Origin of the sequence: Microbacterium sp. 22215 (genome assembly GCF_052045655.1) — a bacterium.
Lineage (GTDB): Bacteria > Actinomycetota > Actinomycetes > Actinomycetales > Microbacteriaceae > Microbacterium > Microbacterium phyllosphaerae.
In genome coordinates this window covers 336,433-393,143 of sequence record NZ_JBQEPC010000002.1, presented here as the reverse complement: position 1 = coordinate 393,143, position 56,711 = coordinate 336,433, and the positions used below count along the sequence as shown (strand labels likewise).

Sequence of the window (56,711 nt, the reverse complement as noted above, 5' to 3'; positions counted from 1 at the left end):
CCGGGACGGTGGTCGTGAGGGATCCCGCAGGGCCGGACATCGTGAAGGTGGTTCCCGATGCGCGTTCGTCGTCGATCACGACGACCCAGTCGGCGCGCGCCGCGGCGTCGGGGTCGGCCGCGATCGACGGCGTTCCGACGGTGACGACGGGGATCTCTGCTCGCTGCACCACGACCGCCCCGTTGGGGGAGTCGAGGCACACCACACCACGCGTCGCGCGGTCGGGTCGGAAGAGCGGGAGCTTGGCCTCGAAGTACTCCTCCATGTCGGCGTAGTCGTCGAGGTGGTCGTGACTGAGGTTCGTGAATCCGGCGACGTCGAAACGGATGCCGTCGACGCGGTGACGAGAGAGCGCCTGCGCGCTGACCTCGACGGCCACGGCCTCGACGTCACGCTCGCGCATCAGCGCGAGAAGCGCATGCATCTCGGAGGCCTCGGGGGTCGTGAGCCTGGAGACGATGACCTCGCCGGCGATGTGCCGCTCGGCGGTCGAGGAGAGGCCGGTGACCACGCCGAGCTGGTCGAGGATGCCCTCGAGCAGGTGCGACACGCTGGTCTTGCCGTTCGTCCCCGTGGTCGCGAACAGCAGAGGCAGCGGCTCGCCCGCTCCGGTGCCGTAGACCCAGGCGCTCAGCGCACCGAGCACGGCACGGGGGTCGTCGACCACGAGCACCGGGAGGCCCGCGGATTCGGCGATCTCGGCGCCCGCCTCATCGGTGATGATCGCGACGGCGCCCTTCTCGGCGGCGGTGACCGCGAACTCGGCACCGTGGCGGTTCACGCCCCGGATCGCGACGAAGGCCTCGCCGGGGCGGAGATCTGCGGTGGCGAGAGTGATCCCCGACAGGGCGACACCGCTCACCTCCCCGCGGACGTCTCGTGCGAATCGAGAGGCGAGTTCGGACAGCTCGCGCCGGGGCGGGTTCGCGGGGCGGAGCACGGGAGGCAGGCTCGGTTGTTGTTCAATCGACATGTCGCATCCATGATCTCATGGCTCCGGAGAGATCACGGGGTGCGGCACGTCTCCTCGACCACGGCGGGCCGAGGAGACGTGCGGGGCGTCACACCTTGCGGCGGTACGCGAGCACGGAGACGACGAGCGCGGCGATGCCGGCCACGAGACCGCCCGCACCCAGCGCCGTGCCGAGAGCATCCGGCGTGTCCGTCTCGTCAGCGGCTGTCTCCGACGTCGTGCTCGAGTCGTGCTCGCCGTGGCCGTCTGCGGCAGCGGCTGCCACGGACACCACGGGAGCCGGAGCGTCGAGGCTGTGCGGGTCCTCGCCGTCCTCCGCCAGCTGGGTCCATTCGGTGCTTCCCTCGACACAGGTCTGGATCACGGGGAACGCGAGGGTCTCGGGCGTGTCCTCGTCGAGACCCACCGACATGCTGACGGCTCCGCGGAGCTCGTTCGGCACCGGTGCGACCGCGGTGTAGGTGACTGCGCTGACGAGGCCGTCCTCGCCCTTCTCGATGTCGATCGTCCAGTCGCTGTCCATGGTGGGTGCGACCGAGGCGAGGCCCTCGGGCATCGTGACCTTCAACGAGGTGGTGGGGGAGTTGTCGCAGCCGTGCGCGAACGAGAACGTGAGCACGCCGTGGTCTCCGGCGACGAGCTCGTCGGGGCTGACGCTGACGTGGGCGCTGGCCATCGCGGGGATCGCGAGGGCGAGGACAGCGCCGCCGATCACTCCGACGGTGAGGTTGCGGCGGGTGCGGGTGGTGGTGGTGGAACGCATGAGGGAACTCCTGATTGCTGTGGTGCGGGCGCGCCGAGATGGGCGCGGCATCCGCGAGGTGAGGAAAGGGGCGCCTCGATGAGGCGATGCGGCGATCAGGCGCGCGCCGGGGGTCCTCGACGCGAAAGGGAGGTGGAGAGAGCAGTGTCGACCAGCAGGGGGAGGGCGACGATCGGAGCTGCGGGGCGCGCATGACCCGCGTGGAACAGCGTGACGGCGCGACGCCACTGCGCCTGCATCCACCCGGCGATCGCGCGCACCATCGACTCGCCGTGCCACAGCAGCGCGGTGGTGGCGACGGCGGCGGCGATGTGACCGATCAGCATGAGCAGATCAGGGGCGGTGGCTGCGGTGACCGGGCCGAGCACGGAGAGATCGACGTGATGCTGGTGCCCGGAGATCACGGTCGTGCCGGTCGGGGCGCCCAGGAGCTGGAACACGACGTGGAAGGCGGCCTGGCTGACGAGAACTGTCGCCGCGACGCGGCGTCGGGAGGCGCGCGCCCCGATGATCAGAGCGGTGATCGGCACCACCAGCGCCGCGACAGCGAGCACGAGCAGAGGATGCGGTGCGGCTCCGCCTGCGATCGTGTGCGACGTCGCTGCGATGACCGTGGCCACAGCCGACGCCGAAGCCGCGCGCAGGAGTCGCAGCTGGCGGGAGGTCACCCGACAAGCCTAACGGGAGTGCGCGGTGAGCCCCGTCGCGGCGTGGGGCGTATTCCTAGACTGCGAGCACTAGCTTGGGGGAGTGGAAGCACTGCTCTATCTGGGTGGCATCGTGTTCATGCTGATCGGCCTCGGCCTGTCGATCGGCCTGCACGAGGTCGGTCACCTCCTGCCCGCGAAGCTGTTCGGCGTGCGCGTGGGCCAGTACATGATCGGGTTCGGACCGAGGCTGTGGTCGAAGCGCATCGGCGAGACCGAGTACGGCTTCAAGCTGCTTCCTCTGGGCGGCTTCATCTCGATGTCGGGCATGTATCCGGCATCCACGACCTCCGGTCCCGCGAAGGGCGTCTTCCGCGCGCTCGTGCAGGATGCGCGCTCGGCCAACGACGAGACGATCGCGGAGGGCGCCGAGGATCGTGTCTTCTACCGCCTTCCGGTCTGGAAGCGCGTCGTCGTGATGCTCGGCGGCCCACTGATGAACCTCCTCCTCGCGATCGTGATCTTCACCGTCCTGGTGTCGGGTATCGGCGTGCAGCAGGGGACCACCACGATCGCATCCGTCAGTGAGTGCGTGCTTCCGGCAGGATCCACGGCGACGGAGTGCTCGGCCGACGACCCTGCGACGCCCGCGGCGGAGGCCGGGATCAGACCCGGCGATGTGCTGGTGTCCGTCGGCGGTCAGCCGGTGTCGACGTTCGCGGAGGCGACCGCGATCGTGCAGGCGGCACCGGGCGAGACGCTCGAGCTCGTCCTCCTCCGCGACGGCGCCGAGAAGACGTTGAGCATCACCCCGGTCGAGGCGGAGCGCACCATCACGGATGCGAGTGGCCAGCCGGTCCTCGGAGACGATGGTCAGCCGGTCGTCAAAGACGTCGGCTACGTCGGGATGGGTGCGCAGATGGGCTTCGTGCAGCAGCCGCTGTCGGCGGGGCCGCAGATGGCCGCCGACACGGTCGCGCGCGTGGGATCGATGATCCTGACGCTCCCGGTGCGCATCTGGGACACGGGAGTGTCTCTGGTGACGGGGAGCGAGCGTGATCCGAACGGGCCCCTCAGCGTCGTGGGCGTCGGACGCATCGCCGGAGAGGTCGCGGCCACGGATGCCCCGGTCCTGAACCGATTCTCGGTGCTGCTCGGTCTTCTCGGCTCTTTGAACGTCGCGCTGTTCGTCTTCAACCTGATCCCGCTGCTGCCTCTCGACGGCGGTCACGTCGTCGTCGCGCTGTGGGACGGCATCCGACGCGCGTGGGCCAAGCTGTTCCGTCGTCCGCCGCCCGCGCCCGTCGACGCGACCAGGCTCGTGCCGCTGACGGTCGTCGTCGCCACGCTGCTCATCGCGATGGGCGCCGTGCTGCTGCTCGCCGATCTGTTCAACCCCGTGAACATCTTCGGAGGCTGAGCCCGCGCGAGTTCGCCTCCGCGCGCGACGCGAGATCCGGGGATCAGGCGAGTGCGTGCGAGACCAGGCGCTCCAGCGTGCGGATCCCATCGCGCGACAGGATCGATTCCAGGTGCCCCTGGATCGACGCGAAGTGCTCCCCGCGCAGGGCGTAGACGTCGCCGGACACGGGATCCGCCGACACCTCGGCGGCGCCGACGGATGATGTCCCCGGCGCGACCCTGGCGGTGAAGGTGTTGTAGAAGCCGATCGACGCATCCTCGCCGAAGACGGGCACCGCCTTCTGCAGCCCCTGATGCGGCGCGTCGAGGGGAGCGAGGTCGATGCCGAGACCGTCGCTGAGGATCTGGTGGCTCAAGCAGACGGCGAGCAGCGGTGCGCCCTCATCGACGCGACGCGAGACGACCTGCCGCATCCGGGCGATGCGGTCGCTGGCGGCGTCGCGAGGGTCTCCGGGACCGGGGCCCGCGACGACGAGGTCCGCGGAGTCGAGCTCCGTGTCGTCGACCTCGCTCCACGCTCTGATGGTGACATCCAGCCCCAGATGGCGCAGCTGGTGGGCGAGCATGGTCGTGAAGCGGTCCTCGGCGTCGACGACGACCGCCGTCCGACCGGCGAACGGACCGGTGAGGTCATCGCCCTGGGGGTTCAGCCAGAAGTCCGCGAGTCGCGCGTTGCGTGAGGAGAGCAGAGCGGCGACCGTGGGATCTGCCGCGAGGGACAGAGGCTCGCCGGGAGCGTCAGCGTCCTCACGGGACTCAGCGGCCGTGTCTCGATCGATCGCGCCGATCGCGCCGAGCACCCCTGCGGCCTTGCCGTGGGTCTCGGAGACCTCGCCGTGCGGGTCGGAGTGGCGCACGAGCGTCGCGCCCACGGGCACGCTCAGCGAGCCGTCCTGCAGGTAGACGGTGCGGATCAGGATCGGGGCATCGAGATCGTGCCCGCCCTCGGCGTTCGGGGTGAAGAGCGCGGCGACACCGGAGTAGTACCCGCGCGGCTTCTTCTCATGACGACGGATGACCGCGCACGCGTTCTGCATCGGCGAGCCCGTGACGGTCGGGGCGAACATGGTCTCGCGGAGGATGTCGCGGGGGTCCAGCGCGCTGCGTCCGCGGAGCATGTACTCCGTGTGCGTCAGGCGCGACATCTCCTTCAGGTGCGGACCGGTGATCCGCCCGCCGTCCGAGCACACCGCGCTCATCATCTTGAGCTCTTCGTCGACGACCATGAACAGCTCCTCCGTCTCCTTGGTGGAGGAGAGGAAGTCGACGAGCGTCTCCTTCGTGGCGCCACCGGCCGGGTGCCGGAAGGTGCCCGAGATGGGGTTCATCGTGACGACCCCTCCTCTGGCCACGACGTGCGCCTCGGGGCTGGCGCCGACGGCGATGTGGCCGGGGGTGACGACGGCGAAGGTCCAGTACGCACCGCGCTCGTGCGTGAGCAGCGCGCGGAACCAGGTGAGCGCCGCCGTGCGGTCGTCGACATCGATCTCGGCGGTGAAGTCGCGGCGGATCACGAAGTTCGCGCCCTCGCCGCGGCCGATCTCGTCGGCGATCACGGTCTCGACGATCGCGGCGTATTCCTCGTCGGCGATGTCGAAACCACCGTCGCGGAGGGGGACGGCGGCGGACGGCAGCTCGGCGATGAGGTCGGGAGCCGGGAGATGGAGGTGCTCGTCGACCACGATGCAGCGCAGCGGCGCTCCGTCATCCTGGGCGACGAATCCACGCTCGCGCACCTGGCGGTACGGGACCATCGTGAAGATCTCGCGGGCGGCCCCATCGATCGTGAGCGGGATGTCGGCGAGCAGGTCGACGTCGACGACCTCGCCCGTGAGCAGCTCGACGGTGTCGGCGCCATCGCGCGCGATCAGAACGAACGACGCAGACGGATCTGCGGTGAGCTCGGCAAGACGTGAGAGGGTCATCGGTGTCTCCTGTGCGTGGCTCCGGCTCGGCTCAACGAAAAGACCGCCCCGGAGGCGGTCTGGATTCGTGGGAACGCGAACACACCGCCTAAGAGGCGGGCCACCAGGTGAAGTTCGCGAGCATGGGCTGAAAACTATCACACCGACGCGTTCCGGATCGGCCGCATGACGCGCGATGCGCGCCGCCCGGCATCCAGCCCGCGTGCATCCAGGCGGCGTAGGCTGGGGGTTGTGCCAGCAGTGAATCTTGGGATGCCGAAGATCCCCGAAGTCCTCGCCCCGCGCCGCAAGTCTCGCCAGATCAAGGTGGGCAAGGTGCTCGTGGGTGGCGACGCCCCCGTCACCGTGCAGTCCATGACGACGACGAAGACGACGGACATCAACGCGACGCTCCAGCAGATCGCCGAGCTGACCGCGTCCGGATGCGAGATCGTCCGTGTCGCCGTGCCTCACCAGGATGACGCCGACGCGCTGAAGATCATCGCGATGAAGAGCCAGATCCCGGTCATCGCCGACATCCACTTCCAGCCGCGCTACATCTACACGGCGATCGATGCAGGCTGCGGTGCCGTGCGAGTGAACCCCGGAAACATCCGCGAGTTCGACGGCAACGTCGGCAAGATCGCCGAAGCGGCCAAGGCCGCCGGAGTCTCGCTGCGCATCGGTGTGAATGCCGGATCGCTCGATCGCCGCATCCTCACCAAGTACGGCAAGGCGACCGCGGAGGCTCTCGTCGAGAGCGCCGTCTGGGAGGCTTCGCTGTTCGAGGAGCACGACTTCCACGACTTCAAGATCTCGGTCAAGCACAACGACCCGATCGTCATGGTCAAGGCGTACCGCCAGCTCGCCGAGCGGGGCGACTGGCCGCTGCATCTCGGCGTGACCGAGGCGGGACCCGCGTTCCAGGGAACGATCAAGAGCGCCACGGCGTTCGGCATCCTCCTCGGCGAGGGCATCGGCGATACGATCCGCGTCTCCCTCTCCGCTCCTCCCGCCGAAGAGGTCAAGGTGGGGCACCAGATCCTGCAGTCGCTGAACCTGCGCGAGCGCAAGCTCGAGATCGTCTCGTGCCCCTCGTGCGGACGCGCTCAGGTCGATGTCTACACGCTCGCCGAGAACGTGACCGAGGGGCTGAAGGACATGACCGTGCCGCTGCGCGTCGCCGTGATGGGCTGCGTGGTCAACGGGCCCGGTGAGGCGCGTGAAGCCGATCTGGGTGTCGCATCCGGCAACGGCAAGGGGCAGATCTTCGTCAAGGGCGAGGTCATCAAGACCGTGCCCGAGGCGGACATCGTCGCGACGCTGATCGAAGAGGCCAATCGAATCGCCGCCGAGATGGGCCCAGAGGCGCCCCTCGGTACCGCACAGGTCGTCACGGCCTGACCTCGTGGCGCGCCTCTGACACGGAGCGATCGCGTTCCTCGCATCAGGGACGGTGATCGTCATGAAAATCTCAAGGAGTCCCATGCCCTCGTCCACTGTCGTGTCGTTCGCCGGCGGCGACGTCTCGGGATCGAGCACCGTCACCCGGGTCGAGCCCACCGCTGCGGGTGCCGTCGTCGTCGTGGACGCGACCCCGTTCCACCCTGTCGACCACACGTGGCCGGATCAGCCGGGGGACAGCGGCAAGATCGCGCTCGACGGGTCTGTCGTCCGAGTCTCCGAGGCTGTCATGGCGGCGGTGTCCGCCGACGGCGAGTTCGCCGTCGGCTCCGACATCCCGGTCAAGCGCGGCGCCGAGGGGTGGACCTGGCTCGTGGGGCATCCGCTCGAGGGTGAGGTGCCCTCGTGGCTGGTCGAAGGCGTCCGCGTCGAACTGTCGGTCGACTCGCCGCGGCGGGCCGGACTCAGCCGAGGACACACCGCCTGCCACCTCGCGTCGTTGGCTCTCGATCTCGCAGTCGCGGATCTGTGGCGCAAGGACCCCGGAACGGATGCTCTGGGCGCCCCCGACTTCGAGGGCAAGGCCAACCAGTCGAGCCGTATCCATGCGGACGGGGCCGTCGACGAGTACCGGCTGGGTAAGAGCCTGCGCCGGGCCGGATTCGACACCGAGACGTTCGCGTCGACACTCGCGGATCGTGAATCGTCCATCAACGAGCGACTGGCCGAATGGGTCGCGTCAGGGGCGACGAGCCGGGTGGTGCCCGAAGGACCGACGATCGTGGATCGTCGGAGCTGGCACTGCGAGCTTCCCGACGGCACGGCAGAGATCCTCTGCGGCGGCACACACGTGGCATCCCTCGCCGAGTTCGTCTCGATCTCAGTGACGCTCGACCTGTCCGACCCCCAGCTGCTGGTCATGACGACGAGGGCCGTACCCGCGTCCTGAGCCCCGCTCAGCGTGTGTAGCCGGTCAGCGCACGAATCCGCTCTGCACACGGCCGCCGGCACGAACGAGCTCGTCTTCGACGCGCGCCGCGAACGTCGCGTAGTCGCGGTCGAGCAGGGGGACGATCAGCCGTTCGGCGCGCTCGCTGCTGAGGTTCCGCAGGCGCCGGGGGAGCCATTTGCCCGTCGCGATCCAGCGCCCCTCTCCGAGAAGCATGAGCTCCGCCGTCCTCTCGAACAGGATGGACGCCTCGACGTGCTGCTCGAGAGGGTCTCTCGCATCTCTGAGGTCGTCGAGGACGTCGGTGATGACGTAGCGCCGAAAAGCGGATTCGTGCGCACTCAGCGCGGGGCCCGCGTCGAGGACGCGCTGCCAATGCAGGCGGAGGGAGGGCATCCGGCCGTCGTCTCGGATCACGGTTCCCTCGACGAGCATGTGCACCGTGACCGGCCTGTGCTGCGCGACTCCTCGTTCGGCCCATTCGTCGAAACCGGCCGGTGTGTACGCGAAGACCTCGAACACCTCTCCCTCGAACTCGTGCGTCGATGCTTCGCTCGTCTGGTCCTCGGCCTCGAAGAGCTCGCCTCCGATGAGCAGCAGGTCGATGTCGCTCGTCGGGGTGCGTTCGCCGCGTGCGGTGCTCCCCGCCACGATGGCGACGTCTGCGCGGGGGTAGCGAGCGGCGACGAATCGTTCTGCGACGGCGAGGTGGTCCACGGCGACAGCGTAGCGTCCGTCGTCGGGGGCGCCGGGCTTCGTCAAAGGCGCTCTCAGCGGGTCGCTGCGCCGAGCCTACGACGTCAGACAGCGAACTCGATCTCGCCTCGGGCGATGTCGACGCGCACGACGCGGAGCCGCACCACCGCGCCAGGGACCGCGTCACCAGGGACCGGGGCAGAAGCGGTGACGGCGGGCTCGGCGAGCTGGACCGTCGCCCGCTCGCCACGGATCTCGATCACGGTCGCATCGACCGTGGAACCCACCAGAGGCGTCAGAAGAGCGGCCTCGACGCAGTTGACAGTCGCGGAATCGAGCCTGGACGCGCGCTGACCGGACTCCTGCATCAGCGCCGGGAGATCGTCGAGGGACTCGCGGACCCAGCCCGGCACCTCGCGCTTCTCGGAGACGGCGAGACAGATCTCGAGCGCCCATCGGTCGACGAGACGACGCAGAGGTGCTGTCGCGTGCGCGTACGGCGCGGCGATCGCCGCCTGCTCGGTGTCGGGCGGCACCGAGCCGTCGAACGTCACGTAGCCCGCTCCGCGGAAGAGCGACGCCGCAGCCTCGAGAATCGGGAGAGTCATCGGATCCGCGCGATCCAGTTCGCGGAGGTAGTCGCCGTAGCGGCCCGTCGTCCACGGACGGCCGAGCGCCTCGCTCTGATGACGGAAGGCGTCGAAGGACGTCTCGTCGGGCTGGGGCATCGTGCGCAGGATCCCGATGCCGGCTTCGATCATCAGGGATGCAGCCGCCATACCCGTCATCAGGGACAGCTGGGCGTTCCATTCCTCGACCGGCAGTGGATTCCGGCGCTCGATCGCGTAGGTTCCATCGACGCCACGCACGACCTCCTCGTCCGGGAGGTTCAGGCTCGCACCGCCACGGAGCTTCTCCTGCTCGATCCGCAGCGCGCCGATCTCGGGCAGCAGCGCCGCCGGGCTGTCCTCGCCCCGGTCGAGCGCGGCCTGTGTGCTGACATAGTCCAACTGAGCGCGTGACCGGATCAGAGCCCTCTCGAGTCGGAACCCCTCGACCACCCCGGCCGCATCGAGTGTGAACGTCCAGACGAGAGCGGGACGATCGACGTCGGCGAGAAGGGACGCACGATCCTCGCTCAGCACCTTCGGATGCAGGGGGATCGTGCCGTCAGCGGCGTACAGCGTCTGACCTCGACCGCGGGCCTCCGCGTCCACAGCCCCGCCGGGCGCCACGAAGCCGGGCACATCGGCGATCGCATACCGAACGGTGTATCCCGATTCCCGCCTCTCGAGGTGGAACGCCTGGTCGAGGTCGCGGGATCCGCGCGGGTCGAGCGTGGCGAAGGGGATGTCGCGCAGGTCGAGTGTGGGAGACGTCGCTTCCGAGGCCGCGGCTTCGGCCAGCACCTCGGCAGGGAACTCGGTGGGAGCCTCGAGCGATTCCCGGAGCGCCGCGAGCGCCGCAGCGAGTTCGGTCTGCGCGGCGGAGGGAGCAACGTGGGATCGGCGCTGAGGCATGCCCCCACACTAGGCGTCGGGGCGTGCCGGATCATGACCGCGGATCCCAGATATGACGGTGCAGAGGGGATCGAAGATGAGCGTCGCACCCGATCGGCGCACCATCCGGAAACCTGTGATTCCCGTGCCTGTCCGGCCCTCACCGGAATATTGGGCGTTAGCGTGGGGGCATGACCACTGCTGCGAAAGCCCAGACCCTGATCGGACTCTACGAAGCCCCGGAGATCCTCCGTGTCGTCAACGTGTGGGACGTCGTGTCCGCCCGAGCGGTCGCGAAGCTCCCGGAGACCAAGGCGATCGCCACCGCAGGACACGGCATCGCCGCGTCGTTCGGATTCGAGGACGGCACCATCACCCGCGACATCATGATCGACATGGTCGGACGCATCGCGGCATCCGTCTCCGTGCCCGTGACCGCCGACCTCGACGACGGATACGACGACGCGGGGGAGACGACCCGACTCGCGATCGGCGCAGGTGTCGTGGGCGCCAACGTCGAGGACCGCCTCAAGCCCTTCGACGAGTCCGTCGCCGTGGTGGAGGCCATCGTCAAAGCTGCCGAGGCCGAGGGTGTTCCCTTCGCGCTCAACGCCCGCACCGACGCGTTTGTGCGTGCAGGTCACCGACCGGTCGCCGAGAGCGTCGCCGACGCGATCCAGCGCGGACGCGCGTTCCTCGACGCCGGAGCGACCGCTGTCTTCGTGCCGGGGATGCTCGACGCGAACATCACGCGTCAGCTCGTCGAGGGTCTCGGAGAGGGCAAGCTTAGCGTGATCGGCCTGCCCGGAACGCTCGCGGCGTCGGAGTACGAGAAGCTCGGCGTCGCGCGCATCTCGTACGGCCCGCTTCCTCAGCGAGTCGCGCTCACCGCCGTGCAGGAGCTCGCCGCGAGCCTGTACGCGGGCGGCGTGATCCCCAACGGACTTCCCGCACTCAACTGACGCATCGCGAAAACGAGTGACCACCGGTCAGTAGACTTGCCCGGTGGTCACTCGTCTATCGAAATTCTTCCTCCGCACGCTCCGTGAAGACCCTGCAGGCGCAGAGGTCGCGAGCCACAAGCTGCTGATCCGCGCCGGGTACATCCGACCTCAGGCAGCCGGCATCTTCGCGTGGCTCCCGCTCGGTCTGCGAGTCAAGGCGAAGATCGAGACCGTCGTCCGTGAGGAGATGGGCGCTGCCGGTGCGCAGGAAGTGCACTTCCCGGCTCTGATGCCCCGCGAGTCGTACGAGGCGACCGGGCGCTGGGATGAGTACGGAGACCTGCTGTTCCGTCTCCAGGACCGCAAGGGTGGCGACTACCTGCTGGCTCCGACTCACGAAGAGGCGTTCACCCTTCTCGTGAAGGACCTGTACTCGTCGTACAAGGACCTGCCCCTCACGATCTATCAGATCCAGGACAAGTACCGCGATGAGGCCCGCCCGCGTGCAGGCCTGCTCCGCGGACGCGAGTTCACGATGAAGGATGCGTACTCGTTCGACGCGTCCGACGAGGGCCTCGACGTCAGCTACCAGGCTCAGCGCGACGCGTACGAGCGCATCTTCCAGCGCCTGGGCCTCGAGTACGTGATCGTCCAGGCGGATGCTGGCGCGATGGGCGGTTCGCGAAGCGAGGAGTTCCTCCACCCGACCCCCGTCGGTGAGGACACGTTCGTCCGCAGCGCCGGCGGATATGCCGCCAACGTCGAAGCTTTCACGACCGCCGTCCCCGACGCGATCGCGTTCGACGCGGACGCTGCGCCGGTGGTCTTCGACTCGCCGAACACGCCCACGATCGAGACGCTCGTGGCGCACACGAACGCGCACCTGGACGGCGACTACACGGCCGCCGACACGCTCAAGAACGTCGTGCTCGCGCTCACGCACCTCGACGGGACCCGTGAACTCGTCGTCGTCGGTATTCCCGGCGACCGCGAGGTCGACGAGAAGCGCGCCGAGGTGGCATTCGCGCCCGCCGAGGTCGAGACCGCCACGGCAGACGACTTCGAGAAGAACCCGCTGCTCGTCAAGGGCTACATCGGCCCCTGGTCGCCCACGGGCGCCGTGCTCGGCGAGGAATCGGCGACGGGCATCCGCTACCTCGTCGACCCGCGCGTGAGCGAGGGAACGAGCTGGATCACGGGTGCGAACCTCGACGAGAAGCACGCGCATTCGGTCGTCGCAGGGCGTGATTTCTTCGCGGACGGCATCGTCGAGATCGCGAACGTCCGTGCGGGAGATCCCGCTCCGGACGGCTCCGGTCCGGTCGAGCTCGCACGCGGCATGGAGATCGGCCACGTGTTCCAGTTGGGGCGCAAGTACGCCGAGGCGCTCGGCCTCAAGGTGCTGAACGAGAACGGCAAGCTCGTCACCGTCACGATGGGCTCGTACGGTATCGGCGTCACCCGTATCCTGGCGATCATCGCTGAGCTGAACAACGACGAGAAGGGGCTCATCTGGCCCGCATCCGTCGCGCCGTTCGACGTGCAGGTCGTCGCCGCCGGTCGCGATCAGGTCGCGTTCGACGTGGCCGCCGACCTCTCGGCGCAGCTCGAGTCGGCCGGACTCGACGTGCTCTACGACGACCGCCCCAAGGTCTCGCCGGGAGTCAAGTTCGGCGACGCCGAGCTGGTGGGCGTTCCGAAGATCGTCATCGTCGGACGCGGCGCCGCCGAGGGCCAGGTCGAGCTGTGGGATCGCCGCACCGGTGACCGCACCTCGGTGTCGATCGTCGACGCCGTCGACAGTCTCAGCCGCCGCTGACGCAGACACACTGAGAACGCCGCGCATCCCTTCCCGGGATGCGCGGCGTACTCATGCACGCGACCGTCAGCGGACGATGCGACCGTGGTTCATGATGTCGTCGTCGGGCGTGTCCTTGGTGACGAGCGCCTTGAGCGCTCCCGCGGCCATCGCGATCTTGCCCTTCGCCGGCTCCCAGAACTCGGTCACGGTCGGTGTCACCTTCAGGAGCGCGATGCCCGGGGTGTCGAGACCGTCCGCGAACCAGATCTCGAGCGACGGCGAGTAGAGCTCCTCCATCTTGGCCCGATCGTGCACGAGCGTGGCCTTGCCGGCGACCGAGACGTACCGCATCCCCTTCGCGTCGCAGTAGGAGAGCCCGACGTCGTGGTGCTTGCGTGCCTCGTCGACCTTCTCGGTGTCTTCCGCGGTGAAGAACCAGATGTCTCCCGCATCGTCCATCTGCCTCGTCGACATCGGTCGGCTCACGAGGTTGCCGTCATCGTCGGTCGTCGTCAGCATCGTGAAGTCGATGTCCTCCACGAGCTCGGCGACGCGAGCCAGTGCTTCGGGTCCAGTGATCTCTGTCATGCCGACAGCATCGCGCGGGAGCCGCGCGCGGGCACGGGGATTGACAGGGAGGCGGCCACATGATCGCGAGCGGCGTTGCGCCCCGGACGCCGGGTGACGCGTGACAGGCTGGAGCCATGACCGAGGAACCGCTGCCGGAATCGCTGAGCACCGAGATCAACGCCGTGCTGGATGAAGCCGGGATCAAGACCGACCGTCGTCTGGTGATGCGCATGATGCGCACGGCGGTGCTGCTGGGCGAGGACGGCACCGACAGGCTCGACCTCAAGATCGCATCCGCGGCGCTGGCCGAGATGCGCGATGCCTTCCGGCTGTTCGCGCCGTTCGACGGCGTCCCCAAGGTCACCGTCTTCGGATCCGCACGCACGCGTCAGGACGACCCTCTCTACGTCCAGGCACGCAAGGTCGCGGAGGCCCTCGCTGCGGACGGCTGGATGGTGGTGACGGGTGCCGGACCCGGGATCATGCAGGCGGCGGCGGAGGGGGCAGGCCCCGCGCTCTCGTTGGGCGTCTCGATCCGACTGCCCTTCGAGGAGAAGGCGAACAGCCTCGTCGCGGGAAGCGATCACGTCGTCGCGATGAAGTACTTCTTCACCCGCAAGCTCATGCTCATCAAGGAATCCATCGGCTTCATCTGTCTTCCCGGGGGATTCGGCACGCTCGACGAGATGTTCGAACTCCTCACGCTGCAGCAGACGGGCAAGGCCGAGCCCACACCGATCGTTCTCCTCGACGAGCCCGGAGGCACGTTCTGGAACGGTCTCAAGCGCTTCATCGACGAGGACCTCGCACCGACCGGTGTGATCTCCGAGGGCGACTTCGACCGCGTCGTCATCACGGACTCGGTCGAATCCGCGGCAGCCGTGATCGCCGGCTTCTGGCGCAACTACGACTCGCTGCGCTGGGTGGGTGACACACTCGTGCTCCGCCTTCGCGCGGAACCGACCGATTCCGAGATCGAACAGCTCAACGAGCGATTCGCGGGCATGCTGGCAGGAGGCCGGATCGAGCGCACCGCGCCCCGATCACCCGAGGTCGCCGACGACGACGTGCTGCACCTGCCGCGGCTCGCCCTGCACCTCGACCAGCGCCAGGTCGGCAACCTGTTCCGGCTGATCGGCGCGATCAACTCTCTGGATTCTGCTCCCGCGCTCTGATGCCCGCCGCGAAGGCTGCGAGGTCGACCTCGTGCCCGAGGATGCGCTCGGCGGCGCGGTGCCCTGAATAGTACGCGGCCCCCACCGTGGCGGGTTCGTCTCCCCATGTGGCTTCCCCCGCGAAGTGCAGGACGCCGTCGACGGGGCCGGCCGCCTCGTCGTGATCGTGATGCGACGCCCCTGTGGCCAGGTGCGAGTACGACCCGTTCGAGAACGGGTCGTGTCCCCAGCGCGTGATCCAGTGTGCTGTCGGCGCGCCCACGGAGTCTCCGTACAGAGCGCGCAGCGCGGCGACCACGTCGGCGACGATCTCGTCGTCGGGCAGGTCCTGCATCCGCCGTCCGAACGGGCCCGCCGCGAAGGTGAGAAGGGTGGGCAGCCCGCTGACGGCTGACACGTCGTACCAGGAATGCCAGTGCTCGCCCGCCTCGCCGAGCGCACGCAGAACATAGCTGCTCTCGTTCCAGAACCGCTCGGGGAACTGGATGAAGATCTTGTTGAAGACCCCCATGCCCAGGCGTGAGACGGGCGCGGCGACGGTGTCGGGCAGAGGCGGGACGAAATCGATCGCACCGGCCTTGAGCACGCCGAGCGGCACCGTGACCAGCGCGCTGCGGGCGGAGAATTCGCCGTTCTCGGTGGCGAGGACGATCCCGTCGTCCGCGCGCGTGACTCGGGTCACGACGCTGTTCACGCGGATGTCGAGTCCGTGGGCGATGCGACGGGGGAGTTCGTCGTATCCCCGCGGGAAGATCACCTCATCGCCGTCGATGGCGTCCTCGTCGAGTCCGTGCGCATCGAGGTCGCCGATCCATGCTCCGCACTGCTCCTCGACACGGTGTCGGAAGAACTCGCGGATCTCGTCGATGCGCTCCGGTGCGAACCCCGAGCGGTCGAGTGCCCGCTCGGTCACGTCGAGGTAGGTGTCACCGGGGGAGGACGCCGCGATCTCCTCGACCAGCAGGCGATCGGCCGATGCGACGTCATCGACCCACTGCGTCGTGCTCGCAGCATCCATCGGCCTGCCCTCGCCGTCGAAGTTCTCGATCGGGCGTCCCCCGGCCTGGAAGCTGCCGACCGTGTACTCGATCGTGGGGATGTCCAGGGCCTGCACGAGGTCCCACAGGCGTGATCCCTCGATCCCGTGCACCCAGGACGCCCCGAGGTCGACCGGGAAGCCCGCGGTCCGGTCGGTGTTCATCCTGCCGCCGACCCGATCGCGCGCCTCCAGGACCAGGACGCTCGCGCCCGCATCGGCGAGCATGCGCGCGGCGGTTACTCCGGACATCCCTGCTCCGATGACGATGGTGTCGTATGTGCTCACTGGGATCCTCCTGCGCCTCTCGCACCGCTGCGGTGCGGCCGCCGCCGTGGCACGGGGCAGTGGGCACAGGGTATCGTGGTACGGATGTCGCGCGTGCACACCCGCGCGACGAGAGCTGAATAGGGAGTTGTCATGGATATCGAACTGAGTCTGCTGCGTGGGATCGAGAAGGAGAAGGCGATTCCCTTCGATGAACTCGTCTCGATCATCGAACAGGCCATCCTGACGGCCTACTCCAAGCACGTGTCCGCGGACGGTGCCACCCCCGAAGGCGTTCGCGTCGAACTCGACCGCCGCACCGGGCACGTCGCCGTGCTGCAGGTCGTCAAGGACGAAGAGGGCGCGATCATCGGCGAGGAGGACGCGACCCCGGATGACTTCGGACGCATCGCGGCCTTCGCAGCCAAGCAGGTCATCAGCCAGCGTCTTCGCGACATCGCGGACGACGTGGTCCTCGGAGACTTCAAGGACAAGGAAGGCGACATCGTCGCCGGCGTGATCCAGCAGGGACCGAACCCCCGGATGATCCACGTCGACCTGGGTTCTGTCGAGGCGATCCTGCCTCCCGAGGAGCAGGTGCCCGGCGAGGAGTACACCCACGGGTCGCGTCTGCGCGTCTACGTCACCAGCGTCGCCAAGGGGATGAAGGGACCGCAGATCACCGTCTCGCGTACGCATCCCGGACTCGTGCGCAAGTTGTTCGCGCTCGAGGTGCCCGAGATCGCTGCCGGTCTGGTCGAGATCGTCGCGCTGGCCCGCGAGGCCGGTCACCGCACGAAGATCGCCGTCAGGGCGAATGATCCGGCGATCAATGCCAAGGGCGCCTGCATCGGCGAGATGGGCCGTCGAGTCCGAGCCGTCACCGAGGAGCTTGCGGGCGAGAAGATCGACATCGTCGACTTCGACCCGGAACTCGCGCCCTTCGTCGCGAACGCCCTCTCGCCCGCCAAGGTCACGAGCGCATTCATCCTCGATGCGAACACCAAGGCGGTGCGCGCTCTGGTGCCCGATTACCAGCTCTCGCTCGCGATCGGCAAGGAGGGGCAGAACGCCCGTCTCGCCGCCAAGCTCACCGGCGCGAAGATCGACATCCAGCCGGACAGCGTCCTGGACTGACCGCTCGTCACGTCCGACTCGCGCCGGTCGCGCGAGTCGGACGGGAACTCAGGTGTAAGATGGAACCCGTACGAATGTGCGTCGGTTGTCGCACGCGTGCTCCCCGCGCCGCTCTTCTCAGAGTGGTGTCCCAGAACGAGACGCTCATCATCGATGAGCGCGCCGTCCTGCCGGGGCGAGGCGCGTGGGTTCATCCGACACCGGAATGCATGGATGCCGCTCTGCGGCGTCGGGCTTTCGGACGAGCACTGCGCGTCTCCAGCGATCTGGACACGCGGATCATCGAACAGTACCCACCAAGAAACAAAGGCTGAACGGCTATGGAAACAAAGTGAACGGCTCGAAATGAGACCCGTCCGCGACTAGTGGTCTGCCCTGTCTGGGTGGACCGACCCCAGACAGGAGAATTGTGGCTGGTAAACCACGCGTACATGAGATCGCCGCTGAACTCGGCGTCGACAGCAAGATCGCACTTGCAAAGCTCAAGGAACTCGGAGAGTTCGTCAAGAGCCCCTCTTCGACCATCGAACCGCCGGTGGCGCGCAAGCTGCGCGCCGCGATCGAGTCCGACGCCTCGTTGAAGGCATCGGCCGATGCGGCTCCGGCTGCAGCGAAGCCCGCTGCAGCGAAGCCCGGATCGGCAACCCCCGGCTCCGCGAAGCCCGGCGCAGCCTCGTCCGGTGCCGCGAAGTCCGGCGCAGCCAAGCCCGGCGCGCCGACCCCCGGCCCCAAGCCCGGCCCCAAGCCGGCTCCCGCACCGGAGGCGCCCGTCGCTGCCCCGGCTGCCGAGGCTCCGGCAGAGCCTGCTGCTCCGGCAGCGGCGACCCCCGCACCCGCTGCGCCGAAGTCGAACGACGGTGGCGCGCCGAAGCCCGGCGCCCCGCGCCCCGGCAACAATCCGTTCTCGTCCGCGCAGGGCATGGGACAGCGTCCCACCGGCCCGCGGCCGGGGAACAACCCCTTCGCCTCGGCGCAGGGCATGGGCCAGCGCCCGACGCCGGGTAACATCCCGCGTCCGCAGGCTCCTCGTCCCGGCGCCCCGCGTCCGGGTGCACCTCGTCCCGGTTCCCCCCGTCCCGGCGCTCCGCGCGGCGGCCAGGGTGGTCGTCCCGGCGGTGCTCCATTCCAGCAGCGTCCGGGTGGACCCGGTCGTCCCGGCGGTGCCGGTGGACCCGGTGCAGGCCCCGGTGCTCGTCCCGGTGGCGGTTTCGCAGGTCGCCCCGGTGGCGGCGGCGGTCGCGGTCGTGGTCCCGGTGGAGGTACCGCAGGTGCCTTCGGCAAGGGCGGCGGCAAGAGCAAGCAGCGCAAGTCGCGGCGGGCGAAGCGGCAGGAATTCGAGATGCGGAGCGCCCCGGTCGTCGGTGGCGTCAACGTCACCCGCGGTAACGGGGAGACCATCCGCATGCGCCGTGGCGCGTCCATCGCGGACTTCGCCGACAAGATCGAGACGCTGACCGGCTACACGGTTCAGCCGGGAACCCTCGTGACGATCCTCTTCAACCTCGGCGAGATGGCCACGGCCACCGAGTCGTTGGACGAGGCGACGTTCGAGGTCCTGGGTGCCGAGCTCGGCTACAAGATCCAGATGGTCTCGCCCGAGGATGAGGACAAGGAGCTCCTCGAGGGCTTCGGTCTCAACCTCGAGCAGGAGCTCGAGGAGGAGAGCGAGGACGACCTCGAGATCCGTCCTCCGGTGGTCACCGTCATGGGTCACGTCGATCACGGTAAGACCCGACTCCTCGACGCGATCCGTCAGACCAACGTCATCGACGGTGAGGCCGGCGGCATCACGCAGCACATCGGTGCGTACCAGGTGTGGACGGAGCACGAGGGCATCGAGCGTGCCATCACCTTCATCGACACCCCGGGTCACGAGGCGTTCACCGCCATGCGTGCGCGTGGAGCGCAGGTCACCGACCTCGCGATCCTCGTGGTCGCAGCCGACGACGGCATCATGCCCCAGACGGTCGAGGCGCTGAACCACGCCCAGGCGGCGAACGTGCCGATCGTGGTCGCGGTCAACAAGGTAGACAAGCCCGACGCCAACCCGGCCAAGGTCCGTCAGCAGCTCACCGAATACGGTCTGGTCGCCGAGGAGTACGGCGGAGACGTCATGTTCGTCGACGTGTCGGCACGTGCCAACACCGGCATCCAGGACCTTCTGGACGCCGTGCTGCTCACGGCTGACGCGGGTCTCGACCTGACGGCCAACCCGAACAAGGGTGCCCGTGGTGTCGCGATCGAGGCGAAGCTCGACAAGGGCCGCGGTGCGGTCGCCACGGTGCTGATCCAGTCCGGAACGCTCCGGATCGGTGACGCGATCGTGGCCGGCACCGCCTACGGCCGCGTGCGTGCCATGGCTGACGAGAACGGCGAGCAGGTCCTCGAGGCCTACCCGTCGCGCCCGGTCCAGGTGCAGGGACTCAACTCCGTGCCCCGCGCCGGCGACGTGTTCATCGTCACCGAAGAGGACCGCATGGCTCGTCAGATCGCTGAGAAGCGTGAAGCGGTCGAGCGCAACGCCCAGCTGGCCAAGGCCCGCAAGCGCATCTCGCTCGAGGACTTCACCCGTGCTCTCGAAGACGGCAAGGTCGAGTCCCTCAACCTCATCATCAAGGGTGACGTCTCCGGTGCCGTCGAGGCGCTGGAGGAGTCGCTCCTCAAGATCGAGGTCGACGATTCGGTGCAGCTGCGCATCATCCACCGCGGTGTCGGTGCGATCACCGAGTCGGACGTGAACCTGGCGACGATCGACAACGCGATCATCGTGGGCTTCAACGTCCGCCCCGACACGAAGGCGCGCGAGCGTGCTCAGCGCGAGGGCGTGGACATCCGGTTCTACTCGGTGATCTACAACGCGATCGACGAGATCGAGAGCTCGCTCAAGGGCATGCTCAAGCCGGAGTACGAAGAGATCCAGTCGGGTGTCGCCGAGATCCGCGAGGTGTTCCGCTCCTCGAAGTTCGGCAACATCGCCGGTGTCATCGTGCGGTCGGGAACGATCACGCGAAACGCCAAGGCTCGCGTCATCCGCGACGGTGTGGTGCTCGCCGATGGCCTCGCCATCGAGTCGCTGCGTCGCTTCAAGGACGACGTCACCGAGGTGCGTACGGACTACGAGGCCGGTATCGGCCTCGGCAAGTACAACGACATCCAGATCGGTGACGAGATCGAGACGACAGAACTGATCGAGAAGCCTCGCGGCTGATCGAGTTCGATATCTTCGGGCGAGGGTGCATCATGCATCCTCGCCCGAAGGGTACGTAGAGGGAGAGAACAATGGCTGGAGAACGACAGGCCCGTCTGGCCGATCGCATTCGTGTGATCCTCGCTGAGCGACTCGAGAAGGGTCTGCGCGATCCGCGCCTCGGCTTCGTGACGATCACCGATGTCCGTGTGAGCGGCGACCTGCAGCATGCCTCGGTGTTCTACACGGTGCTCGGCACGGAGGAGGAGCGTCTCTCCAGCGGAGCGGCACTGACCTCGGCCACCGGGATGCTGCGCAGCGAGGTCGGCAAGCAGCTGAGCACTCGCCTGGTGCCGACTCTCGAGTTCATCCCCGACGCGCTGCCGGAGAATGCCGATCACATCTCGGCTCTTCTCCGTGAGGCTCAGCAGCGCGACGCCGATGTGGCGAAGCTCGCTTCCTCCGCATCCCACGCAGGCGACGCAGACCCGTACGTCCGCCAGGACGACGACGACACGCAATCCTGAATATCGGCACGCTCCTGTGAGGGCGTGCCGTCGTTGCTAACCTCTGCTGAGCGAGTGGATGCTCGTACGGGCTGGGGGGGTTCGGCATCGACGTTCTGAGTGCGCACGGGGCGGCTTCGGTCGCGTCCTCGGTGATGGAAGGCATCCTCGAGGACCTTCTCGAGAACGACCTGAGCTGCGCTCCGCACGTCGTCGCCAGGATCGTCGCAGAGGTCACGGCCGACCGATCGTCGGTGAGAGAGGTCGCAGCGAGACTCGACCCCGCTCAGAGAGCGGGTCTGAGGCCGCTTCCGATGCCGTTGCCGATGGTCGGGGGCATCGAGGCGCTGTATTCGGGCCTCGCTGTCGATCCGCGCGATCACGATCTGCTGGTGGCGATCTCGCTGCGGCTCGACGACAGGCTGGATCCGCTCCTCGACTTCGACGGGCGGACGGCTGCCGAGATCGCAGCGGGGACGATCGGGCCTCTGATCCACATGCACGCGGGTCGGGTGCAGCTCTCTGATCCGCGCCTCGCCATCTGGCTGCGGGCGACCACGTCGACGACGTCGGCGGCCCGGGTGCACAGACGACTGCACCGGGTCTTCCATCGCCGAGGCGAGAGGGTGGATGCGGACTGGCATCGCGCTCGCGCATCGACCGGTCTGGATCCCACCACGGCGAACGAACTCACGCGCATCGCACGCGAGCATTCGGAGGCCGGGCTGAGCGAGCGGGCCTTCCATCTCGCGGCGGAGGCCGCTGCCCACACGGTGGGCACCGATCGCGACGAGGCCACGCTCGTCGCCGGAGTCGCGGCGATCGCCGCCGGGTACGCGGTCGAAGCCGCCAGACGACTCGCCGGACTCTTCCCCGGTGGGGAGGAACGATATCGACTGCAGGGGCTGGGTGGGCTCTTCGTCGCGCAGGCGCACCTGCGAGGCGCGGTGCCCGAGGTCGATCTCGATGCCCTCAGGCCGCGAGGCGACGATCCGGAGCATTGGTACTCCTGGGCGCGTGCCGCAGCATTCGCGGCGGTCCTCTGCGCGGAACGAGGTGACCGGCTGGGGATGCGCTCCTGGCTCGAGGCACTGCGCGAGGGTACAGCGCGCACCGGCGCGGAACACGAACTCCGCGATCCGGTGGTGGCCCTCGCCTGGCTCGTACTGGGCGACCATGACCTCGACGACGTGCGTGGAGCCGGGCCTCTCACCGGGGGAATGCTCCAGGCGCTGCATGCTGCGATCGACGGAGATGTCGACCACGGACTGCGTATTCTCGCCGTAGGCGATTCGGGCATCGGCGTCGAGGTCGATCCGTTCGTCGCCGGTTTCGAGGCCAGCCCGCTGGTGGGCGCCTACCGTGCGGTGGTCGAGGTACTCCTGCTCATGTGGCGAGGAGACATGGGCGCCGCGCGCGACAGGATGATCCGTGCGGCACTCGAGCTTCCCGTCGCGATCCCGTTCGCCGGTCTCGGAGTCGTCATCGCTCGTCGCCTCGATCTCGCCGTGCTCGGCAGGCTCGGGCCGTTCGCCCGTTCGCTCACCGCGGCGTTGCCTGCTCCCGTGCGCATCGACCAGCTCGTCGATCGCGGGATCGAAGCATTCCTCGACGGCGCATCGGAGGAGGCGGCGTCATGCATGCGAGTCTGGCGGGATCGCGGGGCACCGCAGCCGACCCTGTCGGTGCCCGGGCTCGAAGAGGCGATCGTGGTCACCGAGCCTGCGCTGCGTCATCGGCACCGGATCGAACCGCCGGAGATCGCACTCGCCCAGCAGCTGCGTCTGCGGATCACCGGTTGCTCCGACGAGGACTGGCGCATGGAGCGCGACCGCGTGGTCGCGAAGACGAGGACTCTCACGTCTCCGTTCTCACGCGGACGCGTCGAAGCGATGATCGGCACGCGCTCGCTCATTCGCGGCGACCTCGAGCTCGGGCGTGAGCACCTGACCACCGCGGTCAAGCTGCTCGAGCTGTCTGGTGCCGACGCGTGGGCGCGCGCCGTCGAGGTCCGGCTGCGTCAGCTCGGGACGCAGGAACGCCCGACGGTCGTGGTCGGGGACCCACTCGCATCCTGTCGGCGGGTCTGGCGGTCCGTGCTGACCGCCCGGGAGTTCGACGTGGCGATGCTCGTCGTCGAAGGGGCATCGAACCGTGACATCGCCGATTCGCTCCACGTCTCCGTCCGGACGGTGGAGGTGCATCTCGGCCGCGTGTTCGCGAAGCTCGACGTGCGCACGCGGGTCGAACTCACCGTCCTGGCGCATCGGATCGGTCAGTACGTCTGAGCAGCGGGTCAGCGGGGGAGGGACAGCATCTCGCCGTCGGCCTCGGCCAGGCCATCGGCGATCAGCGAGTCGATGGCCCTGTCGCGCTGAAGCGGATCAGGCCACTCGGGAAGCACGCTCTCAAGGAGCACCGCGTGCGGTGCGGCGTCACGCAGAAGGCGCAGCACGGCGCCACGGGCCTGCCTGTCGGAGCCCTCGAAGGCCGCCTGGCGCCGGCGGGTGTCGCCGGTGTCAGGGCGTCCGGCCGCGACCCAGGCGCAGGTCTCGAGCAGGGGGCAGGCCTCGCATCGCGGAGTGCGAGCGATGCACACCGTCGCTCCGAGCTCCATGGCGGCGGCGTTGAACACCGCGGCGTCGGCATCGTCGACGGGGAGCATCGCGTCCATGAGATCGAGATCGCGGCGGGAGGGCGAGCCCGGCTGTGCCTGGCCGAGCACGGCGCGAGCGAGCACTCGGCGCGTGTTGGTGTCGACGACGGGGTGACGATCGCCGTAGGCGAAGACGGCGACGGCCCTGGCGGTGTAGTCGCCGATTCCCGAGAGCTTCAGCAGAGCGTCCACGTCTCGCGGCACCACACCGTCATGGCGGTCGGTGATCTCGATGGCTGCCCGGTGCAGCCACAGTGCGCGGCGGGGGTAGCCGAGGTTGGCCCACTGGTGCACGACCTCCGCCGGCGACGCGGCGGCCAGGGCGCGGGGTGTGGGCCAGCGAGCGAGCCACGCCTCCAGGTGCGGGATCACCCTGTTGACGGGTGTCTGCTGCAGCATGAACTCGCTGACCAGCGTGCCCCAGGCTGCATACGCATCGTGGAATTCGCGGCGGCGCCACGGCAGATCGCGTGCGGCACCTCGATACCAGTCCGCGAGAGGCAGCGTTGTCGCAGCGATCGGATACGGTGTCGAGGGCACTTCGACAGCCTAAGCGCACCGTAGGCTTGATGGATGGTCTCGCCCGGCATCCTTCTCGTCGACAAGCCCGCTGGGCTGACCAGCCATGACGTCGTCGCGCGCACTCGCCGTGCGCTCGGCACCCGCAAGGTCGGCCACGCGGGCACACTCGATCCGATGGCCACGGGCCTGCTCGTGATCGGGGTCGAGGGCGCGACGCGCCTGCTCACCTACATCGTCGGGGCGGACAAGACCTACGAGGCGACGATCCGACTCGGGCAGACGACGAGCACGGACGATGCCGACGGCGACGTCCTGACCAGCGCGCCCGCAGAGGCGTGGGAATCCATGGCCCCCGAGCGCGTGTCGGCGGGCATCGCCGCCCTGACGGGAGCGATCTCGCAGGTGCCGAGCTCGGTGTCGGCGATCAAGGTCGACGGCCGCCGTGCCTACGACCGGGTTCGCGCGGGGGAGGAGGTCGTGCTCGCCGCCCGTGATGTCACGGTGTCCCGCTTCGACGTCCTCGCCGAGCGCGCGGGCGACGGGTTCCTGGATCTCGACGTCGTGGTCGACTGCTCGTCCGGCACCTACATCCGCTCGCTCGCGCGCGACCTCGGCGCGGGACTCGGAGTCGGCGGGCATCTCACCGCGCTGCGGCGCACGAGGGTCGGCGACTTCGAGGTCGCCGACGCCGTGGTCGTGGATGATCTCGCGGAAGCCGTGTTGCTGACCCCGGCCGCCGCAGCGTGCCGAGTGCTCGATCCGCTCCCCGTGTCGACTGCTGATGCCCGGGACCTCCGACATGGCAAACGGCTGACGGACCAGGCTTCTCGGCTGAGCGGCGCCCTGGCGGCCGCGATCGACGAAGACGGTGTGCTCGTCGGCGTCGTCGAGAAGCGCGGCGCCGATCTGAAGAGCGCGATGAACATGCCGGAGGTGTCCCGATGATCCTGTGGCTGACGATCGTCCAGGTGGTCGCGGCGGCGGCCGCAGGTCTGTTCTGCGTGGCTCTTGGGCTGATCGGTCGGCGACCGAGCGACTGGTCGGTCGGCGCGCTCGCGCTCGTCGAACTGCTCCTGATCGTGCAGGTGATCACCGCGGTCGTCTCGCCCTTCACCGGCAACCCGCCCACCGGCGACCTTCTCGAGTACTGGGTCTATCTGGTCTCCGCCGTGCTGCTGCCGATCGGCGCCGTGCTCTGGGCGCTGATGGAGCGGAGCAGATGGAGCACGGTCATCCTCGGAGTCGCGGCGTTCGCCGTCGCGATCATGGTGTGGCGCATGCATGTCATCTGGACCGTGCAGGTCGCCTGAGCGTCTCCGTGCGCATCCGGGATCCTCGGCCCGGACCTAGAATGGGTGGAGCTATGAGCACCACCGTCCCCACCTCCCGGATGACCGGCATCGGCCGTGTCCTCGTGATCGTCTACGCCGTCATGGCGCTCGCGGCGACCGGTCGAAGCTTCGTGCAGATCTTCCGACAATTCGACGAGGCGCCGCTGGCGTATTCGCTCTCGGCGCTCGCTGCCGTCGTGTACATCCTCGCGACCCTGGCGCTCGTACTGGCGAACCGCCGCGGCTGGTACGCCGTGGCGTGGGTCGCGATCGTCTTCGAGCTCACCGGGGTTCTGGTGATCGGCGCGCTCAGCATCGTCTTCCCCGACCTCTTCCCGCACGACACCGTGTGGTCGATGTTCGGGCGCGGCTACGTGTTCATCCCTCTCGTGCTCCCGATCTTCGGTATCTGGTGGCTGCGCACGCATCGCCCGGCGCTCGACGCACAGGAGGCTCCCTCCGCCGAGGTGTCCGCATGATCGTCTTCCGCGACCCTCAGGAGGTTCCGGACGACTTCGGCCCCTCCGCGGTCGCGATCGGCAAGTTCGACGGAGTGCACTCGGGGCACCGAGCGGTCATCCGACGCCTCAAGGAGATCGCAGCATCCTCCGGCCTGAAGACCGTCGCGGTGACGTTCGACCGCAATCCGCTGGCCGTCCTGCGCCCCGACCGGTGCCCTGAGAACGTCGTCACCGTAGACCGCAAGATCGAGCTTCTGGGCGAGCTCGAGCTCGATGCGACGCTGCTTCTTACGTTCGATGCCGAACTCGCCGCGCGCAGCGCCGAGGACTTCGTGAACAGCATCCTCGTCGGCGCGCTGCGCGTGTCGACGGTGCTCGTCGGCGAGGACTTCCGGTTCGGGCGTGGTGGGGCGGGAACACCTGCGCTGCTGCGCGAGCTGGGGCCGAAGCTCGGATTCACCGTGGAGGTCGTCGATGACGTCTTCCTCGACGATTCCGAGCGGCGCGTCTCGTCGACCTGGATCCGCGAACTGCTGATGGACGGAGACGTCACGACGGCCGCACGTGTGCTCGACCGCAACGTCGACGTGCGTGGCGAGGTCGTGCACGGTCTCAAGCGCGGCAGGGAACTCGGATTCCCGACCGCGAACCTCTCGGCCTCGGTCGACTCGTTCGTGCCGGGTGACGGCGTGTACGCCGGATGGCTCTTCGATCACGAGACCGGGATACGTCACCGGGCGGCGATCTCCGTCGGCACCAATCCGACGTTCGACGACGTGCTCGAGCGGCAGGTCGAGGCACACGTGATCGGCGAGACCGATCTCGATCTGTACGGTCACGACGTGACGGTGGAGTTCGTCGAGCGTCTGCGCGGCATGGTCGCATTCGAGGGCATCGAGAAGCTCAAGTCGCAGATGACGGCCGACGTCACGGACGCCGAACGGGTGCTCGCGGCGCCGAGAAGCTGAACGCCTCGCCAACTCTCCGTGACGTGATCTCGGCCCGATGGTCGGCATGGCGTAGAATGGTCTTCGGTGGTTGACGAATCTCGCGAGTGATTCGCGCGTCGATGACCACCGGAACTACTGTTCGTACGGTCCTGGCTCACGCCACACGCGGACATCGAGAACGGCTGCCGCATCCTGTGGATGCTCGGCCTTCACGCTCAGGAGGAGCATGCCGACCACGGCGACTGCCGCAACGCGGCGCAAGAAGACGTCTCGTCGCGACGATGAGGCGCCCCTCATCCCGATCCTCGCGCGCAAGGTGCGCGAGATCGAGGCGAAGTCGCAGCGGGGAAAGCTGGGCCCGACGAATCGGGTGAAGTTCCAGGTGATCGCCTTCCTGGTGCGCGAAGAGCGCGCCAGGGTGAAGGCGGATGCCGAGATCGCCGATGCCGCCCGCGCCGAGCTGCTCAAACGGCTCGACGGTGTCGCGACGATCCTCGCCAAGACCGCTGCGCGCGACACGTCGCTGATCCAGCTGCTCGAGGCCGATCAGGCGACGTCGCCGGTCGCGAAGCGCATGCGTCGCGACTGGCTGCTCGAGTCCGGTGCCGAGCTCGCGCCGGAAGAGCTCATCATCGCGGATGTCGCTCCGGTGCAGACCTCGGTGGTCTCGGCCGCGATCGCCGAGCGTCAGGTGACGCCGCCTTCGGTCGAGGCGCGCCAGCTCGCGAACCCGTTCCTCGCTCCGGATCTGACTCCTCGAGCCAGCACCACCCCGCGCCGTCGTCTCGACGGCTGGGAGCTCATGGGGCCGCTCTACAAGGCGTTCGAGACGGGCGCCGGGGGAGGCGCGGCGAGCATGGAGCTGCCGCCCGCTCCCGAGTACGACCACCTCTCGCCCAAGGGGCTCGAGGTCATGGTGCATCAGTCGCGCTTCCTCGAGGCTGTGCGCGAAGGTCACCGCAGCTTCCTCCTCGCCGATGAGCCCGGTCTCGGAAAGACCGCGCAGTCTGTTCTCGCCGCGTCGGTCGCGGGTGCCTATCCGCTGCTCGTCGTCGTGCCCAATGTCGTCAAGATGAACTGGGCGCGCGAGGTCGAGCGCTGGACACCGCAGCGCCGAGCGACCGTCATCCAGGGTGACGGCGCCGACATCGACGCGTTCGCCGACATCTTCATCGTGAACTACGAGATCCTCGATCGCCACATGTCATGGCTCGCATCGATCGGTCTGCGTGGAATGGTCGTCGACGAGGCGCACTTCATCAAGAACCTCAGCTCGCAGCGTTCCCAGAACGTGCTCTCGCTCGCCAGCCGCGTGCGCGAGCGCACTCCTGGCGGAAACCCGCTGATGCTGGCCCTCACCGGAACGCCCCTGATCAACGACGTCGAGGACTTCGACGCGATCTGGCGCTTCCTCGGCTGGACGACGGGCGAGAAGCCCGGCCCCGAGCTGATGGAGAAGCTCGATGCGACGGGCTTCACGCCGGCCGACAAGTCGTTCTACCCGGAGGCGCGGGAAGCCGTGATCTCGATGGGCATCGTCCGTCGCAAGAAGAAGGATGTCGCAGCCGATCTCCCCGACAAGCTCATCGCCGATCTGCCGGTGCAGCTCGACGACGAGTTCGGGCGCAGCATCCGCCAGGCCGAGCGCGAGCTCGGCGAGCGCCTCGCCGCTCGCTACCGTCGGATCATCGAGGCACGCGGCGACCGCGGGCTCGCGCCGGGTGAGATCGACGAGGACATCGTCCGTCTCGTGGCCCAGAACGAGCTCGAGGAGTCGAAGGCCGCCGGCACGGGAGGCGACAACGTCTTCACCATGGTGCGTCGCATCGGACAGGCGAAGGCGCACCTGGCGGCCGACTATGCGGCACAGCTTCAGCGCTCGGTGGGCAAGGTGGTGTTCTTCGCCAAGCACATCGACGTGATGGACCAGGCCGAAGCGCACTTCGCCTCGGCCGGCATCCGGTCGGTGTCCATCCGTGGCGACCAGACCTCGACGGCGCGTCAGCAGGCGATCGACGACTTCAACAGCGATCCGGATGTCGGCATCGCGGTCTGCTCGCTGACGGCGGCGGGCGTGGGCGTGAACATGCAGGCGGCGTCGAACGTCGTGCTCGCAGAGCTGTCGTGGACCGCCGCGGAGCAGACGCAGGCGATCGACCGGGTGCACCGCATCGGGCAGGACGAGCCGGTCACGGCGTGGCGGATCATCGCGGCGCACACCGTCGACGCGAAGATCGCCGAGCTCATCGACCAGAAGCAGGGGCTCGCGGCGCGGGCGCTCGATGGCGAGGCCCTCGATGACGCGGCTGCAGAACCCGTGCAGCTGGGTGCGCTCATGCACCTCCTGCGCGAAGCGCTCGGAGCTGCCTGACGGGAGAAGCTCTCGAAAGATCGGCGTTAAGAATCACGGTTCTTGGCGCCGATTTCTCGTTCTCATCGCCGACGCGAGGCATATCTTGCGAATCGTCCCGAAGCGACCGCAAGATCCTCGGTTTTCGACGCCTCGAATGGCGCCTGCGCGCATCGGGGCGCTAGTGTCGATCGCAGGCAGCGTCGCCTTTTCCCCTTTCCCTGAACCCGTCTGAGGCAAGCATGAAGATCGGCATTCTGACGAGCGGTGGCGACTGCCCCGGACTCAACGCGGTGATCCGCGGAATCGTGCTCAAGGGCACCACGACCTATGACCTCGAGTTCGTCGGCATCCGCGACGGATGGCGCGGTGTGGTCGACGGAGACTTCTTCCCGCTCACGCGTCACGAGGTGAAGGGCCTGTCGAAGGTCGGCGGAACGATCCTCGGGACCAGTCGCACCAACCCCTACGAGGGTGTGCGCGGCGGGGCGGAGAACATCGCCAAGACGCTCTACGGGCACAAGATCGACGGCATCATCGCGATCGGCGGCGAGGGAACCCTGGCCGCCGCCGACCGTCTCGCGAAGGACGGCATCAACGTCATCGGCGTGCCGAAGACGATCGACAACGACCTGCGTGCCACCGACTACTCGTTCGGCTTCGACACGGCGGTGAACATCGCCACCGATGCGATGGACCGTCTGCGTACCACCGGCGACTCGCATCAGCGCTGCATGGTGGCCGAGGTTATGGGACGCCACGTCGGCTGGATCGCCCTCCACGCCGGTATGGCGGCGGGCGCCCACGCCATCTGCATCCCCGAGGTGCCGATGTCGATCGACGACATCACGGAGCTCGTCTCGAGCGCTCACGATCGCGGTCGCGCGCCGCTCGTCGTGGTGTCCGAGGGGTTCAAGCTGCTCGGCATGGATGAGGCCTACAGCGACAAGGGGCTGGATGCGTTCAACCGCCCCCGTCTGGGCGGCATCGGCGACCAGCTCGCACCGGCGATCGAGCGGATCACCGGAATCGAGACGCGTGCGACGATCCTCGGCCACATCCAGCGCGGCGGCTCGCCGTCCGCGTTCGACCGTGTGCTGGCGACCCGCCTCGGGCTGCACGCCGCCGATGCGATCGTCGATCAGGCATGGGGCCAGATGGTGGCCATGCAGGGCACCGATATCGTCCGCGTCCCCTTCGCTGAGGCGCTCGGCGAGCTGAACACGGTTCCCCGCAGCCGGTACGACGAGGCCGCCGCTCTGTTCGGCTGAGCCGACAGTCCACCAGCCTTCACGAGAACGGGCCGATCCACACCGGATCGGCCCGTTCTCGATGTAGATGGGGTCAGCGCGAGGCGAGCCCGACCGTGTCGAGGATCCACGCCAGCTCGAAGGCGCGTTCCTTCCAGGAGTTGTACCGCCCGCTCACACCACCGTGCCCGGCGACCATCTCGCACTTGAGCAGTGCGTCCGAGGCTCCTGCGACGCGCAGCGCCGCGATCCACTTGGCCGGCTCCACATAGAGCACGCGGGTGTCGTTCAGCGACGTGACCGCGAGGATGCGGGGGTACCGGACGCCCTCGCGCACGTTCTCGTACGGCGAGTAGGACTTCATGTACTTGTAGACGTCTGCGCCGTGCAGAGGGTCGCCCCACTCGTCCCATTCGATCACCGTCAGGGGGAGCGAGGGATCCAGGATCGTCGTGAGTGCGTCGACGAACGGCACTGCGGCCAGGATGCCGGCGAAGAACTCGGGAGCGAGGTTCGTGACGGCTCCCATGAGCAGGCCGCCGGCGCTGCCGCCCTCCGCGACCAGCCTCTCGGGTGTCGTGATTCCCTGCTCGACGAGATGTTCGGCGCAGGCGACGAAATCGGTGAACGTGTTGCGCTTGTTCAGGAGCTTGCCGTCCTCGTACCACTGGCGTCCCATCTCGCCGCCTCCACGCACGTGGGCGACGGCGAAGATGATTCCGCGGTCGAGCTCCGACAGGCGAGCGACCGAGAAACCCGGGTCGATCGAGTGCTCGTACGAGCCGTACCCGTACAGGTGCACGGGGCGGACCTCGGAGCCGGGCTCACCGAAGGATCGCTTCCAGACGAGCGAGATCGGCACCCGGGTGCCGTCGGACGCGGTCGCCCAGGCACGCTGCTGACCGTAGTCGAGCGGGTCGTAGCCGCCCAGCACCGCGACCTGCTTGCGGAGGTGGAGCTCGCGCGTCGCGAGGTCGAGCTCGAACACCGTTCCCGGCGTCACGAACGAGGTGTAGCCGAGGCGGAGGAACGGCGAGTGCCACTCGGGGTTGCCGCTGACGCCTGCCGAATAGAGAGGCTCATCGAAGACGATGTCCTCCACGGCATCCGTCGCATAGTCGAGGATTCCGACGCGCTCGAGCCCCTCGCTGCGGTACTCGACCGTGGCGAAATCCCGGAACGCGTCCACGCCGAGCAATCGCCGCCCAGGCTCGTGTGCGAGGATGACCCGTCGATCGCCCTGGGGCGCGGATGCCGCGACCGAGACGAGCTCGAAGTCCAGCGCGTCGTCGTTGTGGAGAATGTAGAGGCGGTCCTCTCCGTCGACCACGGCATGCTCGAGCGAGTACTCGACGCCCTCGCGCCGAGGCCACACGATCTCGGGGGCTGCGGTCAGGTCGCCCGAGAGGTCCACGAGGTATTCCTCGCTGGTGATGCTCGACCCCACGGCGATCACGAGGTACTTGCGGCTCCGGGTGATCCCCGCGCCGAGCCAGTACTTCTCGTCGGGCTCGTGGAACAGCTTCACGTCGTCCGACACGGGAGTGCCGAGGCGATGCAGCCAGAGGGTGTCGGGGCGCCAGGCGTCGTCCCTGGTCGTGTAGAGGACGCCGGTGCCGTCCGGCGTGAAGAACGCGCCGCCCGTGTCGGGGATCTCGTCGGCGAGGGTCTCTCCGGTGACGAGGTCTCGGACGTGGACCGTGTAGAGCTCGTCGCCCTCGAAATCCGTCGCCCAGAGCAGCTTCGTCGCGTCGTCAGAGGTGTCGAACGCGCCGAGCGAGAAGAACTCATGTCCCTCGGCCTCGACGTTGCCGTCCAGCAGAACCGTCTCTCCGGGGACGGAGACGCCGGGTTCGAGCACCGGGGGAGTCCAGTCGTCCTCGGCGGCCGCGGTGCGGCAATGGATGCCGTACTGGGCGCCTTCCTCCGTGCGGCTGTAGTACCACCAGTCTCCGCGCCGAGTCGGCACGGAGAGGTCGGTCTCCTGCACGCGCCCCTTGATCTCCTGGAACAGCGTCTCGCGCAGCTCGGAGAGGTGGGAGAGCTCGGCCTCGGTGTGTGCGTTCTCGGCTTCGAGGTGCGCGATCACCTCGGGGGAGTCCTTCTCACGCAGCCATTCGTACGGGTCGTCGAAGGTGTCGCCGTGGTGAGTGCGGAGAGTCGAGCGGCGGTCTGCGGTCGGGGCATCAGTCACGGCATCCACGCTAGCCCAGGTCGAGTTGACCGGCACCCGACAGGGTGGGAGGATTGCGCGGGGCCGGTTAACGGAAGTCAAACCCACGGTGAACTCTTCGTTCGTCACGTCGATCTCGTCGACACCTCCCTCTTCCTCAACGACCGAAAGCGAACGGTGGAAACCGCAGCCCTCATCGTCGTGCTGGTTATCCTGCTGGCACTCTTCTTCGATTTCACCAACGGGTTCCATGACACCGCGAACGCGATGGCCACGCCCATCGCGACCGGTGCTCTCAAGCCCAAGACCGCGGTCCTGCTCGCAGCGGTCCTGAACCTGGTCGGCGCGTTCCTCTCGACCGAGGTCTCCAAGACCGTGTCGCACGGCATCATCCGCGAGGACACCATCCAAGGCGATGTGTTCCTGCCGATGATCTTCGCCGGACTCATCGGCGCGATCACGTGGAACATGCTCACGTGGCTGCTCGGTCTGCCGTCGAGCTCCTCCCACGCGCTGTTCGGCGGACTCATCGGCGCGACTCTGGTCGGCGTCGGGGTCGGCGGTATCGACTTCGGCATGGTGCTCTCGAAGATCATCCTCCCGGCGCTCATCGCCCCGCTCACCGCTGGCATCATCGCGTTCGCCGCCACCAAGCTGGCGTACTCGATCACCCGACGCTACGACGGCAAGCCCGACGGCCGCGACGGCTTCCGCTGGGGGCAGATCTTCACCTCCTCGCTGGTCGCGCTCGCGCACGGCACGAACGACGCGCAGAAGACGATGGGTGTCATCACCCTGGCGCTGATCACGGTCGGATGGCAGAGCAGCTCGCAGGCCGACCCGCACCTCTGGGTCATCATCGCCTGCGCGGTCACGATCGCGCTCGGCACGTATCTCGGCGGATGGCGCATCATCCGCACCCTCGGAAAGGGGCTGACCGAGGTCAAGCCCGCACAGGGCTTCTCGGCGGAGAGCTCGACGGCCGCGACGATCCTCGCATCCAGCGCCTTCGGATTCGCCCTCTCGACGACGCAGGTCGCATCGGGGTCCGTGATCGGATCCGGTCTCGGCCGTCGGGGGTCGACCGTGCGCTGGCGCACTGCCGGACGCATCGCGATCGGCTGGCTGCTCACGCTTCCGGCCGCCGGTGCCGTCGGTGCTCTCGCCGCGCTCCTGATCACGTGGCTCGGCAACTGGGGCATCGCGATCGACACCGTGCTGGCTCTCGCGGTCATCATCGGGCTCTTCCTGCGCTCGCGCAAGGATGCCGTGACCCCCGCGAACGCGATGAGCGATGTGGCGGAGTCGGGGCTCGCGATCGAGCACCCCGACACCACGCCGCTCACCCGCCGTCAGCAGCGCATCGCCGATGCCAAGGCCGAGGCGAAGGCTCGTGCGGAGGCGAGGGAGCAGCTCAAGGTCCAGGCGAAGGCCGACGCGAAGGCGAAGGCTGACGCGAAGGCCGATGCGAAGGCCAAGGCCGCGAAGAAGGCGGCGAAGAGCGGGGCACCCGCCACTAAGATCGACGATGCCGAGACGGCGAACAGCGAGGACTCGAAGTGAGCGTCGACATCGACTGGAGTGCGTTCGTCCAGGTGTTCCTCGCGGCGCTCGTCGGCGCGTGCGCCGTCGTGACGTTCTACGCGCTCGGCCTCCGACTGCTGGTCCGCAGTGGACACGCGCCGGTGGTGAGCCCTGCCGAGTTCACCGACGCGATCACCGTGATCTCCGAGAAGGAGCTCAAGCGCGCCGCGAAGCAGGCCGCCAAGGCTGCGAAGAAGAACCCTCTGACCGACGGGCAGCGCCGCCTGGCGCTCTTCGGCGCCTACGGATGCTTCGCGCTGTGCGCCGCGGCGGTCGTCGCCGGCATCCTCATCATCGTCGTCGGGCACTGATCGGGCGCCGAGGATCGGGCGATCTCAGGGCAGCAGCCCTGCGACGAGGTCGTCGACGATGTCATCCGTCGAGGTGTCCGGATCGATCGGAGTGGTGAGTCGATCGAGCATCAGCCCGTCGATCGCGTAGTGGAACAGCGCGATCTCGCGCCGGCCGCCCGGCAGTCCCGCAGACGAGTTGAACTCGACGTCTCCGTCGAACCCGGCCCGCTGCCATGCACCGAGAAGGGCGGCGATCTCGGGGCGGCGGCTGCTCTCGAGCCGCAGCTCGAAGAGGGCCAGCGTCACATCGCGATCATCCGTGAGGCGTCGGACGATGTCGCGGATGTAGTCCGCGAACAACTCCTTGCTCGGCGCCTCCGACGACCGGCGAACGAGATCGTCTTCGCTCGGGGCGAGCCGTTCCCCGATGCGCTCGACGAGCCCTTCGACCAGGGCATCGCGACTCCGGAAGTAGTTCGATGTCGTGCCGACGGGGACGCCGGCGACGAGGTCGACGGCGCGATGCGTGAGTCCGCGTGACCCCTCCGTCGCGAGGACAGTGAGCCCGGCATCCGCGATCAGTCGTCGTCTGGTCTCGTTCTTCGCCATGCAGGAACCCTATCTCGACTACTACACCTGATGTGGTGCCGCTCCTCGTGCCGGTGTCGTCGTCGCGCCTAGGCTGAGATCATGTCAGCGCACTCCGACTCCGCGTTCGTCTTCGGCCGTCACGAGCCGGCGTCGCACGTGATCATCCACGTGAGCGATCCGCATTTCCTCGCCGGTGGTGCCAGGCTCGGCGGTCGCTACGACGTGGAGTCGAACTTCGCTCGCACGCTCGGCGCGATCAGGACCGTGCACCCGCACCCCGCGGCGATCGTGATCACGGGCGATCTCACCGACCTGGGGGAGCCCGATGCCTACCGGCGTCTGCGCGCCGCCGTCGAGCCGGTGGCCGAGGAGCTCGGAGCTCCCGTGATCTGGGTCGCCGGCAACCATGACGAACGCCCGGCACTGCGGGAGGGGCTGCTCGACCTCGAGCCGACACAGGAGCCGATCACCGGCGTGTGGGATCTCGACGGGCTCCGGTTGATCGCCCTCGACACCAGCGTGCCCGGCTGGCATCACGGCGATCTCGGCGACGATCAGCTCGCCTGGTTGGCCGACATCCTTCGCGAACCCGCACTGCACGGCACGCTGCTCGCGATGCATCATCCACCTCTCCCGAGTCATGTGCCTCTGTTCGACATCCTGGAGCTGCGGCATCAGGACGAGCTCGCCGACGTCATCCGGGGGAGCGACGTGCGCGGCATCCTCGCCGGTCACCTGCACTACTCGGCGCACGGGACGTTCGCCGGCGTCCCGGTGAGCGTGTCCTCGGCCACCTGCTACACGATGAACGTCGCCCGGCCCGCTGCCGATGTGAACGGCATGGATGCCGCCCAGGCGTTCCAGCTCGTGCATGTGCGGCCCGACACGATCACGCACACCGTCGTTCCGGTGACCGACGCCCCGACCGGCGACCACTTCTCGCCCGCCTGGCTCGAGAGGATGGCGAAGCTCAGCCCCGCAGAGCGTCTCGAGGCCTTCTCTCGCAAACGCTGACGCGCCGTCGTATCCCTGTCGGCGCATGCGCTCGGGCGTAGACTGGATGCATCCCCCGCATCACACACTCGCCACTACCCACAAGGATGTGACATGGCTTCTGCCGCGCCTGCCCTCACCCGTACCGAGACCGATTCGCTCGGGAGCATGGAGATTCCCGCCGACGCGTACTGGGGGATCCACACCGCCCGTGCCGACGCGAACTTCCCGATCACCAAGCGTCCCATCTCGGTCTACCCCGACCTGATCGTCGCCCTCGCGATGGTCAAGCAGGCGAGTGCCCGCGCCAACCGCGAGATCGGCGTACTCGATGCAGAGCGGGCCGACCTGATCGACCGCGCCGCACAGCGTGTCATCGACGGGGAGTTCCACGACCAGTTCACGGTCGGCGTCATCCAGGGCGGCGCCGGGACCTCGACGAACATGAACGCGAACGAGGTCATCACCAACATCGCCCTCGAGCTCGCCGGCCATGAGAAGGGCGATTACGCGTTCCTGTCGCCGATCGACCACACCAACCGCAGCCAGTCCACCAACGACGTGTACCCGACCGCGGTCAAGATCGGCCTGTCGCTGACGCTGCGCTCGCTGCTCGAGGAACTCGATCTGCTGCGCGTGTCGTTCCTCAACAAGTCGCACGAGTTCCACGACGTCCTGAAGGTCGGACGCACGCAGCTTCAGGATGCCGTGCCGATGACACTCGGTCAGGAGTTCCACGGCTTCGCGTCGACACTCGGCTACGACCACACGCGCCTCACCGAGAACGCGTCTCTCATGTTCGAGATCAACATGGGTGCCACGGCGATCGGCACCGGCATCACGACCCACGTCGACTACGCGCCCGCTGTGCTGAAGCACCTGCGCGAGATCACGTCGCTCGACCTGGTCACGTCGGCCGACCTCGTCGAGGCCACCAGCGACACGGGCTCCTTCATGTCGTTCTCGTCGACGCTCAAGCGCAACGCGATGAAGCTCTCGAAGATCTGCAACGACCTGCGTCTGCTGTCGTCGGGGCCGCAGGCCGGCTTCGGCGAGATCAACCTGCCTGCGATGCAGGCGGGCTCGAGCATCATGCCCGGCAAGGTCAACCCCGTGATCCCCGAGGTCGTCAACCAGGTCGCCTTCGCCGTCGCCGGCGCCGACATGACCGTGACGATGGCGGCCGAGGCGGGGCAGCTGCAGCTCAACGCCTTCGAACCCGTGATCGCGCACTCGATCTTCCAGTCGATCACCTGGATGCGTCAGGCGATGTGGACGCTCCGCGTGAACTGCATCGACGGCATCACCGCGAACCGCGACCGTCTCGGGGCGATGGTCGGAGCATCGGTCGGCGTCATCACCGCGCTCACCCCGTTCATCGGCTACGCGGCCGCGGCCGCGCTGGCCAAGACCGCGCTCCTCACGAACCGCAACGTCGCCGATCTGGTCGTCGAGGCCGGGCTGATGTCACGTGACGAGGTCATCAAGCAGCTGTCGCCGGCGCGGCTGTCGGGCCTCGAGGCGATCACCGCGGCGATCCCGGTGATCGCCCCCGAGGATCTCATCGAGATCTGACCGGACACGACGAAGGCCCCGGCGATGTCCGCCGGGGCCTTCGTCGTGTCCGCGCGGATACTCAGTCGAGAACGCGGCAGTGCGTGGTCAGCTCGCCGATGCCGTCGATGCCGACGGTCACCGTGGAGCGATCGCGCAGGAAGATCTGCGGATCGCGGGAGTAGCCGGCACCGCCGGGGCTTCCCGTCGAGATCAGCGTTCCGGGCAGCAGCGTCAGCGACTGGGAGAGGTGCGCGATGAGCTTCGCGACCGACCGGACCATCTGGTCGGTGCTGGCGTCCTGCACGGTCTGTCCGTCGACGACGGCCCAGATGTGGAGATCCTGCGGGTCGGCGATCTCGTCGGCCGTGACGGCGAACGGACCGGTCGGGGTGAATCCGTCGAACGACTTGCAGCGAGACCACTGCGCCTCGGAGAACTGGACGTTCCGAGCGGTGACGTCGTTGACCACCGTGTACCCCCAGACGTGGGAGAGCGCGTCGGCTTCGGCGACATCCTTCGCAGGAGTCCCGATCAGCACACCGAGCTCGGCCTCGTAGTCCACGGCTTCGCTCAGCGCACGAGGCCAGGAAGTCGTCTGCTCGTGTCCGGTGAGCGAATTGGGCCACAGAGTGAACACGGTCGGTGCCGCGTCGGTCTTCAGCCCGAGCTCACTGGAGTGGGCCGCGTAGTTGAGTCCGACCGCGAGGACCGCGGGGGGAGCGATCACCGCGGAGGCGAACTCCCAGGCGTCGAGCGGATGCCGCGGTGCGTCGCTGCCGGCTACAGCGGATCTGAGTGCGGCGAGCATCTGCGCGCCGCCCTCGATGAGCTGCTGCAGCGAGGCAGGGGGGTCGGGAAGGAGATCGGAGACGAGGATGGCGTCGGCACCCTCCACCACTGCGAGATGCGCAGCGGGAGAGTCGGCACGACGCAGATGAGCGAACCGCATGCTTCTACGCTATCCGGTGAGGCGCGGGAATTGCTGGAGGAAGTCGCCAGACCGAGGGGAACTTGGTTGTTCCCCATATGCTTTTGCCTATGAGTTCCGGAGGACCGTCCCAGCCATCGCCGTACACGCCGCCGCCCGCGCCGCAGCAGCCTCCGGCCCAGCAGGCGCCGACGCCGCAGCAGCCTCCGGTCGCACCGCAGCCGCAGGCGTACCCACAGCAGCAGCCGGGATACCCGCAGCAGCAGCCGCAGGGCTACCCACAGCAGCGGCCGGCGTACCCACAGCAGCAGCAGCAGCCCGGATACCCACAGCAGCCGCAGGCGTACCCCGCGAACCAGCCGCCGGCCCCGCAGCAGTACTCCGCCCAGCAGTACGCGCAGTCGAGCTACATGCCCGCCCAGTTCTCGCAGCGTCCCGCGTACGCCTCCGTTCTCGCTCAGCCGACTCCCTACGCTCCGCCGGCACCCGCGGCGCCCTCTCCGGCGCAGGGGCTGCCCGCGCTGCCCGCTGCTCGCCGCGGCGGCCGTATCGCCCTCTACTCGCTGTTCGGGTTCCTCGGACTGCTGCTTATCGCCCTCATCGCGTACTTCGGCCTGTTCCTCGGCCCGCTCGCATCGATCATCGGCTTGGTTCTGGCTCTCGTCCCGCTCGCGATCGTCTTCTTCGTCGTGCGGATGATCGATCGATGGGAGCCCGAGCCCAAGTCCCTCGTCTTCTTCGCGATCGCGTGGGGCGCGATCGCCGCCGTGGGACTCACCCTCCTCGTCGACCTCGGACTCACCGCCGTCCTCGGCATGAGGGGCGAGGTCGCCGGGGCCGTCATCCAGGCGCCCATCGTCGAGGAGTTCTGGAAGGGCTTCGGTGTCTTCCTGATCTTCCTGATCGCCCGCCGTTCGTTCGACGGCCCGGTCGACGGCGTCGTCTACGGCGCCCTGGTGGGTGCGGGCTTCGCCTTCACGGAGAACATCCAGTACTTCGCGATCAGTCTGATCGAGGGCGGTGGTGAGCAGCTGACCGTGACCTTCATCCTGCGCGCGATCATGTCACCGTTCGCCCACGCCATGTTCACCTCGCTCACCGGCCTCGCGATCGGCCTGGCGGCGCGTCGGCATGCGTCCACGGGCGCCGTACTCGGCTTCGGGCTCCTCGGGATGCTGGGTGCGATGTTCCTGCACGGTCTCTGGAACGGGTCGTCGTTCGCGAACTTCTTCCTGCTCTACTTCGTGCTGCAGGTCCCTCTGTTCGTCGGTTTCATCTTCGGCATCATCGCGCTTCGGCGGGAGGAATCCCGACTGACCAAGGCGCGCCTCGGCGACTATGCCGCCGCCGGATGGTTCACGCCCGAAGAGGTCACCATGCTGGCCACGCCGGCCGGCCGCAAGACCGGGCTGGGCTGGGCCGCACAACTGCGCGGAGACCGCCGCCCGCTCATGCGCGAATTCATCAAGGACGCCACGACGCTCGCATCCGTCCGCCAGCGCGCCATCACGGGGCGCGACCCGATGGCTCCGGCGGACGAGCAGGCTCTGCTCGCTCGTACTCGGGCCACGAGGGCGGCTCTCCTGGCCTACTGAGCGCCGGACTCGATGTCCGGTGACAGACTCAGCGCCCGGTGCTGCGGCGATGCCTGCATGTCTACCGGGCGCTGAGTTGATCTGTAAACAGGGTGCACCCGGTGTGCACGGGTGTCAAGAGCTTCGAGCGAACCAAGTCGGATTCCCTCGTATCAACGTCCCGGCGCCATGTTCGCTCTGAGCAGGCGTTGTCGCGTTGACCCGTGCCGGGGCGCTCGGGTTGGATGGAACCATGACTGATCGCACAAAGCCTGAGTTCGACGCCCCCACCGGCCCCGCTCCCGCGGAGCTCGTGATCCGCGACCTCATCGAAGGAGACGGCGCCGAGGCCAAGCCCGGCGACACCGTGACCGTGCACTACGCCGGTGTCGAGTTCGAGTCCGGCGAGGAGTTCGACTCGTCGTGGGGTCGTGGCGAGACCATCCAGTTCCCGCTCCGCGGTCTGATCCAGGGGTGGCAGGACGGCATCCCCGGTATGAAGGTCGGCGGACGCCGTGAGCTGGTCATCCCGCCGCATCTCGCCTACGGGCCCGTCGGAGGCGGACACTTCCTCTCCGGCAAGACCCTCATCTTCATCATCGACCTCGTCGCCGTCGGCTGATCCCGACAGATGCCGGAAGGCGCCGTGTCCCTCGGGGCGCGGCGCCTTTCTCGTTCCCGAAAAGTTCTTCGCGCACAGGGGAATATATGCATCTGCATGTAAGTTGTTATCCGTGACGCCGTGAACACGGCCCCTCATCCGTTGCCGCACAGTGCGGCCGATGTCTCCCGAGGAGAAACCATGACCACCATCGACATTCCCGGCTACCGCGCAGGCACCTGGGTGCTCGACCCGTCGCACAGCGAGGTCACCTTCAGCGTCCGCCACATGATGATCTCCAAGGTGCGCGGCACCTTCGGCGTCAAGAGCGCCACGCTCATCGCCCCCGAGAACCCTCTCGAGGCTCGCGTCGAGGCGAGCGTCGACGTCACGTCGATCGACACGAAGGACGAGGGGCGCGACACGCATCTGCGCTCGGGCGACTTCTTCGACACCGAGAACTTCCCGACCATGGAGTTCGTCTCGACGGGTGCGCGCGCCGAGGGCGGCGAGCTCTTCGTCGACGGCGACCTGACCATCCGCGGCATCACCAAGCCGGTCAGCTTCGAGCTCGACTTCGGCGGGTTCGGCTCCGACCCGTGGGGCAACTACAAGGCCGGCGCCTCGGCGAAGACCGTCATCAACCGCGAGGACTTCGGTCTCACGTGGAACGCGGCGCTCGAGACCGGTGGCGTGCTCGTCGGCAAGGACGTCACGATCAGCCTCGACCTGCAGGGCGCTCTGCAGCAGGACTGATCGACAGCTCTGCTCTCGAGAACCCCGGGCCCCTCAGGGCTCGGGGTTCTCTGCGTCGTACGCGCGGAAGCGGGTGCTGCGACGCGCGAGCAGAGCGACGAGGGCGATCACCAGGAATCCACCGAGCAGCGGCGGGAACCACAGTGACGTGAGCGAGGCGAGCGTGCCCGCGTACAGCGCGCCGACACGCGGTCCTCCGGCGACGACGACGATGAACACGCCCTGAAGGCGCCCTCGCATGGAGTCGGGGACCGATGCCTGCATCATCGTGTTCCGATAGATCGAACTGACGTTGTCGGAAGCCCCGGAGGCCGCGAGCAGGATGCAGGCGGCGACGATCAGGCCGACGTTCGGGAGCTTCTCGGTCGCGGGGGAGGAGAAGGCGCCGATCAGCAGGACCACGCCGAACCCCAGGATCGAGGCGCCGTACGCCTCGACCGCCCGCTCGATCCCTCGGCCGTGCCATCGGTACTGCACGACGCGTCCCGAGAAGAGGCTCGAGGTGAACGTGCCGACGGCGACGGCCGCCGTGAGGATGCCGGTCGTGACCGCGCCGCCGCCGAGCGGCACGGTGCCGAGGGCCGGGAACAGCGCGAGGGGCTGGCCGAAGGTCATCGCGATGATGTCCATGACGTACTGCGTGCGGATGTTGCTCGCCCGCTTCAGGAACCCCCATCCGTCGACGAGGGATGCGAGTCCTGGACGCACGATCTCGCCCTCGGGCCGCAGCGCCGGAAGAGTCCACAGTCCGAGGAACATCGACAGCATCAGGACGACGTCGATCGTGTACGTCCACCCGTATCCGGTCAGGGCGACGAGGATGCCGGCGAGGGCCGGCCCCGCCATGACGGTGAGACCGAACGCGACGCCGTTGAGCGCGGAGGCCGCAGCGAGCAGATCGCGGGGGATCAGGCGGGGGACGATCGCGGTGCGGGTCGCCATTCCCACGGAGTTCGCGGCGGAGTTGATGATGCTCAGGACGTACAGCCACCAGATCGTCTCCGCCCCGGTCCAGGTGAGCGCGGCCAGCAGGCCTGTCGACGCGAACGTCACGGTCGCGGCGATCAGCGCGACGCGCCGACGATCGAAGGCGTCGGCGAGCATCCCGCCGTAGAGGCCGGCGAGGATCATCGGCACGAGCCCCGCCACGGCGATCATCGAGACGGCGAAGGTGCTCCCGGTGAGCGCGAACACGTGCAGCATCACGGTGACGATCGTGAGCTGGCCGCCGATGCCCGCGAGCACGGAGCCGATCCACATCCGCGCGAACGCCGGGCTGGCCTTCAGAGGGCTGAGGTCGATCAGATGGCTGCGAGCCGTGCTCACGCCGCGTGCCTGTCGTGCATGACCCGAGCGTATCCGAGACGCGGAAGGTGCAGCCGACGGAGGTCACGCACCGCCATCGAGTCCTGGTAGACTCTTCAGGTTGCCGTTCGATCGGCCGCGGATAAAGAGAGCTCACGCATCAGGCGTCGGGCACCGCGCAACAAGCAGAGAGGGGATCGAATCTATGGCACTGGAAGCAGACGTCAAGAAGGCGATCATCGAAGAGTACGCGACGCACCCCGGTGACACCGGATCCCCCGAGGTGCAGGCCGCGATGCTGACGCAGCGCATCAAGGACCTCACCGAGCACCTGAAGGAGCACAAGCACGACCACCACTCGCGTCGTGGCCTGTTCCTGCTCGTGGGTCAGCGCCGTCGTCTGCTCGGCTACCTCCAGAGCGTCGACATCGAGCGTTACCGCTCGCTGATCGCACGCCTGGGTCTCCGCCGATAAGGCGCAGCGAGCCAGCGTACAATCGCGCAGAACATTCTTGAGAAGGCCGTCCCAGGTGTGGGGCGGCCTTCGTCATTGTCGGGGTTGACCTCCCCTGGACTTTCCATTAGGAAAGTAGTGAGCTTTCCAGATGGAAAGCGAAGGAGGTCACGCGATGGAGCAGAAGCCGGTCCAAGGACACGAAGCGCTCGCGCCTCCCAGTGCGGACATCGCCCGACAGTATCTCGATGAGGCGGACGCCGCGGTGAACCGGCGCGCCCGCGCGGTGGACCGGCGGTCGCTGGCGTGGCTGCAGCTCGTGAACGCGGTGACCACGTCGGTGTACCTCGTCGCTCTGGCCACGGCGATACGCGATCACGGCGGCGTGACGCCGCAGGTCTTCGTCTTCAGCTTTCTCATGTGGGGGCAGCTCTCCACGGGCATGGCTCAGCGCAGCGGGATGCAGCTGCGCCTGACGTGGTCGCGCTGGCCCGCGCTGGTGGCCGGCGGGGCGCTGACGATCGCGGCCCTCGTCGTCTTCGGCTTCGCGATCTTCGATCCGGGGTTCCCGGCCATCGGCGTGTGGATTCCGGCCATCCTCATCCTGGTCGGGTTCGGTGGCTACGGTGCGGTGCAGCTCGCTCGTGCATCCGGCGACCCACGACCGCCGCGGTCGACGCCGAAGCCGCTTCCCCGCGGCATCCGGTGGGGAACCATCTGCGTCGGAGTCGCGCTCGGAGTGATGACGATGCTCGGCTCGGCGCCGGACGGGCTGCTCGCGAGCACGCTTCTCCTGCTCGTCGTGCTGATGACGTTCGCATGGCTCGTCGCGGCGCGCAGCGAGATGGGCCTCCCGGCCATCGGCGCCTCGTGGCGCTGGCCGCACCTCGTCGCTTTCGCTGTCGCCGCAGGCGCGCTGACACTGCTCGTGCTGCTCGACGGCGTTCCGATCGGCCTCGGATTCGTCGGCGGCCTGGGAATCATCGCGCTGTTCATCGCCGTGTCCTTCATCCCCGGACGTGATCTGCGTGACTGACATCCCGTCGGTGCCTCACCCGCGGACGCGACTCGACGACAACTTCGCATCGCCGATCCGCTTCTCGGTCCTGGCCTCGCTCGGGGACGGCATCGAGCTGGACTTCGCGACGCTGCGCGAGATCCTCCAGTGCGGCGACTCGCCGTTGAGCAAGGCCATCTCGCATCTGCAGGCCGCAGGGTACGTGGTGGCGCGCAAGGGCCGCCTCGGCAGCCGCCCTCGCACGTGGGTCTATTCGACGGCAGCGGGCCGCGCGGCCTTCGCCGGGCACCTCCAGGCGTTGCGCGAGATCGTCGCGCTCGGAGGCGGCTCGGCGCTGTAGATCACGTCAGGCGCTCGTCCCGACCAGGTCGGGATGATGGATCGCCGCCACGTCGGGGTGAGCGCGCAGTCGTGACTTCATGGCGTTCTCGCCGTAGGTGGCGTGGATGGGGTTGCTCGGGTCCTCGGTGATGCCGGTCGCCTCGGCGGCCAGGTCTGCCGGCAGCTCGAGGAGCGGCAGCTGCTGGTCGAGGGCGGGGTTGAAGAAGAACGGGATCGAGATGCGCTCCTCCGGCGCCTTCGGCGAGATCACGCGGTGGTTGGTGGCCTTGAGGTAGCCGCCGGTCGCGTACTCCAGAAGCTCCCCGATGTTGACGACGAACGCGCCGGGAACAGGCGGGGCCGATACCCACTCGCCGTTGCGCTCGACCTGGAGGCCGCCCTTGCCCGGCTCCACCCAGAGCAGGGTGAGGACGCCGGAGTCCTTGTGCGCACCGACGCCCTGCTGCGGCTCCGGCTCGTGCGTGCCGGGGTAGCGGACGATCTTGATCAGCGTCGACGGGTCGCGGAAGGGCTCGTCGAAGTACGTCTCCTCCGCCCCGAGGGTGGTGGCCCAGGCTCGCAGCAGCTTGTGCGCGATCTCGGTCAGTGTGTCATGCCACTCCGTGACGACCGCCTTGAGCTCGGGCTGCGCCGCCGGCCACAGGTTCGGGCCCACCAGGCGGTTGAAGGCCGGTCCGCCCTCGACGGGCTCGCGCTCCGGGCCGATGTCGATCTGCTCGCGCCAGTCGACCTTGCCCTGGGTGCGTTCTCCGCCGATGCGGGTGTACCCCCGGAAATGCGGGCTGTTGACGTTCTCGATCGCGAGCTTGTCGTCGTCCGGCAGCGCGAAGAAATCCAGCGCCGCTCGATGCAGGCGTGCTTCCAGCTCGGGGGAGATCCCGGTGCCCGTGAGGTAGAAGAAGCCCACATCGTGGGTCGCGGCTCTGAGGTCGTCTCGGAATCGCGCGGCGGCCTCGGGGCCGGCATCGAGCTGGGACAGGTCGAGGATGGGGAGCGAGAGATCAGCCATTCACCGAGCGTAGATCGGTCCCGAGGGTGTGCGGCCGTGTGTTGCGTCGGATTACCGACCTCATCCCGAACGCCGATTTCGAGCGGGCGAGGATCTGGTGCTAACCTCCTCTAGGTAAGGGATGCCTTACCTTGGTCTTCTCCCAGAGAGTCTCCCTCCGTGTCTCCCTCCGTGCTCGCCACCTTCCTCATCGGTCTTCGTGAAGGCCTCGAGGCCGCGCTCGTCGTCGGCATCCTCGTCGCCTATCTTCGACGACTCGGACGCAGCGATGCTCTGCCGAGGCTCTGGGCCGGCGTGGGACTCGCTGTCGCGCTCGCCCTCGGCATCGGAGCCGTCCTGACCTTCGGAGCGTACGCACTGACGTTCGAGGCGCAGGAGCTGATCGGAGGGCTGCTGTCACTGCTCGCGGTCGGCATGGTGACCTGGATGATCTTCTGGATGCAGAAGGCCGGTCGCACGATGAAGGCGACGCTCGAGGGCGGACTCGACCGCGCGCTGACCCAGGGAGGTATCTGGGCGCTGGTCGCGATCGGTTTCGTCTCGGTGGCTCGAGAGGGGATCGAGACCACTCTTCTGCTGTGGTCGATGGTGCAGTCCTTCGGAGGCGCGCCGTCCGCACTGATCGGAGCGGTGCTCGGCCTGCTCACGGCTGTGGTGATCGGCTGGCTTCTCGCGCGTGGCGCCATGCGTCTCGACCTCCGTCGATTCTTCACCTGGACGAGCGGATTCCTCGTCATCGTCGCCGCCGGGGTGCTCGCCTACGCGATCATGGACCTCCAGGAGGCCGGTGCGCTTCCTGGCCCGTTCACCGCCGCCGCTCCGATCGACGCCGCGACCGGTGCCGTCGCCCTCGGCTGGGCGGCCTTCCCCTTCGGCTGGGCGTTCGACGTGACGAACGTCATCGCCCCTGACAGCGCCTGGGCCACGATCCTCCAGGCGACCGTCGGATTCATGCCGCGCATGACCTGGCTCCAGGTCGCCGCGTGGGTGCTGTATCTGGTCGTCGTCGGATTCTTCTTCGTCCGCGGGCTGCGCGCCCGCCGCCCCTCCGAACCTCGAACCCCGACCTCCGAAGAACAGGACCGGTCGGCATCCGCACTCACCCAGCAAGGAGCAGCATGACCACCTCTCGCCGAATCCTCGGTGCCGTCGCCGCCGCGGGCGCTGCAGCCCTCGTCCTGAGCGGCTGCGTCGCCAAGAGCGACGTCGCCGCCGGTGCGGCGTTCGACGTCTCGTCGACCGACTCGGAGTGCGCCGTGTCCGGCGCGACCGCGAAGAGCGGGACGCTCACGTTCGACGTGACGAACGACAGCGGACAGACCTCGGAGTTCTACCTGCTCGCGGATGACGGGCTCCGCATCGTCGGCGAGGTCGAGAACATCGCGCCCTCCGCATCGCGCACGCTGACGGTCGTCGCCCAGCCCGGGAAGTACTTCACGCTGTGCAAGCCGGGCATGATCGGCGACGGCGTCGGCAAGTCCGAGTTCACCGTGACAGGCGACCGGGTCGCCGTCGAAGGCGAGGACGCCGAGCAGAAGCAGCAGGCGGTCGATCTGTACGGCGCGTTCGTGAAGGACCAGGTCGGACAACTCGTGCCTGCGGTCGATGAGCTCGTCGCCGCCTACGAGTCGGGCGACGACGAGACCGCCCGCGCGCTCTTCCCGCAGACGCGGGCGTTCTACGAGCGCATCGAGCCCGTGGCCGAGGCTCTCGGCACGCTCGACCCGCGGATCGACTACCGCGAGGTCGACGCCGTCGCCGAGGGACTCGACTGGACGGGCTTCCACCGCATCGAGAAGGACCTCTGGGTGCCTGCGCAGGACGCTCTGAACGCCGACGGTGAGACGCCCGCCTGGCAGGATTGGGCACCGTCCACGACCGACGAGCGTGCCGACTACGGCGACCAGCTGCTCGCCGACGTGCAGGAGCTCTACGACTACGTGCACTCGGACGACTTCACCACCGCGCTGGACGACCAGGGCATCGGCGGAATCTCGAACGGCGCGATCGCGCTTCTCGACGAGGTCGCGACCGGCAAGATCTCGGGCGAGGAGGACTGGTGGTCGGGTACCGACCTCTACGACTTCGCGGCGAACGTCGAGGGTTCCAAGATGGCGTTCTCGCTCGTGCAGGACTTCGCCACCGCTCAGGGCGACGACGGCGCGGCGCTGGTGACCGAGATCGAGGACGGATACACCGCTCTCGAGGAGTCGCTCGCGGCTCACGGTTCCCTCGCGGACGGATTCGTCGGGTACTCCGAGCTGACCGACGCCGACAAGCGGGAGTTCACCGACCTCATCAACGCGCTCGCGGAGCCGCTGTCGCAGCTCACGGGCACCGTCCTCGACTGATTCGACGGGTACGATCTCGCAGGTGGAAGAAAGCTCGAAGGATGCCATGGTCGCCGACTCCGTGACGGAGGAGGCGGCCGCGGCGAACCCTGCCGCTGGTCTCAGCCGGCGAGGACTCCTCGGTCTCGCGATCGGCGGGGGAGTGGCCTCGCTCGCGGTCGGCATGGGCGCAGGCCTCGCCGGCGGGGTCGCACTCGGCCGGACCAGGGCTCACGCCGAGGCCGAGCACGCCTACGACTTCTTCGGTGCGCATCAGGCAGGGATCACCACCCCCGTGCAGGAGCACCTGCACTTCGCCTCGTTCGACATGATGCCCCGCACCGACCGTGACGACCTGGTCAGCCTGCTGCAGGATTGGACCTACGCCGCCTCTCGGATGTCCCAGGGGCTCGAGGTGAGCGCGACCGGCGCGGTCGGCGGCGATGCGGAGGTCCCGCCGGATGACACCGGAGAGGCGCTCGGGCTGCCCGCGGCGGGTCTCACGATCACGATCGGCTTCGGCCCGACCCTGTTCGAGAACGAGGACGGCGACCGGTACGGCATCGCGGACCGACGCCCGGCCGCCCTCGTGCGCCTTCCCGCCTTCCTCGGTGACGACCTCGACCCGCAGACGTCCCACGGTGATCTCTGCATCCAAGCCTGCGCGGATGACCCTCAGGTCGCCGTTCATGCGATCCGCAATCTCAGCCGAATCGCCTTCGGGCGCGCGAAGCTGCGCTGGTCGCAGCTCGGCTTCGGCAAGACCTCCCGCACGACATCCGATCAGGCGACCCCGCGGAACCTCTTCGGATTCAAGGACGGCACCGCGAACATCCTCGCCGACGACTCCGCCGCTCTCGACGAGAACGTCTGGGTGGCGCCATCCGACGAGCCCGCATGGATGGCGGGCGGCTCGTACCTGGTTGCCCGAAAGATCGCGATGCTGATCGAGACGTGGGATCGCGTGCGGCTCTCCGAGCAGGATGCGATCATCGGGCGCGACAAGGGCGAGGGCGCCCCGTTGTCGGGCGGTGACGAGTTCGCCGCACCCGACTTCGGCACTTCGGCCATCGACGCGAACGCGCACGTGCGGTTGGCGCACCCGAGCCAGAACGACGGCATCCGCATCCTCCGCCGCGGGTTCAACTACGTCAACGGCAACAACGACCTCGGACGTCTCGACGCCGGGCTCTTCTTCCTCTCGTATCAGCGCGATCCCGCGCAGTTCATCACCCTGCAGCGACGGCTGTCCACCGATCGCATGAACGAGTACATCAGGCACGTCGGCTCGGGGATCTGGGCGATCCCCGCAGGTGCGACACCGGGGTCGTACGTCGGGGCCGGTCTCTTCGCCTGACGCGGGTCCTCGCTCAGGTGTCGAGGGTGTCGACCGCGAATGCGGCCACGGCATCCGCGCCGAAATGGTCGTCAGCCGTGATGGTCACGACCGCGTCGTCACGGAAGATGAGCAGCTGCCCGTAGGCGCCGTGCAGGCGCCAGCTCGGGCCGGGGCCGTCCCAGCCCGACATCGCGTAGCGCTCATAGCCGGGGTTCGCGCCCGCCACGACCCAGTCGGAGTGCATCGCGTCGATCACCGAGGCCGGCACGAGGCGTCGTCCCTCCCACTCGCCGCTGTCCCGGATGAGGCGTCCGAGGCGTGCGAGCTCCTCCGTGCGCAGGGCGATGCCGCTCCCGGCGACGATGCGTCCCCGGGGGCAGCGCTCCCACTCGATGTCGTCGATGCTGAGCGGGTCGAGCAGCCGCGGGCGGAGGAACTCGACGACGTCGCCGACCCTCGACGCGAGCACGGTCATCGCCGTGTAGGTGCTGGCGTTGGAGTACTGGAACACCCGCCCGCGCGACGGGCGAGAGAGGAACTCCCTCGCCAGATCGGGCCAGTCGGTCATCAGGGTCTCGGACCAGGGGAGGTCGATGCCGCTCGACATGGACAGCAGGTGCCGGAGCGTGACCTGATCGACGCCGTCGCCGACCGTGAACTCCGGCAGGTACCGCGTCACCGGTGCGTCCGGTTCGATCAGGCCTTCGTCGGCGGCGAGCCCGACGGCGAGCACGCAGATGCCCTTCGCGACAGAGTGGATCTCCTCGCGGACGTCGGGCGTCCACCGATGCTCGGCGACATCGCCGCCGACACGGACGTGGAGTCCGTGGGCCCCGAATCCCGATTCGTCGACGTGCTCCACGATGCGGTCGCGGATCTGCTGGGCTCGCGTCATCGGCGCGGTTCGCCCGGTGCGTGCGGAGGACGAGGCCTGCGGGATCCGGTGGGATCGCTGCGGTGCCCCTCGCGGCCGGCGAGATCAGGGTCTCTGAAGAGCCAACGGGGGCGCGGTTCGACGAGCGGTCGGAACACCCAGCGCACCGGTTTCGTCGCGAGTGCGAGAGCCAGTGCGACCGAGAGCAGTGTCACCAGCGGCAGCCAGAGCCAGGTCGGGTCGAGATCGCGCAGGACACCGGACTCGCGGAAGGGGTACAGGACGAACGAGTGCAGGAGGAACACATACATCGTGTACTGGCCGAACCGCGTCCACCAGTATGTCCCTCGGGGGATCAGGGTGAAGAACGCTGCACTCAGCACCACGGCGAGCAGCATCAGTGCGATGCGCACGCCGCCTGCCCACCATTGCTCTCCGCCGAGATCGGCGTACGCGTCCTCGTAGAAGAGCCAGTGGCCGAGATCGATCTCCTTCCACACGTCGATCCAGTTCCAGGCGGCGAAGCCTGCGGCTGCGAGGACCACGACGCTCGCGAGACGGATCCACCAGGGTCGGACGTCCAGAAGGCGCAGGCGAGACACGATGTCGCGCTCGCGCAGCCACCAGCCCAGGGTGAAGAACGGCAGCAGGCCGAGCGTGCGTGACAGCGAGAACGTGCTGTCGACGTTGGGGAGGTAGCCGACGCCGATGGAGACGATGACGGTCCACAGCAACGGCCATCGCAGCAGGGCGAGGTAGGGGAGCACGAGACGGAAGATGCCGAGAGCCAGGAGGAACCACAGCGTCCAGGACGGCTTGGTGAAGTTCGGATCGGCGTGTCCCTCGACGAGGAACTTCGTCAGGGTCCAGAGGAACTCGAAGATGAAGTACGGGAGGAGGATGTCGGTGATCACGCGAGCCATCTGCACGCGGGTCGGCGACCCCGACTTCGAGAAGTACCCCGAGATGATCGCGAACGCCGGCATGTGGAAGGCATACAGCGCGAGGTAGGCCGCGAGCGCGATGTCGGAGTCGTAGGTGAGGCGCTGGATGGCGTGGCCGAGGACGACCAGCACGATGCACGCGTAGCGTGCGTTGTCCCAGAACGGGACGCGCCTGCGGGGCTTCTGGACGGATCCGGTGGTGGGGTTCGTCGTATCGGCGCCGGCACTGTGCATCCTCCGAGGCTACTCGGGGAATAATGTTGCTCGCATCGCGTTGACTCAGATACATTCAAATGAATAGAAGCGGGTGCAGGGCATCCGGTTCGGAGAAGACGGAGCAATCATGAGTGAGCAGGCAGGCGTCCCGGTGCAGTTCGGCATCATGTCGGTCAGCGACATCACCCGCGACCCCACCACCGGTGTCACGCCGAGTGAGCAGGAGCGGATCAAGGCCACCCTGGCGATCGCCAAGCACAGCGAAGAGGTCGGTCTCGACGTCTTCGCGATCGGCGAGCACCACAACCCTCCGTTCTGGTCCTCGAGCCCCACGACGTTCCTCGCCGCACTCGCCGCCCAGACCGAGCGGCTCATCGTGTCGACGTCGACGACGCTCATCACGACCAACGACCCTGTGCGCATCGCCGAGGAGTACGCGATGCTGCAGCACGTCTCGGACGGACGCATGGACCTCATGCTCGGCCGCGGCAACACCGGACCGGTCTACCCGTGGTTCGGCAAGGACATCCGTCAGGGCCTCCCGCTCGCGATCGAGAACTACGCCCTGCTGCACAAGCTGTGGCGTGAGGATGTCGTCGACTGGGAGGGCAAGTTCCGCACCCCGCTGCAGGGCTTCACCTCGACTCCCCGTCCGCTCGACGGCGTCGCTCCGTTCGTCTGGCACGGCTCCATCCGTACGCCCGAGATCGCCGAACAGGCCGCCTACTACGGCGACGGCTTCTTCGCGAACAACATCTTCTGGCCGAAGGAGCACTACCAGCGTCTGATCGAGCTGTACCGCCAGCGCTACGCCCACTACGGACACGGCACGCCGGAGCAGGCGATCGTCGGTCTCGGCGGGCAGGTGTTCATGGCGGCGAAGTCGCAGGATGCGGTGAACCGGTTCCGCCCGTACTTCGACAACGCTCCCGTCTACGGACATGGGCCGAGCATGGAGGACTTCACCGAGATGACCCCGCTCACGGTCGGGTCGCCTCAGCAGGTCATCGACCGCTACGCCGCGATGCGCGAGCACTACGGGGACTACCAGCGCCAGCTGTTCCTGATCGATCACGCGGGTCTGCCCCTGAAGACGGTTCTCGAGCAGCTCGACATCCTCGGCTCCGAGGTCGTGCCGGTGCTCCGCAAGGAGCTGGCCAAGGATCGACCGGCGACCGTGCCGGATGCCCCGACGCACGCGGCCCGAGTGAAGGCGGAGTTCGGTGACGGGCCCACCCGTCAGGCGCGCCCGGGTGCGAACCGCGGCGACAACCTGACCGGGGACTCTCCGTACCAGGACACCCCGGCTCCGGCCGGTGCCGCCTTCGGACTCAGCCGGAAGGAGGCCTGAGATGGCCACTCGTCGGATCGCCGTCGTCTCGGCGGGGCTCTCGAACCCCTCGTCGACGCGGATGCTCGCGGATCGTCTCGCGGCCGAGACCGTGAAGGCGCTCGCCGCTCACGACATAGACGCCGGTGTCGACGTGATCGAGCTGCGCGACTACGCGCACGACATCACGAACAACCTGCTCACCGGGTTCGCACCGCCGGCGCTGGAGACCGCGATCAACACCGTCGTGTCGGCGGATGCGCTGATCGCCGTCACACCGATCTTCTCCACGAGCTACAACGGACTGTTCAAGTCGTTCATCGACGTGCTCGACCCGGACGCGCTCACGGGCAAGCCCGTGCTCATCGGAGCGAACGCCGGCACCGCCCGGCACTCGCTCGCGATCGACTACGCGATCCGTCCGCTGTTCGCCTACCTGCACGCCGAGGCCGTCTCGACGGGCGTGTTCGCGGCGTCCAGCGATTGGGGTGGAGCCGGTGACGATGTGGCACCCCTCGCGAAGCGTGTCGAGAAGGGCGCCCGTGAGCTCGCTGAGGCGATCGCGCGTCGCGAGACGGCCGCGGTCGCCGATCCCTACGATCCGGCCACCTATCTCGGTGAAGGACGCTCGTTCGGGCACATGCTCGGCGGCCTCGCCGGAGAGTGAGCGATGCCCCGGCTCGACCGGGAACAGGTGAAGGGCCATGAGGCCGTAGACGATGTCCGAAGGGCGTCGTACGGTGACCTCATGGCCCTTCGTTCTGTGCTCGAATCCGCGCGGGATGCCCTGCGCGGCGACCTCATCCTCCCCGGCGACGAATCCTTCGAAGCCGCTCGCCGCCCGTGGAACCTGGCGATCGAACAGCATCCGGCGGGCGTTGCGGTGCCGGCTGATCTGCGCGATCTGCGCACGCTCCTCCGCACCGCGCGCGACGCGGGAGTGACGCTCGCGGTGCAGCCCACCGGTCACGGAGCCGACGGAGACCTCGCCGAGGCCGTCATCGTCCGCATGGCCGCCTTCGACGAGCTCTCGGTCGACCTCGGGTCCGGTGTCGTCCGGGTCGGCAGCGGAGTCCGGTGGGGTGCCGTCGTCGAGGCGCTCGAAGGAACCGGCTGGGTGGCTCCTGCCGGCACGAGCCCGGTCGTCGCCGTCGCGGGGTACACCCTGGGCGGCGGCCACTCCTGGTTCAGCCGCACGGCGGGACTGGGGTCCGACAATCTCAGGGCGGCGTGGGTGCTGCGCGGCGACGGGACCCACGAGCGGATCGATGACGAGAGCGACCCCGAGCTGATGTGGGCGCTGCGCGGCGCGGGCGGCATCGTCGGAATCGTGACGGCCCTCGAGATCGACCTCGTGCCCGCGCCGACGCTGTGGGGCACCGAACTCACTTTCGACGCCGCAGACGCCGGGTCGGTGATGCGGGCCGTCCGAGACCTGTCCGCAGACGCTCCGACGTCGCTCAACGTGTTCGTGAACTCGATGCGCATGCCCGACACTCCGCAGCTGCCCGAGGAGATACGCGGGCACAGCTTCCTCACCGTGCAGGCGCTCTCCACGGTCGGGGCGGCTGACGACTTGATCGACCGCGTTCGGCGAGCCGGTACCGTTCGGCGTGAGGTCTCAGGGGCGACGTCACCGAAGTCCGTCGCCGCCGCGAGCGGCGAACCCACCGAGCCGACGCCGGGCAAGGGAGCCTCTGCCGCGCTCTCGTCGCTCGACGACTCGACGATCGACGACCTCTTCCGCTTCCGCGGGCTGCCGGAGCAGTGGCCGATCATGGGCATCGAGATCCGGATGCTGGGTGGCGCGGTGGATGACCCGAGGCGATCGGGGTTCGCGACGCTTCAGGGTGTCGATTGGCTGCTCCACGCGCTCGTGCCCGTCTTTCCGGGAGTACCGAGCGAACCGGGTGACGCGAGCATGACGAGCTTCCGAGACGTGTTGGCACGGGCCGCCGCACCGCACACGGTCCCGACGTTCCTCGGTTCGGGAGAGACTCTCGAGCGGTGCGGTGACCCAGCGTCGATCGGTCGTCTCCGCGAGGTCAGGGCTGCTGCAGATCCGGAATCGCTGATCCACGAGGGTCGGCTCCTGCGCTGACTGCGGTCCGTGTTCGCGGACTGAGTCACGATCGACAGCGCGACCGCCCGAGGACGGCGCCGGATCGACGTCAGTCCGCGTCGGTCCGTCGGATCCAGCTGTACTCCGTCTCGGGGCGTCCACGTGCGCCATAGCGGGCGCTGCGTGTGATGATGCCCGAATCGGTGAGATGCTCCAGGTACCTCCGCACGGACACCCGCGACATCCCGAGCCGCGCGGCCGCCTCGCTCGCCGACACCGCGGCGCCGGAGGAACGCAGCTCGGACGTCACCTTCTGCAGCGTGGCCGCCGACAGTCCCTTGGGGATCGGGATCGTCCCGGTCGTGCGTCCGAGAAGCGCATCGATCTCCGCCTGGGTCGCCTCGCCGGCCGTCGACCGCGCCTGCTCCCGATACGTTCGATAGGCGGTGAGGCGCTCGTGGAACACCGCGAACGGGAACGGCTTCACGAGGTACTGGTACACCCCGAGAGCGGCCATCTGCCGCACGGTCTCGGCGTCGCGTACACCGGTGATCGCGATCACGTCCACAGCCGCCGCGCGGGAACGGAGCCCGCGGAGCACGTCGATGCCCGAGCCGTCGGGCATCGTGATGTCGAGGAGGACGAGCTCGAAAGGCTCCTCGGGTGGCTGTTCGAGAACCGCCGTGAGCGCGGCACGGGCTCCGGTGCACTCGCCGCCGACGACGAAGCCGTCGATCCTCTCGAGGTACGAGCGATGGAGTTCGAGCGTCAGAGCGTCGTCGTCGACGATCAGGGTGCGGATCACGGTGTCCTCCGTCCTCTCGCCGGTGGGAGGACGACGGTGAAGGTGGTCGGATGAGCCGTGAGCTCCACGGAGCCGCCCGCCCCGACGACGACCGCCTCGACGAGGGCGAGTCCGACGCCTCGCCCCTGCGCGCCCGCCGGTTTCGTCGAGTACCCGTGGGCGAAGACGCGCTGGCGCAGTTCGGAAGGGATGCCGTCACCGCCGTCCGACACCTCCAGGATGATTCCGCCCCCCGTCGAGGGGCGCAGCACCACCTCGACCCAGCGCTCGGTGCCCGCCGCTGCGGCATCCATGGCGTTGTCGATCAGGTTGCCGAGCACGGCGACGCTGTCGACGGGGGAGAGGGGTGACGCGGGGGTGTCCGGGTCGATGCGGACCCGCCAGTCGATTCCGCGCTCCCTGGCCTGTGACGCCTTGCCGAGCAACAGAGCGCCCACTGCAGGGTCGCCGGCCTGCCGTGCGGTCACCTGATCGACGAGGGACTGGCTCTGGCGTGAGGTCGCGGTCAGGATCTCGATCGCCTCGTCGGTGCGCCCCAGCTCGAGGAGCGCGACGGCGGTGTGCATCCGATTGCCGTGCTCGTGCGTCTGGGCGCGCAGCGCGTCTCCGAGCGTGCGCAGCGATTCGTACGACGACACGGCGTCGCGGACCTTCCCCGGGGGCAGGTCCCCAGCGATCCCCCGGGTGAATCGACGCGCGATCCAGGCGCCGAGCGCGCCCAGGGCGACCAATCCGAGCGTGATGCCGATCGAGAGCGGCAGGCGGCGGATCAGAGTTTCGGAGATGGATTCGATCGTGACCCCGGACGACACCCAGCCGAGCAGTTCACCTCCAGACGCGACCACGGGCACGATGGTCCGCACCGAGGGGCCCAGGGTGCCGGTGAAGACCTCGGTGAGCGTGCGCGGCGCGTCGGGGATCGTGCCGAGATAGTCTCCGCCGATCTGATCGAGATCGGGGTGTGTGAGTCGTGTTCCGTCGGGCGTCATGATCGTCACGAAGTCGAGACCGGCGTCCGCGATCACCTCGAGCGCGTACGGCTCGAGCACTCGGGTCGCTTCGCCCGGCTCCTCAGACGCGAGCGCGTCGATCACGAGAGGGGATGAGGCGAGCGTCGCCGCTGTGGCAGCGGTCACGCGCTCCGCTTCCGCATGGGTGGCACGCTGCGCATCCACGACCAGGAAGACGGCCACCAGGGCGCCCACCACGACCGCTGCCGCCAGCAGCACGAGG

The 56,711-nt window shown here is 68.2% G+C and carries 51 protein-coding genes (2 of these 51 only partly in view); 33 read left to right on the top strand and 18 right to left on the bottom strand.

Going from position 1 to position 56,711, the window contains the following annotated elements; all coding sequences use genetic code 11:
- The 3 genes from ACTJKH_RS05175 to ACTJKH_RS05165 form a co-directional block, all read right to left on the bottom strand.
- Positions 1-973, bottom strand: the 5' portion of a protein-coding gene (locus tag ACTJKH_RS05175; protein WP_440736012.1) for a Mur ligase family protein. 650 nt of this gene lie to the left of the window's left edge; only the first 973 of its 1,623 coding nucleotides appear in the window; the start codon lies at positions 971-973; its stop codon lies beyond the left edge, outside the window.
- Positions 974-1,061: 88 nt separating this feature from the next.
- Positions 1,062-1,736, bottom strand: a complete 675-nt coding sequence (locus ACTJKH_RS05170; protein WP_440736011.1) for a YcnI family copper-binding membrane protein — start codon at positions 1,734-1,736, stop codon at positions 1,062-1,064.
- Positions 1,737-1,831: 95 nt separating this feature from the next.
- On the bottom strand, positions 1,832-2,404 hold the full coding sequence (locus ACTJKH_RS05165) for a hypothetical protein (RefSeq protein WP_440736010.1): 573 nt from the start codon (positions 2,402-2,404) through the stop codon (positions 1,832-1,834).
- An 82-nt stretch (positions 2,405-2,486) separates the two neighbouring features.
- On the opposite strand from ACTJKH_RS05165, the gene ACTJKH_RS05160 reads away from it, so the two are divergent.
- Positions 2,487-3,803 (top strand): M50 family metallopeptidase, encoded by a 1,317-nt coding sequence (locus ACTJKH_RS05160; protein ID WP_440736009.1) that lies wholly within the window; start codon positions 2,487-2,489, stop codon positions 3,801-3,803.
- A gap of 43 nt (positions 3,804-3,846) precedes the next feature.
- Here the strand turns inward: ACTJKH_RS05160 and ACTJKH_RS05155 are convergent, their stop codons facing one another.
- Positions 3,847-5,730 (bottom strand): chorismate-binding protein, encoded by a 1,884-nt coding sequence (locus tag ACTJKH_RS05155; RefSeq protein WP_440736008.1) that lies wholly within the window; start codon positions 5,728-5,730, stop codon positions 3,847-3,849.
- Between the two features lie 252 nt (positions 5,731-5,982).
- Between ACTJKH_RS05155 and ispG the strand changes: the two genes are divergently transcribed.
- Together ispG and ACTJKH_RS05145 are read left to right on the top strand one after the other, a co-directional pair.
- A complete protein-coding gene (gene ispG, locus ACTJKH_RS05150; RefSeq protein ID WP_042541832.1) occupies positions 5,983-7,113 on the top strand; it encodes a flavodoxin-dependent (E)-4-hydroxy-3-methylbut-2-enyl-diphosphate synthase in 1,131 nt (376 codons plus the stop codon).
- A gap of 82 nt (positions 7,114-7,195) precedes the next feature.
- A complete protein-coding gene (locus tag ACTJKH_RS05145) occupies positions 7,196-8,062 on the top strand; it encodes a hypothetical protein (protein ID WP_440736007.1) in 867 nt (288 codons plus the stop codon).
- Between the two features lie 24 nt (positions 8,063-8,086).
- On the opposite strand, the gene ACTJKH_RS05140 is transcribed toward ACTJKH_RS05145, so the two are convergent.
- Both ACTJKH_RS05140 and ACTJKH_RS05135 read right to left on the bottom strand, forming a co-directional pair.
- Positions 8,087-8,779, bottom strand: a complete 693-nt coding sequence (locus ACTJKH_RS05140; protein WP_440736006.1) for a nucleotidyltransferase domain-containing protein — start codon at positions 8,777-8,779, stop codon at positions 8,087-8,089.
- Between the two features lie 83 nt (positions 8,780-8,862).
- Positions 8,863-10,278 carry an RNB domain-containing ribonuclease gene (locus ACTJKH_RS05135; protein ID WP_440736005.1) on the bottom strand — a complete coding sequence of 472 codons (1,416 nt, stop codon included), beginning with the start codon at positions 10,276-10,278 and terminating at the stop codon, positions 8,863-8,865.
- Positions 10,279-10,448: 170 nt separating this feature from the next.
- On the opposite strand from ACTJKH_RS05135, the gene ACTJKH_RS05130 reads away from it, so the two are divergent.
- Both ACTJKH_RS05130 and ACTJKH_RS05125 read left to right on the top strand, forming a co-directional pair.
- Positions 10,449-11,219, top strand: coding sequence for an isocitrate lyase/PEP mutase family protein (locus ACTJKH_RS05130; RefSeq protein ID WP_440736004.1), 771 nt, complete (start codon positions 10,449-10,451; stop codon positions 11,217-11,219).
- Positions 11,220-11,262: 43 nt separating this feature from the next.
- Complete coding sequence (locus tag ACTJKH_RS05125) at positions 11,263-13,020, top strand: proline--tRNA ligase (protein ID WP_440736003.1); 1,758 nt, start codon at positions 11,263-11,265, stop codon at positions 13,018-13,020.
- Between the two features lie 66 nt (positions 13,021-13,086).
- On the opposite strand, the gene ACTJKH_RS05120 is transcribed toward ACTJKH_RS05125, so the two are convergent.
- Positions 13,087-13,590 (bottom strand): pyridoxamine 5'-phosphate oxidase family protein, encoded by a 504-nt coding sequence (locus ACTJKH_RS05120; RefSeq protein ID WP_440736002.1) that lies wholly within the window; start codon positions 13,588-13,590, stop codon positions 13,087-13,089.
- A gap of 116 nt (positions 13,591-13,706) precedes the next feature.
- On the opposite strand from ACTJKH_RS05120, the gene ACTJKH_RS05115 reads away from it, so the two are divergent.
- Positions 13,707-14,747, top strand: a complete 1,041-nt coding sequence (locus ACTJKH_RS05115) for a TIGR00730 family Rossman fold protein (RefSeq protein ID WP_440736001.1) — start codon at positions 13,707-13,709, stop codon at positions 14,745-14,747.
- Here ACTJKH_RS05115 and ACTJKH_RS05110 read toward each other — a convergent pair.
- Positions 14,716-16,071, bottom strand: a complete 1,356-nt coding sequence (locus ACTJKH_RS05110; protein ID WP_440736000.1) for a flavin monoamine oxidase family protein — start codon at positions 16,069-16,071, stop codon at positions 14,716-14,718. The two genes, ACTJKH_RS05115 and ACTJKH_RS05110, sit on opposite strands and share 32 nt — an antisense overlap.
- Positions 16,072-16,203: 132 nt before the next feature.
- Here ACTJKH_RS05110 and nusA point away from each other — a divergent pair, with 132 nt between their 5' ends.
- The 5 genes from nusA to ACTJKH_RS05085 all read left to right on the top strand — a co-directional run bounded on the left by nusA (position 16,204) and on the right by ACTJKH_RS05085 (position 23,168).
- The gene (gene nusA / locus ACTJKH_RS05105) at positions 16,204-17,187 is read left to right on the top strand and encodes a transcription termination factor NusA (RefSeq protein ID WP_210097681.1); all 984 of its coding nucleotides are present in this window, start codon (positions 16,204-16,206) and stop codon (positions 17,185-17,187) included.
- A 59-nt stretch (positions 17,188-17,246) separates the two neighbouring features.
- Positions 17,247-17,501 (top strand): YlxR family protein, encoded by a 255-nt coding sequence (locus tag ACTJKH_RS05100; protein ID WP_440735999.1) that lies wholly within the window; start codon positions 17,247-17,249, stop codon positions 17,499-17,501.
- Positions 17,502-17,596: 95 nt separating this feature from the next.
- Entirely contained in the window at positions 17,597-20,395 is a 2,799-nt protein-coding gene (infB, locus tag ACTJKH_RS05095) for a translation initiation factor IF-2 (RefSeq protein WP_440735998.1), read from the top strand.
- A gap of 71 nt (positions 20,396-20,466) precedes the next feature.
- A complete protein-coding gene (gene rbfA / locus ACTJKH_RS05090; RefSeq protein WP_259159540.1) occupies positions 20,467-20,901 on the top strand; it encodes a 30S ribosome-binding factor RbfA in 435 nt (144 codons plus the stop codon).
- A gap of 134 nt (positions 20,902-21,035) precedes the next feature.
- Positions 21,036-23,168 (top strand): response regulator transcription factor, encoded by a 2,133-nt coding sequence (locus tag ACTJKH_RS05085; protein ID WP_440735997.1) that lies wholly within the window; start codon positions 21,036-21,038, stop codon positions 23,166-23,168.
- An 8-nt stretch (positions 23,169-23,176) separates the two neighbouring features.
- Here ACTJKH_RS05085 and ACTJKH_RS05080 read toward each other — a convergent pair whose 3' ends face one another.
- Positions 23,177-24,076 carry an A/G-specific adenine glycosylase gene (locus ACTJKH_RS05080; protein ID WP_440735996.1) on the bottom strand — a complete coding sequence of 300 codons (900 nt, stop codon included), beginning with the start codon at positions 24,074-24,076 and terminating at the stop codon, positions 23,177-23,179.
- Positions 24,077-24,109: 33 nt separating this feature from the next.
- Here ACTJKH_RS05080 and truB point away from each other — a divergent pair, with 33 nt between their 5' ends.
- From truB to ACTJKH_RS05050, 6 genes are all read left to right on the top strand, one after another.
- A complete protein-coding gene (gene truB, locus ACTJKH_RS05075) occupies positions 24,110-25,003 on the top strand; it encodes a tRNA pseudouridine(55) synthase TruB (RefSeq protein ID WP_440735995.1) in 894 nt (297 codons plus the stop codon).
- Positions 25,000-25,368, top strand: coding sequence for a hypothetical protein (locus tag ACTJKH_RS05070; RefSeq protein ID WP_259159537.1), 369 nt, complete (start codon positions 25,000-25,002; stop codon positions 25,366-25,368). The genes truB and ACTJKH_RS05070 overlap by 4 nt, the downstream gene beginning before the upstream one ends.
- A gap of 53 nt (positions 25,369-25,421) precedes the next feature.
- Positions 25,422-25,868 (top strand): hypothetical protein, encoded by a 447-nt coding sequence (locus ACTJKH_RS05065; protein WP_440735994.1) that lies wholly within the window; start codon positions 25,422-25,424, stop codon positions 25,866-25,868.
- Complete coding sequence (locus ACTJKH_RS05060) at positions 25,865-26,818, top strand: bifunctional riboflavin kinase/FAD synthetase (RefSeq protein ID WP_440735993.1); 954 nt, start codon at positions 25,865-25,867, stop codon at positions 26,816-26,818. The genes ACTJKH_RS05065 and ACTJKH_RS05060 overlap by 4 nt, the downstream gene beginning before the upstream one ends.
- A 208-nt stretch (positions 26,819-27,026) precedes the next feature.
- Positions 27,027-29,171 (top strand): DEAD/DEAH box helicase, encoded by a 2,145-nt coding sequence (locus ACTJKH_RS05055; RefSeq protein WP_440735992.1) that lies wholly within the window; start codon positions 27,027-27,029, stop codon positions 29,169-29,171.
- A 221-nt stretch (positions 29,172-29,392) separates the two neighbouring features.
- Entirely contained in the window at positions 29,393-30,421 is a 1,029-nt protein-coding gene (locus ACTJKH_RS05050; protein WP_210097689.1) for an ATP-dependent 6-phosphofructokinase, read from the top strand.
- 73 nt (positions 30,422-30,494) lie between these two features.
- On the opposite strand, the gene ACTJKH_RS05045 is transcribed toward ACTJKH_RS05050, so the two are convergent.
- Positions 30,495-32,594 carry a S9 family peptidase gene (locus tag ACTJKH_RS05045; RefSeq protein WP_440735991.1) on the bottom strand — a complete coding sequence of 700 codons (2,100 nt, stop codon included), beginning with the start codon at positions 32,592-32,594 and terminating at the stop codon, positions 30,495-30,497.
- Between the two features lie 156 nt (positions 32,595-32,750).
- Between ACTJKH_RS05045 and ACTJKH_RS05040 the strand changes: the two genes are divergently transcribed.
- Complete coding sequence (locus tag ACTJKH_RS05040; RefSeq protein WP_210097691.1) at positions 32,751-34,136, top strand: inorganic phosphate transporter; 1,386 nt, start codon at positions 32,751-32,753, stop codon at positions 34,134-34,136.
- Complete coding sequence (locus ACTJKH_RS05035) at positions 34,133-34,468, top strand: peptidase (RefSeq protein WP_440735990.1); 336 nt, start codon at positions 34,133-34,135, stop codon at positions 34,466-34,468. Before ACTJKH_RS05040 ends, ACTJKH_RS05035 begins: the two co-directional genes overlap by 4 nt.
- Positions 34,469-34,492: 24 nt before the next feature.
- On the opposite strand, the gene ACTJKH_RS05030 is transcribed toward ACTJKH_RS05035, so the two are convergent.
- Positions 34,493-35,059 (bottom strand): TetR/AcrR family transcriptional regulator, encoded by a 567-nt coding sequence (locus tag ACTJKH_RS05030; protein WP_440735989.1) that lies wholly within the window; start codon positions 35,057-35,059, stop codon positions 34,493-34,495.
- A gap of 81 nt (positions 35,060-35,140) precedes the next feature.
- Between ACTJKH_RS05030 and ACTJKH_RS05025 the strand changes: the two genes are divergently transcribed.
- Both ACTJKH_RS05025 and ACTJKH_RS05020 read left to right on the top strand, forming a co-directional pair.
- Positions 35,141-36,055 (top strand): metallophosphoesterase, encoded by a 915-nt coding sequence (locus tag ACTJKH_RS05025; RefSeq protein WP_440735988.1) that lies wholly within the window; start codon positions 35,141-35,143, stop codon positions 36,053-36,055.
- 93 nt (positions 36,056-36,148) lie between these two features.
- Positions 36,149-37,609, top strand: a complete 1,461-nt coding sequence (locus ACTJKH_RS05020; protein ID WP_210097695.1) for an aspartate ammonia-lyase — start codon at positions 36,149-36,151, stop codon at positions 37,607-37,609.
- 61 nt (positions 37,610-37,670) lie between these two features.
- Here ACTJKH_RS05020 and ACTJKH_RS05015 read toward each other — a convergent pair whose 3' ends face one another.
- The gene (locus tag ACTJKH_RS05015; protein ID WP_440735987.1) at positions 37,671-38,540 is read right to left on the bottom strand and encodes a fumarylacetoacetate hydrolase family protein; all 870 of its coding nucleotides are present in this window, start codon (positions 38,538-38,540) and stop codon (positions 37,671-37,673) included.
- An 89-nt stretch (positions 38,541-38,629) separates the two neighbouring features.
- Here ACTJKH_RS05015 and ACTJKH_RS05010 point away from each other — a divergent pair, with 89 nt between their 5' ends.
- The 3 genes from ACTJKH_RS05010 (at position 38,630) to ACTJKH_RS05000 (ending at position 41,450) form a co-directional block, all read left to right on the top strand.
- Complete coding sequence (locus ACTJKH_RS05010; RefSeq protein ID WP_440735986.1) at positions 38,630-40,114, top strand: PrsW family intramembrane metalloprotease; 1,485 nt, start codon at positions 38,630-38,632, stop codon at positions 40,112-40,114.
- Positions 40,115-40,346: 232 nt separating this feature from the next.
- Positions 40,347-40,715 carry an FKBP-type peptidyl-prolyl cis-trans isomerase gene (locus tag ACTJKH_RS05005; protein ID WP_210097697.1) on the top strand — a complete coding sequence of 123 codons (369 nt, stop codon included), beginning with the start codon at positions 40,347-40,349 and terminating at the stop codon, positions 40,713-40,715.
- 180 nt (positions 40,716-40,895) lie between these two features.
- Entirely contained in the window at positions 40,896-41,450 is a 555-nt protein-coding gene (locus tag ACTJKH_RS05000; protein WP_045280511.1) for a YceI family protein, read from the top strand.
- 33 nt (positions 41,451-41,483) lie between these two features.
- Here ACTJKH_RS05000 and ACTJKH_RS04995 read toward each other — a convergent pair whose 3' ends face one another.
- Positions 41,484-42,776, bottom strand: coding sequence for an MFS transporter (locus tag ACTJKH_RS04995; protein WP_440735985.1), 1,293 nt, complete (start codon positions 42,774-42,776; stop codon positions 41,484-41,486).
- A gap of 184 nt (positions 42,777-42,960) precedes the next feature.
- Between ACTJKH_RS04995 and rpsO the strand changes: the two genes are divergently transcribed.
- From rpsO to ACTJKH_RS04980, 3 genes are all read left to right on the top strand, one after another.
- Positions 42,961-43,230, top strand: coding sequence for a 30S ribosomal protein S15 (rpsO, locus tag ACTJKH_RS04990; protein ID WP_017203073.1), 270 nt, complete (start codon positions 42,961-42,963; stop codon positions 43,228-43,230).
- Between the two features lie 154 nt (positions 43,231-43,384).
- Entirely contained in the window at positions 43,385-44,245 is an 861-nt protein-coding gene (locus tag ACTJKH_RS04985; protein ID WP_440735984.1) for a hypothetical protein, read from the top strand.
- Positions 44,238-44,567: a transcriptional regulator gene (locus ACTJKH_RS04980; protein WP_440735983.1), complete on the top strand. Its 330-nt coding sequence runs from the start codon at positions 44,238-44,240 to the stop codon at positions 44,565-44,567. Before ACTJKH_RS04985 ends, ACTJKH_RS04980 begins: the two co-directional genes overlap by 8 nt.
- Before the next feature lie 6 nt (positions 44,568-44,573).
- On the opposite strand, the gene ACTJKH_RS04975 is transcribed toward ACTJKH_RS04980, so the two are convergent.
- Complete coding sequence (locus ACTJKH_RS04975) at positions 44,574-45,578, bottom strand: isopenicillin N synthase family dioxygenase (RefSeq protein ID WP_440735982.1); 1,005 nt, start codon at positions 45,576-45,578, stop codon at positions 44,574-44,576.
- Positions 45,579-45,749: 171 nt separating this feature from the next.
- Between ACTJKH_RS04975 and efeU the strand changes: the two genes are divergently transcribed.
- From efeU to efeB, 3 genes are read left to right on the top strand one after another with little or no spacing between them, the layout of a single operon-like run.
- Positions 45,750-46,700 (top strand): iron uptake transporter permease EfeU, encoded by a 951-nt coding sequence (efeU, locus tag ACTJKH_RS04970; protein ID WP_440736148.1) that lies wholly within the window; start codon positions 45,750-45,752, stop codon positions 46,698-46,700.
- Complete coding sequence (gene efeO, locus ACTJKH_RS04965; RefSeq protein ID WP_440735981.1) at positions 46,697-47,929, top strand: iron uptake system protein EfeO; 1,233 nt, start codon at positions 46,697-46,699, stop codon at positions 47,927-47,929. Before efeU ends, efeO begins: the two co-directional genes overlap by 4 nt.
- Positions 47,930-47,975: 46 nt before the next feature.
- Positions 47,976-49,265, top strand: a complete 1,290-nt coding sequence (gene efeB, locus ACTJKH_RS04960) for an iron uptake transporter deferrochelatase/peroxidase subunit (RefSeq protein WP_440736147.1) — start codon at positions 47,976-47,978, stop codon at positions 49,263-49,265.
- Between the two features lie 13 nt (positions 49,266-49,278).
- Here the strand turns inward: efeB and ACTJKH_RS04955 are convergent, their stop codons facing one another.
- On the bottom strand, positions 49,279-50,142 hold the full coding sequence (locus tag ACTJKH_RS04955) for a serine hydrolase domain-containing protein (protein ID WP_440735980.1): 864 nt from the start codon (positions 50,140-50,142) through the stop codon (positions 49,279-49,281).
- On the bottom strand, positions 50,139-51,299 hold the full coding sequence (locus tag ACTJKH_RS04950; protein ID WP_440735979.1) for an acyltransferase family protein: 1,161 nt from the start codon (positions 51,297-51,299) through the stop codon (positions 50,139-50,141). The genes ACTJKH_RS04955 and ACTJKH_RS04950 overlap by 4 nt, the downstream gene beginning before the upstream one ends.
- Before the next feature lie 109 nt (positions 51,300-51,408).
- Here ACTJKH_RS04950 and ACTJKH_RS04945 point away from each other — a divergent pair, with 109 nt between their 5' ends.
- The 3 genes from ACTJKH_RS04945 (at position 51,409) to ACTJKH_RS04935 (ending at position 54,712) form a co-directional block, all read left to right on the top strand.
- A complete protein-coding gene (locus ACTJKH_RS04945; RefSeq protein WP_440735978.1) occupies positions 51,409-52,632 on the top strand; it encodes an LLM class flavin-dependent oxidoreductase in 1,224 nt (407 codons plus the stop codon).
- A gap of 1 nt (position 52,633) precedes the next feature.
- Positions 52,634-53,278, top strand: a complete 645-nt coding sequence (locus ACTJKH_RS04940) for an FMN reductase (RefSeq protein ID WP_440735977.1) — start codon at positions 52,634-52,636, stop codon at positions 53,276-53,278.
- Between the two features lie 81 nt (positions 53,279-53,359).
- Positions 53,360-54,712: an FAD-binding oxidoreductase gene (locus ACTJKH_RS04935; protein WP_440735976.1), complete on the top strand. Its 1,353-nt coding sequence runs from the start codon at positions 53,360-53,362 to the stop codon at positions 54,710-54,712.
- Positions 54,713-54,782: 70 nt separating this feature from the next.
- On the opposite strand, the gene ACTJKH_RS04930 is transcribed toward ACTJKH_RS04935, so the two are convergent.
- Positions 54,783-55,478: a response regulator gene (locus ACTJKH_RS04930; RefSeq protein ID WP_440735975.1), complete on the bottom strand. Its 696-nt coding sequence runs from the start codon at positions 55,476-55,478 to the stop codon at positions 54,783-54,785.
- A protein-coding gene (locus ACTJKH_RS04925) for an ATP-binding protein (RefSeq protein WP_440735974.1) crosses the window boundary here: on the bottom strand, positions 55,475-56,711 show its 3' portion. Its footprint extends 44 nt past the window's final position; the window shows 1,237 of its 1,281 coding nt (coding positions 45-1,281); the start codon falls outside the window, past its right edge; its stop codon occupies positions 55,475-55,477. The genes ACTJKH_RS04930 and ACTJKH_RS04925 overlap by 4 nt, the downstream gene beginning before the upstream one ends.

Excerpts from the sequence above, each read along its gene's own strand:
- ACTJKH_RS05030 (WP_440735989.1), bottom strand. The coding sequence starts at position 35,059 with ATGGCGAAGAACGAGACCAGACGACGACTGATCGCGGATGCCGGGCTC.
- ACTJKH_RS04940 (WP_440735977.1), top strand. The coding sequence starts at position 52,634 with ATGGCCACTCGTCGGATCGCCGTCGTCTCGGCGGGGCTCTCGAACCCC.
- ACTJKH_RS05115 (WP_440736001.1), top strand. The coding sequence starts at position 13,707 with ATGACCGAGGAACCGCTGCCGGAATCGCTGAGCACCGAGATCAACGCC.
- ACTJKH_RS04955 (WP_440735980.1), bottom strand. The coding sequence starts at position 50,142 with ATGACGCGAGCCCAGCAGATCCGCGACCGCATCGTGGAGCACGTCGAC.
- ACTJKH_RS05070 (WP_259159537.1), top strand. The coding sequence starts at position 25,000 with ATGATCCTGTGGCTGACGATCGTCCAGGTGGTCGCGGCGGCGGCCGCA.
- ACTJKH_RS04945 (WP_440735978.1), top strand. The coding sequence starts at position 51,409 with ATGAGTGAGCAGGCAGGCGTCCCGGTGCAGTTCGGCATCATGTCGGTC.
- ACTJKH_RS05155 (WP_440736008.1), bottom strand. The coding sequence starts at position 5,730 with ATGACCCTCTCACGTCTTGCCGAGCTCACCGCAGATCCGTCTGCGTCG.
- ACTJKH_RS05025 (WP_440735988.1), top strand. The coding sequence starts at position 35,141 with ATGTCAGCGCACTCCGACTCCGCGTTCGTCTTCGGCCGTCACGAGCCG.
- ACTJKH_RS05010 (WP_440735986.1), top strand. The coding sequence starts at position 38,630 with ATGAGTTCCGGAGGACCGTCCCAGCCATCGCCGTACACGCCGCCGCCC.
- ACTJKH_RS05060 (WP_440735993.1), top strand. The coding sequence starts at position 25,865 with ATGATCGTCTTCCGCGACCCTCAGGAGGTTCCGGACGACTTCGGCCCC.
- rbfA (WP_259159540.1), top strand. The coding sequence starts at position 20,467 with ATGGCTGGAGAACGACAGGCCCGTCTGGCCGATCGCATTCGTGTGATC.
- ACTJKH_RS04935 (WP_440735976.1), top strand. The coding sequence starts at position 53,360 with ATGGCCCTTCGTTCTGTGCTCGAATCCGCGCGGGATGCCCTGCGCGGC.
- ACTJKH_RS05145 (WP_440736007.1), top strand. The coding sequence starts at position 7,196 with ATGCCCTCGTCCACTGTCGTGTCGTTCGCCGGCGGCGACGTCTCGGGA.
- rpsO (WP_017203073.1), top strand. The coding sequence starts at position 42,961 with ATGGCACTGGAAGCAGACGTCAAGAAGGCGATCATCGAAGAGTACGCG.
- efeO (WP_440735981.1), top strand. The coding sequence starts at position 46,697 with ATGACCACCTCTCGCCGAATCCTCGGTGCCGTCGCCGCCGCGGGCGCT.
- ispG (WP_042541832.1), top strand. The coding sequence starts at position 5,983 with ATGCCGAAGATCCCCGAAGTCCTCGCCCCGCGCCGCAAGTCTCGCCAG.
- ACTJKH_RS05170 (WP_440736011.1), bottom strand. The coding sequence starts at position 1,736 with ATGCGTTCCACCACCACCACCCGCACCCGCCGCAACCTCACCGTCGGA.
- ACTJKH_RS05055 (WP_440735992.1), top strand. The coding sequence starts at position 27,027 with ATGCCGACCACGGCGACTGCCGCAACGCGGCGCAAGAAGACGTCTCGT.
- ACTJKH_RS05000 (WP_045280511.1), top strand. The coding sequence starts at position 40,896 with ATGACCACCATCGACATTCCCGGCTACCGCGCAGGCACCTGGGTGCTC.
- ACTJKH_RS05050 (WP_210097689.1), top strand. The coding sequence starts at position 29,393 with ATGAAGATCGGCATTCTGACGAGCGGTGGCGACTGCCCCGGACTCAAC.
- efeB (WP_440736147.1), top strand. The coding sequence starts at position 47,976 with ATGGTCGCCGACTCCGTGACGGAGGAGGCGGCCGCGGCGAACCCTGCC.
- ACTJKH_RS04985 (WP_440735984.1), top strand. The coding sequence starts at position 43,385 with ATGGAGCAGAAGCCGGTCCAAGGACACGAAGCGCTCGCGCCTCCCAGT.
- truB (WP_440735995.1), top strand. The coding sequence starts at position 24,110 with ATGGTCTCGCCCGGCATCCTTCTCGTCGACAAGCCCGCTGGGCTGACC.
- ACTJKH_RS05130 (WP_440736004.1), top strand. The coding sequence starts at position 10,449 with ATGACCACTGCTGCGAAAGCCCAGACCCTGATCGGACTCTACGAAGCC.
- ACTJKH_RS04975 (WP_440735982.1), bottom strand. The coding sequence starts at position 45,578 with ATGGCTGATCTCTCGCTCCCCATCCTCGACCTGTCCCAGCTCGATGCC.
- ACTJKH_RS05135 (WP_440736005.1), bottom strand. The coding sequence starts at position 10,278 with ATGCCTCAGCGCCGATCCCACGTTGCTCCCTCCGCCGCGCAGACCGAA.
- ACTJKH_RS05020 (WP_210097695.1), top strand. The coding sequence starts at position 36,149 with ATGGCTTCTGCCGCGCCTGCCCTCACCCGTACCGAGACCGATTCGCTC.
- ACTJKH_RS05015 (WP_440735987.1), bottom strand. The coding sequence starts at position 38,540 with ATGCGGTTCGCTCATCTGCGTCGTGCCGACTCTCCCGCTGCGCATCTC.
- ACTJKH_RS05085 (WP_440735997.1), top strand. The coding sequence starts at position 21,036 with ATGGAAGGCATCCTCGAGGACCTTCTCGAGAACGACCTGAGCTGCGCT.
- ACTJKH_RS05120 (WP_440736002.1), bottom strand. The coding sequence starts at position 13,590 with ATGACAGAGATCACTGGACCCGAAGCACTGGCTCGCGTCGCCGAGCTC.
- ACTJKH_RS05005 (WP_210097697.1), top strand. The coding sequence starts at position 40,347 with ATGACTGATCGCACAAAGCCTGAGTTCGACGCCCCCACCGGCCCCGCT.
- ACTJKH_RS04950 (WP_440735979.1), bottom strand. The coding sequence starts at position 51,299 with ATGCACAGTGCCGGCGCCGATACGACGAACCCCACCACCGGATCCGTC.
- nusA (WP_210097681.1), top strand. The coding sequence starts at position 16,204 with ATGGATATCGAACTGAGTCTGCTGCGTGGGATCGAGAAGGAGAAGGCG.
- ACTJKH_RS05100 (WP_440735999.1), top strand. The coding sequence starts at position 17,247 with ATGGAACCCGTACGAATGTGCGTCGGTTGTCGCACGCGTGCTCCCCGC.
- ACTJKH_RS05065 (WP_440735994.1), top strand. The coding sequence starts at position 25,422 with ATGAGCACCACCGTCCCCACCTCCCGGATGACCGGCATCGGCCGTGTC.